This is a genomic window from Candidatus Odyssella thessalonicensis L13, assembly GCF_000190415.1.
In the GTDB taxonomy this organism is placed as follows: Bacteria; Pseudomonadota; Alphaproteobacteria; order Paracaedibacterales; family Paracaedibacteraceae; genus Paracaedibacter; species Paracaedibacter thessalonicensis.
In genome coordinates this window covers 1-57671 of sequence record NZ_AEWF01000001.1, presented here as the reverse complement: position 1 = coordinate 57671, position 57671 = coordinate 1, and the positions used below count along the sequence as shown (strand labels likewise).

Annotated in this window: 58 protein-coding genes and 1 other RNA gene; 26 read left to right on the top strand and 33 right to left on the bottom strand. The window is 42.7% G+C overall.

The features are described from left to right. Positions 1 to 248: 248 nt before the first annotated feature. The 3 genes from HMO_RS0100335 to HMO_RS0100325 all read right to left on the bottom strand — a co-directional run bounded on the left by HMO_RS0100335 (position 249) and on the right by HMO_RS0100325 (position 4393). On the bottom strand, positions 249 to 1826 hold the full coding sequence (locus HMO_RS0100335) for a hypothetical protein (RefSeq protein ID WP_010297100.1): 1578 nt from the start codon (positions 1824 to 1826) through the stop codon (positions 249 to 251). A gap of 562 nt (positions 1827 to 2388) precedes the next feature. Beyond that, on the bottom strand, positions 2389 to 3000 hold the full coding sequence (locus tag HMO_RS0100330) for a shikimate kinase (RefSeq protein WP_010297097.1): 612 nt from the start codon (positions 2998 to 3000) through the stop codon (positions 2389 to 2391). Positions 3001 to 3046: 46 nt separating this feature from the next. Continuing rightward, positions 3047 to 4393, bottom strand: coding sequence for an MFS transporter (locus HMO_RS0100325; RefSeq protein ID WP_083821212.1), 1347 nt, complete (start codon positions 4391 to 4393; stop codon positions 3047 to 3049). 319 nt (positions 4394 to 4712) lie between these two features. Here HMO_RS0100325 and HMO_RS0100315 point away from each other — a divergent pair, with 319 nt between their 5' ends. The 3 genes from HMO_RS0100315 (at position 4713) to rpsI (ending at position 6914) form a co-directional block, all read left to right on the top strand. After that, the gene (locus HMO_RS0100315; RefSeq protein ID WP_010297088.1) at positions 4713 to 5702 is read left to right on the top strand and encodes a hypothetical protein; all 990 of its coding nucleotides are present in this window, start codon (positions 4713 to 4715) and stop codon (positions 5700 to 5702) included. A 250-nt stretch (positions 5703 to 5952) separates the two neighbouring features. Next, positions 5953 to 6417: a 50S ribosomal protein L13 gene (gene rplM / locus HMO_RS0100310; protein WP_010297085.1), complete on the top strand. Its 465-nt coding sequence runs from the start codon at positions 5953 to 5955 to the stop codon at positions 6415 to 6417. 2 nt (positions 6418 to 6419) lie between these two features. Next, positions 6420 to 6914 carry a 30S ribosomal protein S9 gene (gene rpsI / locus HMO_RS0100305; protein WP_010297081.1) on the top strand — a complete coding sequence of 165 codons (495 nt, stop codon included), beginning with the start codon at positions 6420 to 6422 and terminating at the stop codon, positions 6912 to 6914. A gap of 395 nt (positions 6915 to 7309) precedes the next feature. Here rpsI and HMO_RS0100300 read toward each other — a convergent pair whose 3' ends face one another. Further along, complete coding sequence (locus tag HMO_RS0100300) at positions 7310 to 7990, bottom strand: hypothetical protein (protein WP_010297077.1); 681 nt, start codon at positions 7988 to 7990, stop codon at positions 7310 to 7312. A 457-nt stretch (positions 7991 to 8447) separates the two neighbouring features. Between HMO_RS0100300 and HMO_RS0100295 the strand changes: the two genes are divergently transcribed. Next, positions 8448 to 8705: a nucleotidyltransferase domain-containing protein gene (locus HMO_RS0100295; protein WP_175282074.1), complete on the top strand. Its 258-nt coding sequence runs from the start codon at positions 8448 to 8450 to the stop codon at positions 8703 to 8705. Positions 8706 to 9461: 756 nt separating this feature from the next. Here HMO_RS0100295 and HMO_RS0100280 read toward each other — a convergent pair. From HMO_RS0100280 to HMO_RS13285, 5 genes are read right to left on the bottom strand one after another with little or no spacing between them, the layout of a single operon-like run. Continuing rightward, a complete protein-coding gene (locus tag HMO_RS0100280) occupies positions 9462 to 10055 on the bottom strand; it encodes a superoxide dismutase (protein WP_010297066.1) in 594 nt (197 codons plus the stop codon). A 59-nt stretch (positions 10056 to 10114) separates the two neighbouring features. Beyond that, a complete protein-coding gene (locus tag HMO_RS0100275) occupies positions 10115 to 10858 on the bottom strand; it encodes an RsmE family RNA methyltransferase (RefSeq protein ID WP_010297064.1) in 744 nt (247 codons plus the stop codon). After that, entirely contained in the window at positions 10855 to 11451 is a 597-nt protein-coding gene (recR, locus tag HMO_RS0100270) for a recombination mediator RecR (protein ID WP_010297062.1), read from the bottom strand. Before recR ends, HMO_RS0100275 begins: the two co-directional genes overlap by 4 nt. Before the next feature lie 29 nt (positions 11452 to 11480). After that, complete coding sequence (locus tag HMO_RS0100265) at positions 11481 to 12005, bottom strand: DUF177 domain-containing protein (RefSeq protein ID WP_010297059.1); 525 nt, start codon at positions 12003 to 12005, stop codon at positions 11481 to 11483. After that, positions 11989 to 12516 (bottom strand): ubiquinol-cytochrome C chaperone family protein, encoded by a 528-nt coding sequence (locus HMO_RS13285; RefSeq protein WP_010297056.1) that lies wholly within the window; start codon positions 12514 to 12516, stop codon positions 11989 to 11991. Before HMO_RS13285 ends, HMO_RS0100265 begins: the two co-directional genes overlap by 17 nt. Before the next feature lie 95 nt (positions 12517 to 12611). Here HMO_RS13285 and HMO_RS0100255 point away from each other — a divergent pair, with 95 nt between their 5' ends. Then, a complete protein-coding gene (locus HMO_RS0100255) occupies positions 12612 to 13064 on the top strand; it encodes an outer membrane protein assembly factor BamE (protein ID WP_010297053.1) in 453 nt (150 codons plus the stop codon). Positions 13065 to 13175: 111 nt separating this feature from the next. Here the strand turns inward: HMO_RS0100255 and phbB are convergent, their stop codons facing one another. The 3 genes from phbB to HMO_RS13280 form a co-directional block, all read right to left on the bottom strand. Further along, positions 13176 to 13898, bottom strand: coding sequence for an acetoacetyl-CoA reductase (phbB, locus tag HMO_RS0100250; protein ID WP_010297050.1), 723 nt, complete (start codon positions 13896 to 13898; stop codon positions 13176 to 13178). Positions 13899 to 14060: 162 nt separating this feature from the next. Then, a non-coding RNA gene (ssrS, locus tag HMO_RS15995) (6S RNA) lies at positions 14061 to 14219 on the bottom strand. A gap of 10 nt (positions 14220 to 14229) precedes the next feature. Next, positions 14230 to 15009, bottom strand: a complete 780-nt coding sequence (locus HMO_RS13280) for an ion transporter (RefSeq protein WP_010297048.1) — start codon at positions 15007 to 15009, stop codon at positions 14230 to 14232. Positions 15010 to 15212: 203 nt separating this feature from the next. Here HMO_RS13280 and rpsF point away from each other — a divergent pair, with 203 nt between their 5' ends. The 8 genes from rpsF to der all read left to right on the top strand — a co-directional run bounded on the left by rpsF (position 15213) and on the right by der (position 21369). After that, positions 15213 to 15611, top strand: a complete 399-nt coding sequence (rpsF, locus tag HMO_RS0100235; protein ID WP_010297045.1) for a 30S ribosomal protein S6 — start codon at positions 15213 to 15215, stop codon at positions 15609 to 15611. Then, a complete protein-coding gene (gene rpsR, locus HMO_RS0100230; protein WP_010297042.1) occupies positions 15611 to 15886 on the top strand; it encodes a 30S ribosomal protein S18 in 276 nt (91 codons plus the stop codon). The genes rpsF and rpsR overlap by 1 nt, the downstream gene beginning before the upstream one ends. A gap of 20 nt (positions 15887 to 15906) precedes the next feature. Beyond that, a complete protein-coding gene (gene rplI / locus HMO_RS0100225; protein WP_010297040.1) occupies positions 15907 to 16431 on the top strand; it encodes a 50S ribosomal protein L9 in 525 nt (174 codons plus the stop codon). Positions 16432 to 17011: 580 nt separating this feature from the next. After that, the gene (locus tag HMO_RS0100220; protein ID WP_010297034.1) at positions 17012 to 17494 is read left to right on the top strand and encodes a hypothetical protein; all 483 of its coding nucleotides are present in this window, start codon (positions 17012 to 17014) and stop codon (positions 17492 to 17494) included. Between the two features lie 63 nt (positions 17495 to 17557). Continuing rightward, on the top strand, positions 17558 to 17761 hold the full coding sequence (locus tag HMO_RS16700) for a hypothetical protein (protein WP_139016788.1): 204 nt from the start codon (positions 17558 to 17560) through the stop codon (positions 17759 to 17761). Positions 17762 to 17911: 150 nt separating this feature from the next. After that, positions 17912 to 18316 carry a hypothetical protein gene (locus HMO_RS0100210; RefSeq protein ID WP_139016787.1) on the top strand — a complete coding sequence of 135 codons (405 nt, stop codon included), beginning with the start codon at positions 17912 to 17914 and terminating at the stop codon, positions 18314 to 18316. 305 nt (positions 18317 to 18621) lie between these two features. Further along, entirely contained in the window at positions 18622 to 19914 is a 1293-nt protein-coding gene (locus HMO_RS0100205; protein ID WP_010297025.1) for an outer membrane protein assembly factor BamB family protein, read from the top strand. A 75-nt stretch (positions 19915 to 19989) separates the two neighbouring features. Further along, positions 19990 to 21369 carry a ribosome biogenesis GTPase Der gene (gene der / locus HMO_RS0100200; RefSeq protein ID WP_010297024.1) on the top strand — a complete coding sequence of 460 codons (1380 nt, stop codon included), beginning with the start codon at positions 19990 to 19992 and terminating at the stop codon, positions 21367 to 21369. 361 nt (positions 21370 to 21730) lie between these two features. Here the strand turns inward: der and HMO_RS13275 are convergent, their stop codons facing one another. Continuing rightward, positions 21731 to 22657, bottom strand: coding sequence for an EamA family transporter (locus HMO_RS13275; RefSeq protein ID WP_010297020.1), 927 nt, complete (start codon positions 22655 to 22657; stop codon positions 21731 to 21733). A gap of 468 nt (positions 22658 to 23125) precedes the next feature. On the opposite strand from HMO_RS13275, the gene HMO_RS0100190 reads away from it, so the two are divergent. After that, positions 23126 to 23311, top strand: coding sequence for a DUF465 domain-containing protein (locus tag HMO_RS0100190; RefSeq protein ID WP_010297017.1), 186 nt, complete (start codon positions 23126 to 23128; stop codon positions 23309 to 23311). A 1-nt stretch (position 23312) separates the two neighbouring features. On the opposite strand, the gene HMO_RS0100185 is transcribed toward HMO_RS0100190, so the two are convergent. Genes HMO_RS0100185 through folP form a run of 4 tightly spaced genes read right to left on the bottom strand, consistent with a single transcriptional unit; the run spans position 23313 to position 26871 of the window. Next, a complete protein-coding gene (locus tag HMO_RS0100185; RefSeq protein ID WP_010297014.1) occupies positions 23313 to 24071 on the bottom strand; it encodes an aminotransferase class IV in 759 nt (252 codons plus the stop codon). Continuing rightward, the gene (locus tag HMO_RS0100180) at positions 24072 to 24641 is read right to left on the bottom strand and encodes an anthranilate synthase component II (RefSeq protein ID WP_010297010.1); all 570 of its coding nucleotides are present in this window, start codon (positions 24639 to 24641) and stop codon (positions 24072 to 24074) included. Then, positions 24638 to 25987, bottom strand: coding sequence for an aminodeoxychorismate synthase component I (pabB, locus tag HMO_RS0100175; RefSeq protein WP_010297008.1), 1350 nt, complete (start codon positions 25985 to 25987; stop codon positions 24638 to 24640). Before pabB ends, HMO_RS0100180 begins: the two co-directional genes overlap by 4 nt. A gap of 8 nt (positions 25988 to 25995) precedes the next feature. Next, a complete protein-coding gene (folP, locus tag HMO_RS0100170; RefSeq protein WP_010297005.1) occupies positions 25996 to 26871 on the bottom strand; it encodes a dihydropteroate synthase in 876 nt (291 codons plus the stop codon). A 61-nt stretch (positions 26872 to 26932) separates the two neighbouring features. On the opposite strand from folP, the gene HMO_RS0100165 reads away from it, so the two are divergent. After that, positions 26933 to 28090 carry a phosphoglycerate kinase gene (locus HMO_RS0100165; protein ID WP_010297002.1) on the top strand — a complete coding sequence of 386 codons (1158 nt, stop codon included), beginning with the start codon at positions 26933 to 26935 and terminating at the stop codon, positions 28088 to 28090. 713 nt (positions 28091 to 28803) lie between these two features. Here the strand turns inward: HMO_RS0100165 and HMO_RS0100150 are convergent. Beyond that, positions 28804 to 29169 carry a DUF4280 domain-containing protein gene (locus tag HMO_RS0100150; RefSeq protein WP_010296990.1) on the bottom strand — a complete coding sequence of 122 codons (366 nt, stop codon included), beginning with the start codon at positions 29167 to 29169 and terminating at the stop codon, positions 28804 to 28806. 240 nt (positions 29170 to 29409) lie between these two features. Between HMO_RS0100150 and HMO_RS0100145 the strand changes: the two genes are divergently transcribed. Then, positions 29410 to 30324, top strand: coding sequence for a hypothetical protein (locus HMO_RS0100145; protein ID WP_010296989.1), 915 nt, complete (start codon positions 29410 to 29412; stop codon positions 30322 to 30324). 216 nt (positions 30325 to 30540) lie between these two features. Here HMO_RS0100145 and HMO_RS16345 read toward each other — a convergent pair whose 3' ends face one another. From HMO_RS16345 to HMO_RS0100125, 4 genes are all read right to left on the bottom strand, one after another. Further along, complete coding sequence (locus tag HMO_RS16345; protein WP_010296987.1) at positions 30541 to 32712, bottom strand: type II toxin-antitoxin system RelE/ParE family toxin; 2172 nt, start codon at positions 32710 to 32712, stop codon at positions 30541 to 30543. Between the two features lie 416 nt (positions 32713 to 33128). After that, entirely contained in the window at positions 33129 to 35516 is a 2388-nt protein-coding gene (lon, locus tag HMO_RS0100135) for an endopeptidase La (protein ID WP_010296983.1), read from the bottom strand. Positions 35517 to 35537: 21 nt separating this feature from the next. After that, the gene (gene clpX, locus HMO_RS0100130; protein WP_029448020.1) at positions 35538 to 36806 is read right to left on the bottom strand and encodes an ATP-dependent Clp protease ATP-binding subunit ClpX; all 1269 of its coding nucleotides are present in this window, start codon (positions 36804 to 36806) and stop codon (positions 35538 to 35540) included. 501 nt (positions 36807 to 37307) lie between these two features. Continuing rightward, positions 37308 to 37943 carry a hypothetical protein gene (locus tag HMO_RS0100125; RefSeq protein WP_139016786.1) on the bottom strand — a complete coding sequence of 212 codons (636 nt, stop codon included), beginning with the start codon at positions 37941 to 37943 and terminating at the stop codon, positions 37308 to 37310. Positions 37944 to 38203: 260 nt separating this feature from the next. Here HMO_RS0100125 and tkt point away from each other — a divergent pair, with 260 nt between their 5' ends. Together tkt and gap are read left to right on the top strand one after the other, a co-directional pair. Further along, positions 38204 to 40201, top strand: coding sequence for a transketolase (tkt, locus tag HMO_RS0100120; protein WP_010296975.1), 1998 nt, complete (start codon positions 38204 to 38206; stop codon positions 40199 to 40201). A 14-nt stretch (positions 40202 to 40215) separates the two neighbouring features. Next, positions 40216 to 41223 carry a type I glyceraldehyde-3-phosphate dehydrogenase gene (gene gap, locus HMO_RS0100115; RefSeq protein ID WP_010296973.1) on the top strand — a complete coding sequence of 336 codons (1008 nt, stop codon included), beginning with the start codon at positions 40216 to 40218 and terminating at the stop codon, positions 41221 to 41223. A 165-nt stretch (positions 41224 to 41388) separates the two neighbouring features. On the opposite strand, the gene HMO_RS0100110 is transcribed toward gap, so the two are convergent. Further along, complete coding sequence (locus tag HMO_RS0100110) at positions 41389 to 41880, bottom strand: hypothetical protein (protein WP_010296970.1); 492 nt, start codon at positions 41878 to 41880, stop codon at positions 41389 to 41391. A gap of 603 nt (positions 41881 to 42483) precedes the next feature. Here HMO_RS0100110 and HMO_RS0100100 point away from each other — a divergent pair. From HMO_RS0100100 to HMO_RS0100090, 3 genes are all read left to right on the top strand, one after another. Beyond that, the gene (locus tag HMO_RS0100100) at positions 42484 to 42729 is read left to right on the top strand and encodes a hypothetical protein (RefSeq protein ID WP_010296966.1); all 246 of its coding nucleotides are present in this window, start codon (positions 42484 to 42486) and stop codon (positions 42727 to 42729) included. A gap of 15 nt (positions 42730 to 42744) precedes the next feature. Continuing rightward, on the top strand, positions 42745 to 42927 hold the full coding sequence (locus tag HMO_RS0100095; protein WP_010296963.1) for an SEL1-like repeat protein: 183 nt from the start codon (positions 42745 to 42747) through the stop codon (positions 42925 to 42927). Between the two features lie 363 nt (positions 42928 to 43290). Beyond that, on the top strand, positions 43291 to 43740 hold the full coding sequence (locus HMO_RS0100090; protein ID WP_010296961.1) for a GNAT family N-acetyltransferase: 450 nt from the start codon (positions 43291 to 43293) through the stop codon (positions 43738 to 43740). A 113-nt stretch (positions 43741 to 43853) separates the two neighbouring features. Here the strand turns inward: HMO_RS0100090 and HMO_RS0100085 are convergent, their stop codons facing one another. After that, on the bottom strand, positions 43854 to 44387 hold the full coding sequence (locus HMO_RS0100085; protein WP_010296960.1) for a hypothetical protein: 534 nt from the start codon (positions 44385 to 44387) through the stop codon (positions 43854 to 43856). Between the two features lie 448 nt (positions 44388 to 44835). Between HMO_RS0100085 and HMO_RS0100080 the strand changes: the two genes are divergently transcribed. Beyond that, a complete protein-coding gene (locus HMO_RS0100080) occupies positions 44836 to 46176 on the top strand; it encodes an alpha/beta hydrolase family protein (protein WP_010296957.1) in 1341 nt (446 codons plus the stop codon). Positions 46177 to 46300: 124 nt separating this feature from the next. On the opposite strand, the gene HMO_RS0100075 is transcribed toward HMO_RS0100080, so the two are convergent. The 4 genes from HMO_RS0100075 to HMO_RS0100050 form a co-directional block, all read right to left on the bottom strand. Beyond that, positions 46301 to 47584 carry a replication-associated recombination protein A gene (locus tag HMO_RS0100075; RefSeq protein WP_010296954.1) on the bottom strand — a complete coding sequence of 428 codons (1284 nt, stop codon included), beginning with the start codon at positions 47582 to 47584 and terminating at the stop codon, positions 46301 to 46303. Positions 47585 to 47785: 201 nt separating this feature from the next. Next, positions 47786 to 48217 (bottom strand): DUF2267 domain-containing protein, encoded by a 432-nt coding sequence (locus tag HMO_RS13270; protein ID WP_010296951.1) that lies wholly within the window; start codon positions 48215 to 48217, stop codon positions 47786 to 47788. A gap of 964 nt (positions 48218 to 49181) precedes the next feature. Further along, entirely contained in the window at positions 49182 to 49469 is a 288-nt protein-coding gene (locus tag HMO_RS0100055; protein ID WP_280956241.1) for a GNAT family N-acetyltransferase, read from the bottom strand. A 21-nt stretch (positions 49470 to 49490) separates the two neighbouring features. Then, positions 49491 to 49709, bottom strand: coding sequence for a hypothetical protein (locus tag HMO_RS0100050; protein ID WP_139016785.1), 219 nt, complete (start codon positions 49707 to 49709; stop codon positions 49491 to 49493). A 465-nt stretch (positions 49710 to 50174) separates the two neighbouring features. On the opposite strand from HMO_RS0100050, the gene petA reads away from it, so the two are divergent. The 3 genes from petA to HMO_RS0100035 are packed head-to-tail and all read left to right on the top strand — an operon-like array spanning position 50175 to position 52718. Further along, on the top strand, positions 50175 to 50729 hold the full coding sequence (petA, locus tag HMO_RS0100045) for a ubiquinol-cytochrome c reductase iron-sulfur subunit (RefSeq protein ID WP_010296932.1): 555 nt from the start codon (positions 50175 to 50177) through the stop codon (positions 50727 to 50729). Next, on the top strand, positions 50726 to 51922 hold the full coding sequence (locus HMO_RS0100040) for a cytochrome b N-terminal domain-containing protein (protein WP_010296930.1): 1197 nt from the start codon (positions 50726 to 50728) through the stop codon (positions 51920 to 51922). The genes petA and HMO_RS0100040 overlap by 4 nt, the downstream gene beginning before the upstream one ends. Position 51923: 1 nt before the next feature. After that, positions 51924 to 52718: a cytochrome c1 gene (locus HMO_RS0100035; protein WP_010296927.1), complete on the top strand. Its 795-nt coding sequence runs from the start codon at positions 51924 to 51926 to the stop codon at positions 52716 to 52718. A 304-nt stretch (positions 52719 to 53022) separates the two neighbouring features. Here HMO_RS0100035 and HMO_RS0100030 read toward each other — a convergent pair whose 3' ends face one another. Then, positions 53023 to 54006, bottom strand: coding sequence for a hypothetical protein (locus HMO_RS0100030; RefSeq protein ID WP_010296924.1), 984 nt, complete (start codon positions 54004 to 54006; stop codon positions 53023 to 53025). Between the two features lie 10 nt (positions 54007 to 54016). After that, positions 54017 to 54139, bottom strand: a complete 123-nt coding sequence (locus HMO_RS17475; protein ID WP_010296921.1) for a hypothetical protein — start codon at positions 54137 to 54139, stop codon at positions 54017 to 54019. A gap of 215 nt (positions 54140 to 54354) precedes the next feature. Here HMO_RS17475 and HMO_RS0100020 point away from each other — a divergent pair, with 215 nt between their 5' ends. Further along, the gene (locus tag HMO_RS0100020; RefSeq protein ID WP_010296916.1) at positions 54355 to 54975 is read left to right on the top strand and encodes a hypothetical protein; all 621 of its coding nucleotides are present in this window, start codon (positions 54355 to 54357) and stop codon (positions 54973 to 54975) included. 24 nt (positions 54976 to 54999) lie between these two features. Here HMO_RS0100020 and HMO_RS0100015 read toward each other — a convergent pair whose 3' ends face one another. The 3 genes from HMO_RS0100015 to HMO_RS0100005 form a co-directional block, all read right to left on the bottom strand. Further along, on the bottom strand, positions 55000 to 55872 hold the full coding sequence (locus tag HMO_RS0100015) for a hypothetical protein (protein WP_010296912.1): 873 nt from the start codon (positions 55870 to 55872) through the stop codon (positions 55000 to 55002). A 183-nt stretch (positions 55873 to 56055) separates the two neighbouring features. After that, positions 56056 to 56589, bottom strand: a complete 534-nt coding sequence (locus HMO_RS0100010; protein ID WP_010296910.1) for a hypothetical protein — start codon at positions 56587 to 56589, stop codon at positions 56056 to 56058. 42 nt (positions 56590 to 56631) lie between these two features. Continuing rightward, positions 56632 to 57033, bottom strand: a complete 402-nt coding sequence (locus HMO_RS0100005; protein ID WP_010296907.1) for a hypothetical protein — start codon at positions 57031 to 57033, stop codon at positions 56632 to 56634. Positions 57034 to 57671 lie beyond the last annotated feature (638 nt).

Sequence of the window (57671 nt, the reverse complement as noted above, 5' to 3'; positions counted from 1 at the left end):
CTAGCTTAGCTTGCAATAATTTCCATTCTTCCTCAGCATGTTTAATATAATCTTATTTGAGGACATCTTAATAATACCATGCTGAGCTTCTCTCCTCCACTATCATAGTACTGTCCTTATTCTCTTTAGTGCTCCTATCATTCAGACAGGAAACAATTTCCTCCTCTTACAAGTCACAGCAAGGCTTGCTCTTAAAATTTCATACTAGTGAGAGGAGATATGTTTAGGCGCTCAAATCTGCGCCTAGCTTAGTAATGGTGCGTTTGAATGATCGGTGTTCCATTGGGATGAAAAGCCATAATTTGTGCCGCCCGAGAAAGCTGAAGAGTATCCTCGAATTCAAGTTCTCCCGAAATTGCATCCCACTTATAAATATGGTGCCCGTTAAGATCGTCATGGATGCCCCATAGCTTTTTACTTCTTTCATCAAAGTTAATACTTACTAGATCAAATAAGGACTGTTTTGGATGAAATGACCATCGTTCTCGCAGTTTATTCCTCTCTAACAAATAGGCTGTTATTCCTTTATTTTTATCCTTGCTAATGAGTAGCCATGAATTATCAGTCAAGGAATAAGTTGAAAAACTTTTAAGAGCATCTTTTCCAATCTTCTCCCGCATAAAGATAGTCTGATCCTTTAGATTATACCCCACAAATGTAGTCTCATCCTCTTTATAAAAGGCTCTACCGTCTACATAACAAACATGAGGAAACACAATAGTAGGTAGCTTTGTGATAAGATTACCGTTTTCGCTATTATAAAAAGTTATAGAGCCTCCTTCTTCTTGATTATCTTCAAAATCGTTTTCTTTAATAAGCTGCCCCTCGAAAACAGAGAGAAGACCAGACCCGTGGATAGGGAATTGCTTTACCGCCTCGCCTTGGCGAATATCAAGGATTGTAAAAAGTCTGCCTTCTTCCTCATTGGAGACGATTGCAGTACTTTTTGACTCCCCCGCCCCTCCAAAAATTGAGACAATCCTCCTGCCTTTAATTTTAAACATCTGATTAAATGTTCCATTCTCATCCAAGGCTAGAACTTTATATTTTTTTTGATAAGTTTGTTGCTTCTGTTTTTCTATCAACACAGCAAATCCATTTGCTTCTTTACTAATTTGTTGAGGTCTATAGCCAGGCGGCAGCCGCAATTGTGTCTCTTTCAACAAAGCCCCTTGATAGACATCAATAAGACGGAACCTATAGTATTCTTGAGCCCTATTATCATATCCTTTAAGGTCGCAGAGAATCCCTTGATAATGCTGCCACTTTTCGCAAAATCCACTATCATAAACTAGATAATCCCTATTGTTTTTTTGGACCTTTTTGTAAAGAGCTTGGCAAAGAGGATTGAGAGATAACATTGCATTCAGATTTTCTGACTCTTTGTTACTAGGCGCATAATGACCACTATAGGTGAGAAGCTTGTTAATACTCCCTCTTTCTACCGAACAAATCCCCGCAAATGATAAAGGGGCAGCACTAAAAAATGAGGAATGGTGCATAACCCCTCTTACTTTTGGATGGATAAATAGGTTACCTAATGAATCCATCACGATCATATCTCCATTTCCTGCAGAGGCATTAAAAGGCACTCTCGACTGATAAGGAAGGTGATGCATATCATATAGCTTGCCTTGAGCATAGAATACTTGGTATTTCTTCAAGCCTTCTTGGGTCAAATAGAGAACCCTTTCATCCTGATAGATTTCATTCATGGTTTTTGTGGAATATTGATCCTGAAGGGAAGATGTGTTGAGAACATAGAGCGTAAAGGATTTTTGTCCACTTTTATCTTCATACCACAGTTGCTGACTGTTCTCCTGCATATATTTTTCCAAGAAATCAAGAGTTCGCTGACGGAAAAGGCTAGGATCGTACGACTGTTTTTACAGGGCAATAAATTTCTTTATCATAGTTATTGATAGTGATTTCACTTGCTCCAGCTTTTAGCGTCATTAAAGACCAAAGGAGGGATGATAAGATTCGCATTTTTACTTCACACCTGATTAAATTATAAGAAGACCTCGAATTACTCTTCTCAGGTATATATGAATTAATATAGTTAAAGTCAACACAATCTTTCTGTAGACCCATTACTACAAACTCACTTCTCCTTTAATTTTTTAGAAAGTTTAAACACTGAGGTAACAGTAAAAGCTAGATCAATTAAGATTTGGATTACTTAAATGAATTGTTAGAAGAAAATAAATTACTGAGCAGTTTATCAGCAAACGCCCCTACTCCCCTAAAGCAAGCAGCAAAAGGTTGTTGAGGTGAGATTATAATTTAATAAAACAGTAATAATAGCTTCCCTACATCAAAAATTAATGAAGGCTGGAAAGTTGCCCTTCCAGCCTTAGCGTACCATTAATAGTAATACCGACTAACCTATATGGATTTTAAGACATAATCTTTAGGAAAACGATCCCGAATGTATTCAGCCAGAGAGACAATGACACGATCGACCGTCGTATTCGTAGGCTCATCATAAGTATCGACGATCACATCAGCCCCTTCATAGACAGGATAGCGCTCAGCAATCAACTGACTTAATACGTCATGATGAGCTTCGGCGTCTTCTAAAAGCGGGCGGTCCGTACGACGAGACACCCGCGCCACCAACGTCTCAAGATCCGCTTTTAACCAAACAGAGATTGCTTTCTGTTTAATGACCTCTCTCGTCTTCTCTTCCATAAAGGAGCCACCACCCGTAGCTAAGACATGGGTTTGCTGATCAAGAAGGCGATTGATCACACGGTATTCCCCAACACGGAAAGCATCTTCACCATATATATTAAAGATTTCCTTGATCGGGCAACCTGCTGCAACTTCAACTTCATGATCGGAATCAAAGAATTCGACGTCCAGTCGTTTGGCTAAACGCCGACCAATGCTCGTCTTACCAGCTCCCATTAAACCGACCAGAACAATAGTCTTAGGCGCTCTAAAGCTAAGTTGAGAGGGATTCACGAGATTAAATGCATGTGCTTCTTGTTTCATAATATACTTATCTTAACGAATTTTTACAATTACACCAACACAAAAACTAAATTTTTGCTTTCTCTAAAATTGCTGCTCTGGCAGACCACGTCATTGCAAAGCAGACACAAGATAAAATAGCTGCCGCTATAAAGAAGATGAATCCAGCATTCCAGCCATAATTATCAGCCAACCAACCAACAACAATTCCACTTAAGGCACTACCAAGGTAGGCAAAGGTACCCGTAACTCCTACCGCCATTCCGACAGTTTTCTTTGAGGCAAAGTCAGCGGCCGCGACTCCTACAAGCACTTGAGGACCATAAACGAAGAACCCGACAAAGACCATAGCAATTGCATTGAGATAATGATGTCCAGCCGGAATAGTCCAAAAATAGACCAAAGCAAAAACTAAAGCAACCATAAAGAAAAAGCTGACAGGACCCCGGCGACCTTTAAAAACTCTGTCTGACAACCATCCGGCCGCAATACCTCCGACCATTCCTGCAATATCAAAAGCTGCAACTTGCAACCCTGAAGTCACAAACTCTGCTCCTTTGCTTTCCTTGAGAAAGGTTGGCGCCCAGGTTAACACCCCCATACGGACAATGTACAGGAACATATTTCCTAAACAAACGTACCACAAGTTTTTGCTCTTAACCAGGCGGCGCATCACCTCCAAAGGTGAAACATCTTCTTCCTGCTCGGCTAACTCTTCCTCTTTTTTAATCAGGCCACGATGAACCTCAATGGAGTCTAACCCTAAAGATTGCGGTGTATCACGAAGGCGCTCATATAAAAAGCATCCCATTAAAAGTGCAAATAGAGAGGGGAGAATAAATAAGCTTTGCCATCCACACAGCGGAATTAAAAATCCTGACAAGCAAGCAATAATTGCTCCGCCAATTTGATGGGATACATTGGTAATTCCCCAGACAGTGCCTAATTCTGTAGGGGAAAACCAGCGGGGCAACAATTTTGCCACCGGCGGCCATCCCATTGATTGGACCCAGGCGTTTACAGCCCAAATAGCCGTAAAGAACCAGTACCCTGTCCCAAAGCCCATAGCCAGGCAAGTTAGAGCAGAGCCCAACAGCCCTAAACTCATAAATCGTCGAGCATTTGAGCGATCACTAATATAACCATTAACAAATTTACCGACACCATATACGATCTGCCAGATTGCAGTTATGTACCCCAACTCGGTGCGCGTATAGCCATACTCCGATACCAATACCGGAATAGCGAAATTGAAATTTTGCCGGACCAGATAAAAGGCAGCATATCCAAACGTCAAAGAATAAAGGATACGTATTTGCCAATAACGATAGAGTTGATCGTTATTAAGTTTTTGGTCTGTGACCGAAGGTGAAGAATTCATTATTTCTTCTGTCACTTGTGTTGTTTGTGTCATGAACCACCGTTAATGGTTAGTTAAATTCATTTCAATCTAGCTAGCTAGGTTATAAACCAATCTAGTAAAATATTATTGATTAATACCAAACTAACACTCCTATGGGCAAGAAAATTCCGTCCCGTATTTTTTTTCAGACTTATAAAAATATTTTTTACTTAAAACAAATACTTGGCTATTTAAACGCTTATACACAAGCCTATAAAGTAAAGAAAATCCTCAAAAAAATAAGAAAAATTAAAAAAAATTTAACAAAAATATTATCCATATTGTAACCTAGATACGGTTAACAACATTTTTCAGGATTATAAGGATGAAAATGCTAAAACAATTTAAGCCGCAGCCTCTTATTTTAAGCTTATTCCTCAGCATGCTCCCTATCCCCTTATCGGCTATGGAAGTAGAGGAAGAGAAAAGAATAAAAGAAACCATGGCTGCTGTAAAAGAGCACCATGAACAAAAGCATCAAGATCAACAATTTGGCTATGTGAAATTTGATCTGCGTTTAGAAGGTGAAAAAGAATCGCTTACGCCTTGGATAATTTTACCTAATCAATGGATCCGTGCTTTCAACGGTCACCTTCATGCTCGTTATCCCGACATCACCTCAGAAGTGTGGATGGAAAGCCCTTCATCATCCTCCTCTTCCCCGGCTTTAAGTCTACCTGAACAGTTTTTCAATGGCCCAAAAGTTGTTAGCTTCACAGATGCAAACAATTTGTGCATTCAACTTACACAGCTAAGTAATGATATTCATCGTTTCTCTGATATTAAGCCTGTGATTGTAATCTCTCGGGATCAAGAGAACAAATTCATAGCGTGGGTGAAAGCTAATCATCCAGAACTACTTAAGGCAGAAGCTCGTAAGAATAAGAAAGCTCAGCATCAAAATAAAGCCCCGTCTATAAATAAAGGTAAGGAGCCTACCTCAGATCTTAACGAAGCAGCAACCTCCAGATTATTATGGAAAGTTTTAGGGGGTACGCGCAAAGTAGCTCGAGTTAGTACTAAGATTGCCTTAGGAAGCGTATCTGGAACTATTGGGGGCGCAGCAGGTCTAGTGGTCGGCACCGCTTTGGCATCAGCAGGAGGGTTATCCTATAGCTTTACACGGCAAATGCAAGGGGGCTATTTTGGAGGTACCCCAAGCGATCATCCTATCCTCGATTTTGCGATTGGAACCGTGGCCTCTCCTTTTGTGGGCGCCGGCCTGGGAGGCTATGGGGGCATACGCTGTACCAATAAAGTTATTGACGCTGTTGATCAAGCCCTTTATGGGAAACCACAACCAAGCAATCAAAAGAGCTAAGCCCTTAGCTTAGAATCTAAAACTGTTGGCGCCAAGGCATTGTCTGGCGTCTTTTTTAGCTCTCTCAGGCGACATTTGGCCAGCGTAATTATTGCCCCCTGCCCTGCTGAATAAAAGTTTATCTTTCTGCGTTTAACTCTATACTTCTCAATTTTATGCGGTGCTATAATACCGCAATGATTTTCTTGACGCTGCCTGAAGAATGTGGTTTATTGAGTACAGTTTAGTTTTTAATAAAAGGGTTAATGTCATGCGTACATTGTCAATTAAACCCAGTGAAGTCAAAAAGAAATGGGTTCTAATTGATGCTCAAGATTTAGTTCTTGGTCGTCTTGCTTCTCTGGTTGCCAACCGTCTTCGCGGTAAGCATAAGCCATCCTACACACCACATGTAGATTGTGGCGATAACGTTATCATTATCAATGCTGAAAAAGTTCACCTAACTGGGGACAAGCTAGATCAAAAGAAATTCTTCTGGCATACCGGATACGCAGGCGGAATCAAAGAAAGAACTATTGGTCAGATTATTAAGGGTAAGCATCCAGAGCGCGTTATTCAAAAAGCTGTTGAGCGCATGGTACCTCGCGGACCTTTAGGCCGCCAGATCATGAGCAACCTACGTGTTTATGCTGGAGCTGAACACCCCCATGCAGCACAAAACCCTGAAGTTTTAGACGTTGCATCTATGAACCGTAAAAATTCGAGGAGCATCTAATCGTGGTACGCCCTACAGATAAAATTGGTCTAGAAGACTTAAAGTCTGCTGTTTCCCAATCTCCAGCAGCACCTCAAGAAAAAGTTTTACCAAAGCAGAAAATTGATGCCAAGGGCCGTTCCTATGCAACTGGTAAGCGTAAAAATGCGATTGCCCGTGTATGGATCAAGCCAGGTAGCGGTAAGATCATCGTTAACAATCGTGACGTTAACACCTATTTCGCGCGTCCTGTGCTACGCATGATTATTCAACAACCGTTTGGTGCCTCCAACCGTATTGCCCAATACGACGTATGGTGCACTATTAAAGGTGGCGGATTATCTGGACAAGCTGGTGCATTGCGCCATGGTATCAGCCGCGCCCTTACCTTCTTTGAACCAGAATTGCGTCCTGTTCTGAAAGCTGGTGGATTCTTAACCCGCGACAGCCGTGTTGTTGAACGTAAGAAGTACGGTTTGGCAAAAGCCCGTCGTCGTTTCCAATTCTCCAAGCGTTAATTGGTCGAAAAAAAATTATACCTCCCTTTATGGGAGGTTTTTTTATTCTCTCTATTAAGGGATCTTATCTAGCTTCCAAACTCCTCCTACAACAAGCTTTCGCTCATTCAAAAAGGCCCTGACATTTACAAATATCCATCAAACGTTTGCGCCTAGGTATCTGTCCTCCTCCCCCACAAGTCCGAGTTGATCTTCTCACGGCCCCCTCCTAAGTGCAGCTTGAAAAAAGCTGGTAAATAGCCTTTTCTTTTTTAATTCATCAGTTAAGAGGGATGAAAGGGCTCCAATGATATTACTTCTTAAAGGAAGTCTTAACTAGAAAACAGGCATTCCGTGGGGGCTTTTTAAGCCCCCCTGATAGAGAAGAGCAATAAAATTTGCCAATGGCAACTGTATCAGCCGAAGACAAAAGATACCTTTAGCAGCAACCGATGCTCAACCGGCTCGATTTCCGTCTTAAAGTTAGCTTGACCAACCGACTTATGGCGTCCATACATTCCAGCAAACTGATATTCAGCCCCTGCCATCATCATGCGGCTTACTTTATAAGCTAACCCTAGCCCCATAACCGCCCCGCCAATACTCGTATTCTTTTTAAGACTCTTACCTGCAAATTGAGGAATAATTGAAGTAGTTCTAAAACTATAACGATGCTCAAAAGTGGCAAACTCATAGGCTAAACGTCCATACAGCATCGTTTTAAGGTTGAACATTTTTCCAACAACCAGAGCTCCGCCCACAGCCATAGTACGCTTAATTTTAACTTCGCCTTGCACCGCAAAGTTATCCGTACCAACGCTAAAAGACGGGGTAGGACTCGACGTATTGCCATAAAGCTCCCCCCCAACAATAGTCTTCGAGGTGCCAATTTCATATAAATACCCAGCATGTGCACCATAAACGGCGCCAGTGGTGGCTTTCGTAACTTTGCCGCTACCGGTAACATCACTATATTTATGTTGGATGGATGCATGGCCAATCCCCAAGTCCACGCCTAAATAAGCTCCACCAAAAGCATGACCTACACCTAGACAACTAACAGAAACAGCTAAACCGGTCAGTAGGGTACGAACCATATTCTTACCTCTTTATTAAAAATTTAACCTTATTTTAAGAATTAAACATTGCCTTTCATGAGTCAACAAAAAAGCTTTTAAGGATAACAGAATTGGCTGATTAATTGAGTTTTAGCATTAAGAATTCCCTTTAAGGCGATTAATATTGTAAGGAACGATGGAGGGATATGACTATTGAGTTTTTTCTTTCTTCTTAAATAAGCCACTCAGGTGATAATAACGTGAAATCCTGAGTCTTTTCTCTTAAGAATTTGCAAGAAAAGATCAAAATGATCCTAAATTGATCTTTATTTTGATCTCTCATAAATTCATTATGATGGTAATTGATCTTCAGTAATGCTATAGCATTCTATATCTAACGTAGAGCAAGTTTTCACAATTTTTCCTTGAATCTTTAATAATTTATACACTTACGGGTCTTACCTATATCATGGATTTTATTTGTAGAAGAAGTATTATGATGCATGACGAGGTCAACAAGATATTAGCCGTGTTAACCGCAGAGATTTCACATATCTTAACGGACAACCTAATAGGACTTTATCTTACTGGTTCCTTATCATATGATGATTTCCATCCTGATAAGAGCGACATTGATTTAGTAGCAATCACTAAAACTTTTCCTTCTGCTCAGCATCTTGAAGCCCTTAAGCTCATGCATCGTGAGATAGAAAAAGAGAATAAAAAATGGTCACAACGTATTGAGTGCTCTTAAATTCCTTATAAAATGCTTTCTTGTATCAGTCCCCCAACTGAGCCACGCCCTTACATAAATGAGGGGTGCTTTTATGAGGAAGCCCATTATGGTAATGAGTGGATTATTAACCTCTATTTACTCTATAAGCATGGATTACCCCTAATTGGCCCAAATTCTGCCTCTCTTATTAATGAGATTAATATCGAAGAAGTAAAAAAAGCATGCGTTAGAGATTTCCTTAAAGAATGGCAACCTAAAATAAATGATTCAGAATGGCTGAGTAGCCCTCAACAGCACTCTTATACGATTCTGACCCTTTGCCGTACTTTTACACAGTGATAAGGGGAGATGTAACGTCAAAGACTTCTGCAGCATTATGGGCCAAAACCGGGCCCTGCGCTGATTTTAGACGGTTAATAGATGCTGCTGAAACGTGGCAGTCCGGAAAAGAAATAATGCTAAAAGCTGAAACAGCAAAGTTTCTCGAATTTATCTCAAGTAAGATATCGAACACACAGATATATAAGGAAATCATAGAGATAAGCTAATAAATCACAAATCAGACAATGAGCTATTTAATAAGAAAACCAGAGCGTTCAATAATAACAAGCTAATAATCGCTTTCCCGGCTCCCCCCTTTAAAAAGCTATCCGATTTCTCTATTTTAAGTATCAGCACTAATCAGAGGCGTACCCAGTAGCATGAATGGTAACTCCTTTGGGTTAGAAGACAAGCCTTTAAAGAGCGAAAAAGGGGAAATCACTCCCCCTCTTTTTACATCTGGCTTTCAACAAAATCCCAGTTAACCAAGTGGTTAAGGAAGGTCTCCACGTAATCAGGACGGCGATTCTGATAGTCTAGATAATAGGCATGCTCCCAAACATCACAGGTTAATAAGGCAGTCATTTGGTGGGCCATGGGTAAATCCGCATTCCCTGTTTTCAACAGCTTTAGGGCTCCACTGGCATCTTTTACCAACCAAGCCCAGCCGCTACCAAATTGGGTCACTGCGGCTTGTTTAAAGTCAGCCAAGAATTTTTCCCAACTACCAAAGGCAGTCTCAATTTTAGCTTTAAAAGCTGCTGAAGGTTGGCCGCCGCCATTTGGCTTCATGCAGTTCCAATAAAAAGTATGATTCCAGACTTGAGCGGCATTATTAAAGATTCCCGCCATGTCTGGCTTACCTGCTGCGGCCATAATGACGTCTTCAAGGCTAGCATTTTCTAAAGCATGACCTTGAAGCAGATTGTTGAGATTAGTCACATAAGCTTGGTGATGCTTGCCATGGTGATAGGATAAAGTATTCGCCGTAATATGGGGCTCAAGCGCTGACATATCATAAGGCAGTGGTGGTAACGTATGTGGCATGTTTATTCCTCCTTCAATTTTTCAATAAACCAGTCTCTATTTTAGAGTCTTTGCAGTCATTACCCAAGCACCATTTTGGTAGCAGCCACGACAGCGGCAGTTTCGGCGCGAAGAATATTCTTGCCTAAGCTAACAAATTGCACAAAAGGATAATTGGATAATAATTCAATTTCCTGGGGGTGAATGCCCCCTTCCGGACCAATTAAGCTCGCCAAAGTTACAGCTCTAGACTGACCCTCACGCTCAGCCGGCACGTTATTGGCAAGATCTTCTGCAAAGGGCAACCGTTGCTTATCGGTAAAAGCTCGTTCAGCACATACAGACAGCTTGATCTGTTCAGGCCAATCTTTTAATACGTCTCGTAAAGGTCGCAATTCTCGCACTTCAGGAACGGATAAGCGTTCACATTGCTGGGCGGCTTCAATGGCAATGCGTTGTAATTTGTTCTGATTAATTTTATGAATATTGCCCCGCTCCATAATAATGGGCTGAAAAACCGTCACACCCACTTCCGTACACTTCTCAATTAGATAATGGGTGGGATCGTGCTTAAGGGGGCAAAAGAGCAACATAATTGGCGATTCACCTTCTGGCTGACGCACTTGCTGCTGCAGGCTAATCTCTGCGTGTGATTTAGTAAGGGTAGAAATGTGCCCGTGCCATTCACCATCGTGAGCATTAAATATATTGACCTGATCGCCGACTTGCTGACGCAGAACATTACGCAGATAATGAACATGGTCTTCTTGTAAAACAATTCTCGCATCCTTCGATAGAGGCTCAGGATAGTATAAGCGCGTCATTCAGCACTCCGACGCGCTTGAAAAGCCGTAAAAAGGGTCCCTTCGTCCAGATAATCAAGCTCTCCGCCGATCGGCACCCCATGCGCTAAGGTGGTAATTTTTATCTTATGCTCTCGAAGCTGCTCAATTAAATAATGAATCGTGGTCTGCCCATCGACAGTCGCGTTAAGAGCCAGGATGACTTCATGAACGCTTCCTTTTGCGACGCGGTCTAATAAACTTTGAATTGTCAGCTGTTGAGGGCCAATACCATCAATCGCCGATAACACCCCTCCAAGGACATGGTAGACGCCCCGATAAGTGTTAGCTCGTTCCAAGGCCCACAAGTCCGCTACATCTTCAACCACACAAAGTTGATGGGGGTCTCTTTTAGGGTCTGTACACAAGGTACAGGGATCACTTGCATCCAAAGCATGACAGATATGGCACGTTCTAACTTTCTGCTCTGCTTCGGCCATCACCTGAATTAAGGGACGAAAAATTTTCTCACGCTTTTTTAACAAATGTAACGCTACCCGTCGCCCAGAACGCGGCCCCAACCCGGGAAGCTTGCTTAAGTGTTGAATTAATAGCTGGATTTCAGGACTATTCATTAAAGATCGCCTCTAGATAATAGAACCACTCACGACTGCCGCTTTAGAATATCAAGAACTGTAAACGGATTGGCTTTACCGTAATCTTCCGGCAGATCCGCATCCTCCACCGTTACATCGGCTCGCGGATAGGGATTAAGCTCTAAAGAGAGATACTGTGATGTGATTTCGCCTAAATCGATCTCATTATTTTGATAAAACTCTAAATCATATTCTTTTTCAGCTTCAGCATGCCAGTCAAGATCATCATGGAAACGATCCTCATCCCCTTCGACCAGCTGCAACTTATATTCAAATTCTAAATGGTCGGGTATTTCTTTTAAGGTAACAATACAAGCCTGGATGACATCAGAGACCACTCGTGCCACCACTTCAAACTCACCTCGCTTACGAGCTCTACGCATAACAAATGACGCATTTAAACTGCTGATACTTATTAAGTTAAATCGTTTTGCTAGCGCAGCTAACTCTTCGGGTGTTGCTTTTATATCATAGACATAATCCAGCTGGCCGATCTTATCCAGATTAAAGATCCGACTAAATTCTGGCGCCATCCATTCCCCCTGTAAATTTTAAATTATTAACGTTTGATTGTTGACGCAGGATATTTAGGAGCCCTGTTGCTTCTTCAGCTAGATTCTTTGCTATCTCTTGATACGCTAGATTATTATCATAGATGTTTTTTAAGATAGCTTTATCCAGGCTTCCCTCCTCTAAGCCTTCATCGTAGGCGACCAGCCGCCCATAAAAACCCTCAATGAACCGTTTAAAACTTTTATCAATTTTTTTCTCTGATAAGCGCACATTGCGCAAACTGTGATCCATATCGGCCACAAATAGATTACAAATTTCCTGACTTAAGCTTTTAGCCACGCTGGAAGTTTCTTCTTTTAAGCGGCGCAGCATTAAAAAAAGCTGCAAAGATAGGATCTCAAAACGGCCAAGCACCTGATCTTCAATAGAAAAATCTGTATAATAACGCGGATCGCGTGCCTTTTCCACGCAGGCTTGATACAGACTAACAGCAGCTAAATAATTGTTTATTTTAGGTGATTTACCGAACATTCTGACTCACGCTTCTTACACAATTCTTGACTTTTTGACAAGCACGTGCAAAATCATTAAAAGAAACTAAATATTCTATTTGAGAATACTATACAATGAATCATCTGGCTATTCCTACTGTTATTTTAGCGCTTCTTTTAGGCAGCTGCAGTCCTACTGTTGATAATAGAGGCTATGAAGTCGACAATCGTGACTTCAACAAAATCATCCCTGGGAAAAGCACTAAGCAAACGGTAGAGGAAGCCTATGGCAGCCCTTCTACAGTGAGTGCTTTTAAGCCTGAAACGTGGTTTTATATTTCCAAACAAACAGAAACAAAAGCTTTCTTAACACCTCAAACTCTAGAGCTTACAACTTACGAAGTTTCCTTCAATGACGCGAATATCGTCTCTAAAGTTGTCGAGCGCAAAGGCGAACACGCCCGGGAAATCAATCCAGTGAAACGTGAAACGCCGTCAGCGGGTCATCAGACTGGCCTTTTAAGAGAGGTCTTTAGTAACTTTGGTAAGATTGCCACCAAAGGTGGCTCCAGAACAGGATCACCATAAACACAGGCGGCTATTTCTTTTTTTAAAGTGTGCCTTACTACCCTATAAAATAATAAACCCGGACTTGTCCGGGTATTTTCTTCTGTAAGATCAGCAATGAATTGCTAATGCTTACACCATATACTGACCACCATTTGCCGTAATAGTAGAACCCGTAATAAAGCCCGCCCCTTCGCCGGCTAAAAAGTTGACCACATGGGCGATCTCTTCTGCAGTTCCCAAACGCCCGACCGGAATTTGCCCAATAATGCTGTCTAATACGTTTTGAGGAACAGCTTTAACCATATCCGTATCAATATAGCCAGGGGCAATTACATTGACGGTAATCCCTTTATTAGCGCACTCTAATGCCAGTGCTTTTGTAAAGCCAATAACACCGGCTTTAGCAGCTGAATAATTGACCTGGCCAATCTGACCTTTCTGTCCATTAATAGAAGCGATATTGATAATCCGCCCAACCCCCCGCAACCTCATGCCATTGATAACACAATGGGCCATATTAAAGCAGGAAGTTAAGTTTGTCGTAATCACCGCTTCCCACATCTCAGGCGTCGTCTTATGCATAAATCCATCGCGGGTGATGCCTGCATTGTTGACCAAAACATCAACTGCTCCATACTTTTCTTCAATACTGGCAAGACTCCTTTGACACGCCTCATAGTTTCCAACATCCCACTTCATCACCTCGATACCATGCTGTTTAGCGAAATCTTGCGCCGCTGCATCGTTACTAGCATAGTTGGCAATAACCTTATATCCCCCTCTATGAAGTTCCATTGAAATCGCAGCACCTATACCGCGGGTTCCCCCGGTCACAACAGCAACTTTAGCCATAAAATACCCCTCAAAAACAATAACTTAATCGAGACAACACTTGTATGTTTAATTTTATATAAAAAATTAAACATAATTAAATAAAATTATAAATAATTAACATAAAAGAGCTTAAAGTTAAGAAAGGGTGCTATAAGGGATGAATAAGGAGGCTTTGATAAGAATGGTGCCACCCAGCCGATGGAATTTTATGATCCTCTCGCGACCTGCTATCTACAGGTTAGAGCCATTATATTCAGACCACGGCCTGAACAGGGACAGCCCTATTAAGAATCAATTGTGGTCCGGGGATTCATGACCTGTCAAACTGGGCAGCATAACCAACATAGTTCTATTTTAACTTTGTTTCAATAGCTTTAAGCCGCCCATTAATCTCAGCCAATATTTTTCCCACATCCTCCTCTGCTTTATCCTCATCCAGCTCTTCCTCAGCGGATTGCAAAGCACTGACCGCCACACCAATAAATAGATTCAGAATGACGAAGACCATAATGATATAAAACAGATAAAAATAAACCCAGGCATACGGATAATATTTTGTTACATCTCGTAGAACATTGTACCAATCGTCGCCACTTAAAACTTGAAACAGAGTATGAAATGAAGAGCCCACATCGGCAAAACGAGGCGCTTGGGGAAATAATAGGATTCCAATCAAACTAAACGTAAAGAAGAGAATCATCATTAGCACAAAAACATTACTGATCCCGGGCAGGGATTTATAAAATCCTTGCACCACATGGCGCATCCGGGCCGATACTTCAATAAAATAAAACAGCCGCAGCGCCCGTAAGGCTCTTAAGATCTCGCTACTAATTCCCAACGGAAGCGCTGAGCCGACAATAATGATAAAATCAAATACATTCCAGGGGGTGCGAAAAAACGACAGACCATTTGCGGCCAATCTAAGGCCAATTTCAACAAGAAAACACCCTAAAATTATCTTGTCTGCAGCCATTAAAAATTGGTACATGGGCTCTTCAGGTTTATAGAAAGTTAGCGCACCAATCACCCACGCATTAGCAATAACCAAAGACCCAATAATATAATGGACGATCGTACTTTCCATTAACCTTGCTAGTTTATTTTCTGCTTTATAGCTGCGTCCCATTCACGCCTCCTTAATGCCAATTCTATGGTATTATTATGAAAATCTTTGCAAATGCTTACAAGTCCTTGTATATTTCCTTAAAAAGCAGTAAAGTGTTTTTTAGAGTTTTTTATCTTCATAAGAATTTAAATTTCTCTCCTTGCCCGAACCTCAAGGTTTTGGCTTTAGCTTGATAAGCAAGTTTATATCCATAAGGAGTACCAATGAAACTGTATGAAACAGTATTTATCGTCCGTCAGGATGCGACCCCGAATCAGGTCGAACTCTTGGCTCAGGACTATACCCAAATTATCCGCACAAGCGGTGGCGAAGTTGCAAAGACAGAATTCTGTGGTTTGCGTTCCCTTGCCTACCCGATTAAGAAGAACACAAAAGGTCACTATGTTCTGATGAACATCAAAGCGACAGCTGATGTTGTTAAAGAAGTTGAGCGTCAGATGAAGTTGAACGAAAATGTTCTTCGGTATTTGACCATCAAAGTTGAAGCACATGATCCTAATCCATCACCTTTGATGCAACAGAAGAATTTCAACCCTGATCGTAACCGCGGTTATGATGATGATCAGGATGACCTGTTACCAGCAGCGACGGAGAATGCATAATGGCAAGAGATAACGATAGAAACCAAGAAAGACAAGAAAGAGCTGCACCACAACGTCGTCAGTTCTTCCGTCGTCGTAAATCTTGCCCATTTACCGGCGAAGGCGCAATGAAAATTGACTACAAAGATGCAAAAACACTATTCAAGTTTGTGTCTGAGCGTGGGAAAATGATCCCTAGCCGTATTAGCGCTGTTTCCACCAAGAAACAACGTGAGCTGGCCACGGCGATTAAGCGCGCTCGTTATCTGGCAATCATGCCATACGTTAACGACTAAGCCGAACGGAGAATTTTGATATGCAAATTATTCTATTACAACGCGTCGAAAAACTCGGTCAAATGGGTGATGTCGTTGAAGTAAAAAATGGCTATGCCCGTAACTTCTTGTTGCCTCAGAAAAAAGCTTTACGCGCCTCCAAAGCTAATCTGGAATTTTTCCAAGGCCAAAAGAGCCATTTGGAAGCTGAGAACCTAAAGCGCCGTGATGAAGCCGAAGCTGTCGCTAAGAAGATGGATAATGTCACCATTACTCTTATCCGTCAAGCGTCCGAAACCGGCCATCTTTATGGATCCGTTCGCAATGCTGACATTGCTGACACCCTAAAAGCAGACGGCTATGGTATTGCACGTACTCAAGTACAGCTTGATGCTCCGATTAAGACGCTTGGTATTCATAAAGCTCGTGTTGTTCTTCATCCAGAAGTTTCCATTTACGTTAGCGTTGTGGTATCTCGTTCTGAAGAAGAAGCGGCAGTTGAAATTAAGAAAGCTAAGACTTCTAACAGCAATGCAGCAGACGAGGCAGCAGTAGCTGAAGCGTAAGTTGTATTTAAAGACACTGTAAATGAGAAAAGGAGAGATATTAAATCTCTCCTTTTTTTATATGCTCGTTAAATCTCAAAATTAATCTCTTAAAGATAAAAGACTACAGAATTTAATTTAAAGAGCATTCCTTTTGAAATATTTTTTCCTCGCCCCAAAAGACAACATTTACTCAGATGGTCAATTCAAGACTCTGTGTACATCTAAAAAAGTTATCAGATTGGCTTACTGAAGGAAATTTGGGCTACTTCCCACCACAAGAACAAGGAAGCAAAGCCCCAGAGAGGCGAACGTTAAAAGAATATCGCAAGCACTGGGTCAGCGAGTGTTTCCTTGCGAGAACAAGTCAGCGCAGTGATTACTGATCAAATCTGCTAAAAAGATCAGTGCCTTCCAAGCTTTTCTTACTCTTTTTTGTGCCTTGACAATTTATAGAGCACTTACATCATGATCTTCCGGATAGGTTTTACTTTGAAAAAGCTAACTCACAGAATACTGTTGATTCCGGACAGGCCGTAAGTTATGGATAAATTTGCTAGAAAACAATTATCAATTTACTATAAAACTATAAGGAACAATTATGGTTAGCCAGCAACCTTATCTAAAATTAGCCAAGCGTATTTTTTTCATTTCTACTGTTCTGCTACCAAGCTTAGTGTCGCCTTTATTTAGTATGGACCAACATCCCACTGCCACCGACCTTGACGGCATTTCAGATTTAAATATAACAGTTTCCCGGACAGCCCCCCTAAACAAGTTAATTGATTGCTCTAATCAGAGTATGGACAAACTAAAAAATTTACTCAATGAAAGAGATAAAACTACACAAATCATTTATGATGATCTAAGGCAGGTTGTAGAAGAGTATATCACTCCTCTTCTCCCTTCTAATGAGATCAAATTAACACCTAGCTTAAGAAGTAAATTTCTCCAGCCATTCATCGCCCAACTCTTGTTTTCAGATGCAGACTTGCCCAGATTTAAAGACATTTCTTCTCAGCAATTCTTAACGGCAGAACGCGTCTTGCAATCTATAGCTCAAAATGATGAACTTCCGACTTAAATCAGATGGGTATTTGCCTTTGGTGCTTCTCTATTATATCAGACAGCTTTACCCGGCAGCGGCTTGCCGATCGAAGACCCCCATCTTCAGGGCACTATTAACTGGCTTCATTACGTAATGGATCAGTATGAGACGCTCGGAGGAGAAGACCCAACAATTTATTTGGAAAGTTGTCATTATATCAGCGGCCTTTACGAAAGACGCGCTCAAACTGCCATTTCTGAAGGGAAAATGGGGACTCATCGCTCCTTGCTTCAGAGCGCATGAGAGTATTATGCGAAAAGCCACAAGTTCATTATAGCTCATCAGCACGAGTTAAATATCGAGGCTCTTGGAAAGTATTTATACCAGGCGGCCAGCTTTAAAGAAAAAGGCTTAACAGCGTCTTTTACTTTAGAAGATTAAGCGATCAAGGATTTGATTGATACGTATGAACTTATGCTTAACTTTGCTATTAATCCCCCTTATAAGACATTATCGCTTTACGTTAGTTCCTCTAAGGCACTGAAGCAATTAAGTGCTCCAATTGCGGAATCTAATAATACCGCAAATGTAGAAGAGTTGAAAACTCATTACACACCAGAACCTGCAACAGAGGAGGAAATGCTATGGAATTTTGCGGAAAGGTCAACAGCCAAACGCCTTGCTGATCAAGCGAGAATAAAACTTGGGTATCTCTATTACCGCACCCCCCAATCCGCTGATAAAGGACCGAACTTTAAGAAAGCTGCAAAATATTTCTTAGCTTGCGAGAATAGGTTTAATGCATGGGCTGAAGAATGGTGGGAATTACCAGAATTACAACCCTATCTCAACACCTAACATAAGGATTACAAGCTTAGGCGGGAGGCGGTAAAACTTTAAACGTTACCCTTTCCCAGTTCTGCCAATATAGTCTCTATCGGATATCACTAAAGCCGCAGAGAAGATCAAGAGAGTTGATAATTCTTACTTCTCCTTAATACCTGTGTTGCGCGGAAGTGATCTTTTTTCGATGATTTTCCCTAAAAAATTGGAGGAGTGCTGTCCTCCGTTAAAGCTCCAGTTGTGGCAACAATTGCCGTCAAACTTGCTTTTTTGTGAGTAATCTTCCATAAATAGAATGAATACAATTAAATGGTGTACCAATGACTAGAAAACTCTTACTCTTAAGCTCAGCTTTGGCCCTTGCTTCTTGTGATACCTTCTCTTCAAAGGCCCCTTTGCCTGGCAAACGTGAAAGTATCTTTGTACAAGAGGCAACAGTGAAGCCTGAAACAGCGAATGGCAGAGCGTCACTTTCTTTAGCCCAAGAGACTAAGAACAAAGATTGGGCAGTTCCTGGGGGATCTTTAAACCATTCTTTAGATAACTTAGCTCTCAATAAAAACTTAAAAAAGCTTTGGTCTACTTCTATTGGCGCCGGTAATGATAGCCATAAAAGGATGGTCTCAAATTTAATTGTTAGCAATAACACTATTTTTGCGATGGATACCAATGGAAAGGTGAGCGCTCTGTCCATGGACAGCGGCAAAGAGTTATGGGTTGTCGCGACCGTTCCTGAAGGAGAAGAGGCAAACGCTCTCGGGGGCGGCCTTTGCGCTGGCTCTGGGGCAATTTTTGCTACCACCTCTTTTGGTGACATTTTAGCCCTGGATGCTCGAACTGGAAAGCAGCTCTGGAAGCAGTCTTTACAGACCCCTATTAGAATTGCCCCCACTCTTGCGGCCGGTCAGGTTATTATTGTCAACGTTGCCAATGAAGCCTATGCCCTGGACGCTAAAAGTGGCGCCATCAAATGGAATCATATTGGCTTACCGGAGGCCACAGGTCTTTTAGGAGGCGGTGTACCAGCAGTTCAAGGGGATAAAATTATCATCCCTTATTCTACGGGTGAACTTTATGCTTTGTCAGCCAGCAATGGCCAGCAGCTATGGGCAGAAGCACTCAACCCTGCAACCGCCTTTGATCCCTTGTCAAGTATTAGCCATATTAGAGCCCGTCCGGTCATTCACCATAATAAGGTTTACGCCATCAGTCATGGTGGGCGGATGGCCGCCTTTGACCTTACCAGTGGGCAGCGGCATTGGCAAAAAGATATTGGCGGCCTGCGCACCCCAGCTGTTGTGCAAGGTTACCTATTTATGATTAATAATGATAATGACTTGGTCTGTTTAGACACAGCTCGTGGCCAAGTTATCTGGGCTCATGCCCTTAAAAATCGGGCCGGAGAAGAAAAAGCCCTTTGGGCGGGACCGGTCTTGGCAGGCGGCAAACTCATTCTGACAAATTCGAATGGCCAAATCGTATTTATTAACCCCGTTAATGGTCAAGAAATTTCAGTGCTCGACCATGGTGATAAGCTCAGCCTGTCACCCATTGTGGTGGATGGCAAGCTGTTAGTATTATCTGACAGTGGCCAAGTAACTGTTTACGGATAAAAAACAAAATGAATTTTGGAGTGGGAAGACCTTTTCTTCCGACTCCCAATTAATGGCAAACAAAAGCTAACGACAATGAAAAAAATTGCAATTATCGGCCGCCCGAATGTTGGGAAATCAACTCTATTTAATCGCTTTGCCGGCAAGCGGTTAGCGTTGGTGCATGACATGCCTGGCATGACACGGGACCGAAAGGAAACAAACGGCAAACTCTATGATTTATCCTTTAGGATTATTGATACCGCCGGCTTAGCAGATCCTGACACCTCGATTCTAACCAAACGCATGTTTGAGCAGACGCAAGTGGCGATTGAGGAAGCAGATTTAGTGCTATTCCTTATCGATGCGCGTGAAGGCATTACTCCTTATGATCGTGACTTGGCCAATTTGTTACGGCGGCACAATAAGCCGGTCATTGTGGTGGCAAATAAATGCGAAGGTCGTCATGGTGAAGTAGGTTATTCTGAAGCTATGGGGTTAGCGCTGGGCGAGGTTGTCGCCATCTCTGCCGAGCACGGTGAAGGGATGTATGACCTTTATGAATATATGGCTCCTTATTTTCAAGCTGACACTGATGACTTAGAAGAAAAAAACGAGGCAGACGCCGAAGAATCGCTGGACCAAGAAAAATCTCGCTCGTTAAAACCGCTCAAGTTAGCTATCGCCGGTCGTCCAAATGCAGGTAAATCGACGCTCATTAACAAGCTCATCGGTGAAGAACGGCTTTTAACGGCAGATATGCCTGGCGTAACCCGGGATGCCATTACAATTGAATGGAATTATCAAGGCCGTCCCATTGATTTGATTGACACTGCCGGCCTACGGCGGCGTCGAAGCATCGATCAAGCCTCTGAGAAGCTTGCTGTTATGGACACACAACGCTCCATTAATTTTGCTGAAGTTGTGATCTTAGTCATAGACGCCACCTGCCCTTTTGAAAAGCAAGACCTGACTATTGCCTATGATATTATCTCTGAAGGCCGAGCCTTAGTCCTAGCTTTAAACAAGTGGGACTTAGTGAATGATAAATCAACTTTGCTCAAATCCATCCAAGAGAAATTAGACAATCAACTGACCCAAGCCCGGGGGATTCCATGCATTCCCATCTCTGCTCAGCATGGCAAAGGGTTAGAGAAACTAATGGATGCAGTTATGGTCATTTATGAGACCTGGAATCGGCGTATTTCCACAGGCCAGCTGAATAAATGGTTATCATATGTAACTGAAAACCATCCCGCCCCTGCTGTTAATGGCCGACGGATTCGCTTGAAATATATGACCCAGGCTAAAACCCGACCGCCTACCTTTGCTGTTTTTGCCTCGCAAGCAAGTCAGCTGCCCGATAGCTATAGTCGCTATTTAATTAACAATCTACGCAAAGATTTCAAATTAGATGGTATACCAATTCGCATATTTGTGCGCGGTGGCAAGAATCCTTATGATGACAAGAAATAGTATTCAAGCTTAAGGCGGCCTTCACAAGGCTGCTTCTCCACCCTCTTCCACATTGACACTGACACAAACCTGCGCCCAAATAGAATAAGAAAATCTAAACTCTTCTTGTTGATATTTCCATTATTAAGGCGGTCTTAGCGGGGACTTTATATAAGCCTAAGCGCCCCCTATCCAACCCCTAACACAAATACAGGGATTATTCTCACTTAGAGTTTCCTCGCAGGGACACCCTTCAGTTAGAAATTTAACATTACCAGCTGGTAAGAATTACTTAAGCGAAAGCTTCACAGTAAGATAAAGATTGCATTATTAAGGGACGCCGAGGCAGCGCTATGCCTCTCCTTGCACCCTACTCCCCTCTCTAAGCTGCTTTTTGATGCTCTAGATCAGGCAAAGGTAAAGTCTTAGCATCAGCAATTATTACTTTTCTAGGAATTTTCTTGCTTCGCCATTGCGTTATAATAAGACCTGTAAAAATTAGGATCGCTGCTACTCCAGTTAAAAGAGTCAACCTTTCATCAAGGAATAAGCTCGCAAACCCCATGCCAAAGACTGGAACGAGCATCGAAAATGGAGCAACTCTTTGCGGATCATAAGAGCGGATCAGAACTGCCCATAAGGTGGTGGCCACCCACGAGGAAATACAAGCGGTGTACGCTAAACAAATCCACCCTAAGGCTGACATGGAGGTGAGGCACGTGGCAACAGCTTCATAGCCATCACAGTAAAGGCTTAAGCATAACATAGGGATAGGGGGCACCACAGAAGACCATACAGTTAATGCAAACATATCCACTTGGCCGACTTTGCGGTAAAGAATATTAACAATCCCCCATGACACTGCGGCGGCAATGATTAATGAGAAACCTAAAACAGAGCTTTGGGCTTGCATTTTCCAGCCGATCAGCATCATTCCTGCTGCGGCAATAAGCATTCCCATAACTTGGTTAAATCGGATCCGCGATTTAAAAACTAAAACACAGAACAATACGGTAAAAAACGCTTGGCTTTGTAAAACCAAAGAGGCCAACCCTGCCCCCATTCCGTAATGGATCCCCATGAACATTAAAGTAAATTTAAGGACTCCTGAGGTTATGCCTACCGCCAGAATCAGCGGCCAAGAAACAGCCGGTTTGGGGACAAATACAAAGGGCAAAGCGGCAATGAAAAATCTTCCCGCTCCGTAAAGGTAAGGAGGCATCTCATTTAAACCCACTTTGACTGCAATAAAGTTAAAGCCCCAGATCGTAGCTATAAAAATCGCCATCAATATATGACGCAAAGACATAAAACACCAACCTGCTATTTTAGCAGACAAAATTATTTTCTTATAATAGATAGTTCTATTTTTGTAACATATGTTCGTCGCCACTTCAATTTATTTTATGAGCGCCCTAGTTTAGAAAGTAAACATAGTTATAAAATATCTAATAAAAAATAATTAATTTAAAAAACAAGTAATATTTACATTCCTAAATAACCTCTAAATTAATTTATTTATAACCTATCGGTTGATTACAGGATTTTTTTTCTCGTTGTAATAAAAGAATGGCAGAGAAAGATGGTAAAATATAATTGGAAGGCAAAGCTAAAGTTATTTTTAACGCCTCCTTTTTCTAAAATTTTAATTATTCTGTAATTGTCCTTTTAGTTTATTCACTCGATAACAAGTCTAATTGAGAAAATTAAAAGGGCAAGTATTTGACTTATTAAAAAAATATACCATATAGTATATTAGACTATAAAGGAGGCTCACATGAACATTCAATCCCATATTGATGCGCTTATAAACAAGCATGGTAAATTGGATAAAGAGATCCAGCGCATAGAAACACGCGCTTTTGTCAGCGAAACTCACCTGCATGAGATGAAAAAGAAAAAACTTAAAGTTAAAGAAGAAATTGAACGGGTTAAAAGCCAACAAAAGACGAGTATGAGCTAGATTACGCCATAACCCCTGGAACGGACCCAATAAGACTATTGGTTAAAAATATTCGCTCAGCTACCTCGACGTCCTGTCGTGTAAGATGATCCACTCGAACAGGCGTCTTGCTTTTACACATCTCTGCAATAATTTTACCGCGCATGATACCAGGCAAACATCCATCGGTTAAGGGGGGAGTGATTAGCTGCCCGCCTTTAAAAACAAAGACATTAGCTGTACTGGCCCCGACAAGGTATCCCTGGCGATTAAAGAACAACACATCATCTAGTCCACGCTGATCAGCCTCAAGGCGCCCTAAAATAGCGAGCTGGTAGCCTAAGTGTTTAACGCTACATAGCGGCTCTGCTTGTTGAAAGCAATACTGAGAAAAGCCCAAGTGCAAAAGAGATGAGCGCCGTTGATAGGGGACAACTGTCGCCAAAGTGGTCGGTATCACTGTCTCTGGCAGCTGTATGCCCCGCTCACTGGGCCCGCGGGTAAGGGTAAAACGTAAGGCCGCACTTATCCCTTGAAGCTGATTATGGTCTATCAGCTTTAGAAGGGTGTCCTTAAACTCTGAAAACAGCAAGTTAAAGGGAATCTGAAATAATTGAGCCCCTTTGTTCAGCCGCTCAAAGTGGGGCTTCAAACACTCAATACTACGTCCATCATAATAAAGCGTTTCGAAAAGGCCGTCGCCTAGAGTAAACCCCCGATCCTTTATACTCACTGTGGCTTGGGAGGCGTCAATATATTCTCCATTAAGATATACAATCATCTACATCTCCCCCTCGAGGAAATTCTTCAGTAACCCATGACCAAAATCTGTAAGTACGGCTTCCGGATGGAACTGCACCCCCACAACAGGCAACTGACGATGGCGCAGTGCCATAATCTCCCCGTCCACTGATTCAGCTGTAATCTCTAAGCAGCCGGGCAAAGTTAATCTGTCGACCACAAGCGAGTGATACCGCGTCACAGATAACGGCTGCGGTGCCCCTAGAAATAAGCCAGCTCCTTGATGAGTGATTCCCTGTACTTTACCATGAACAGGAGCCAGCGCCCGAACGACATTGCCTCCAAACGTTTGCCCAATTGCTTGGTGGCCTAAACACACACCCAAAATAGGGATCTTGCCGGCAAATTGCTGGATGGCCTCAAGCGAGATACCGGCTTGACTCGGAGAACAAGGACCCGGCGAAATAACTAAATGGGAAGGCGCTATCGCCTTAATTTGAGAAAGCGTTACCTCGTCATTGCGAACAACAGTTATGGCAGCACCCAGTTCACGAAAATAACGGATAAGGTTATAAACAAAAGAATCATAGTTATCAATCATTAAGATCATGGATTAAGCGCCTTTTTTAGGGCAATCGCTTTAACGAGAGTTTCTTCATATTCCGCCAAAGGCTGAGAGTCAGTGACGATCCCGCCTCCCACCTGGAAGGTGAGCTTGTCCCGCGTTACCAAAAAGGTCCTTATAACAATACTGGTATCCATGGTCCCATCAAAGCCAATATAACCGATAGAGCCACAATAAACGCCGCGGTAAGTAGGCTCTAATTCCGCAATAATTTGCATCGCCCGAATTTTAGGGGCTCCCGTAATTGATCCCCCCGGAAAGGTTGCTTGCAAGAGGTCGATGGCCGACTTTCCTTTCTCAAGAGCGCCTGTTACGGTCGTGACTAAATGATGAACAGTAGCATAAGATTCAACTTCCAACAATTTGGGCACCTGGACACTGCCCGGTTGACAAACCCGCGATAAATCATTACGCATCAAATCAACGATCATTAAATTCTCTGCACGGTCTTTTTCGGAGGCCGCTAATTGCTGCGCCAGGATTTGATCACGGTGAAGGTTACTTAAATCGCGTGGACTTGTTCCTTTAATGGGTTTGGTTTCAACACAACCCCCCTTTAGCTTTAAAAACCTTTCGGGAGAGGCGCTTAAAATGGTATGCTCTTTATCCTGAATATAAGCGGCAAAAGGTGCTGGGTTGGTCTGTCTTAAGCGTCGATAAAGGATAAAGGGATCACCTTGATAACAGGCTTCATAGCGCCGTGATAAGTTTGCTTGGTAAATGTCGCCTGCATAAATATAATCAATGACTTTGCGCACCTGCTGACAATAAGCAGCTTCCTCAAAAGCATTAGAAAGATCCCTCACCGTAAAATCATTGCTTTCTTCCCCAGGCGGCGCGGCAAGACTAATCTGTTCTAGCAGCCATTGCAGCCGTTGCTGGGCACGCGCGCTCTCGCCGGTGGGCAAGCCACTTGAGAATATCCAGGCTTTAAGTTGATGGTGATCAAAGGCTATCACCAGATCATAAAATCCCATCATCATGTCGGGAAACTTGAGATCATCCTCGGCGGCCTTCGGTAGACGCTCAAGACTAGCGGCCAATTCATAGGACAGAAACCCGGCCACCCCCCCTTGAAAAGGAGGCAACCCGGCAATCGTCTCTAGTTTGTAGTAATCTAAGTGACGTTGAAGAATATCTAAAGGCTTAACCGCCTCTGGTTGATAAGTTTCTCGCAAGATCAACCAGGGATCGACAGCAATAAAAGAATACCTACCCCATTCTGATGCTGAATTAGCACTATCTAGGAAGATGGCGCCCACGTGGGTGTGAAAAATAGCAAAGAGGGCCACTGGGTCTTGATAAGGTATTTCTTGCACCAATGGCTGCATGGCTTTTCCTACGAAGCCATGCGGATAGCATCGACAACTTTCATCGCGTGCACTGTCTCTGCCACATCATGGACCCGAACAATTTGCGCCCCTTTCATAACCCCGATGGTAGCAGCAGCTATACTGCCAGCCATACGCTTTTCCACAGGATCACCGGTAGCATAACCGATAAATGATTTCCGCGACACCCCAAGTAAGACCGGATAACCTAGGCTACGAATGCGGTCAAGCTGAGAAATGAGCAGCAAGTTCTGTTCAGGGGTTTTTGCAAAGCCAATCCCTGGATCCAAAATAATATGGTGACGCGTTAGCCCATGGCTAATAGCATGTATGGCCATCCGATCCAAATCGCTCGCGACTTCAACATCAATTGAACGCCCGCTCCTATTCAATGGATCAAGAGCGTCAAACTGACAGACCGATTCCGCGGCTTGCGAATGCATAATAATAACCGGTACATTGGCCTCTAAGGCGACACTAACCATCGCTGGATCCATCAATAAACCACTCACGTCATTAATTATTGCAGCCCCAGCAGCAATAGCGGCACGTGCCACCTCAGCTTTTGTGGTATCAATCGAAATGAGGATATCGGGAAATTTTTGATGGATCGCCGCCACGGCCGGAACAACTCTTGACAATTCTTCCTCTAATGCCACCGCAACTGCCCCCGGGCGTGTGCTCTCACCACCGATATCGAGAATATCAGCTCCTTGGCCAATAAAGGTTTCTGCCTGCGCCACTGCCCTCTCGATGACATCCGCATGCTGCATTAGGCCATCACCAGAAAAGGAGTCGGGAGTGATATTGATGATTCCCATAACCCGGGTTGGGCCCGACAGGAGAGAAAGGCTAAATGATTCTAAGTTTTCTATTTTGGCCACTTTACGTCTTCTATGATTTTTGTTTAATCTAAGTTAAAACACTTAATTAGTTTTAAAAGTTATGTCATCATTTTTAACCTTAGATCACGTTAATGTCACCAGACAAAATGTAGTTGTTAGACTAGATTTAAACATTCCTGTTAAAAATCAGCACATTAGCGACGAAACCCGTATTGTTCGATCCTTAACAACTATCAAAGAGCTCCTCGATAAAGAAGCAAAGGTGATCATTTTATCCCATTTTGGACGCCCTAAAGGGCAAGCCAGCGCCGCGCTAAGCCTTGCGCCTGTTGCCCGTATTCTCAAACAACATCTCAGCTGTCCCGTCAGCTTTGCGGATAATTGTATCGGAGAGGCTGCCGCCTTTGCCATCAGACATACCCCCTATGGGGGCGTTGTGGTGCTAGAGAATCTACGCTTTCATGACGGTGAAGAAGAGAACAGCCCGGCCTTTGCGGAACACCTCGCCCGTCTGGGTGATTTATTTGTTAATGATGCTTTTTCTTGCTCTCATCGTGCCCATGCTTCAGTGGTTGGAATTGGCGATTACTTACCCGTCATTGCCGGCCGCGCTATGGAAGCTGAGCTGAGAGCGTTAGAATCGATTCTTACAACGCCTAAGCGTCCGGTAATGGCGATTGCCGGTGGATCCAAGGTGTCGACAAAGTTAGAATTATTAACAAATTTAATTTCAAAAGTTGACTATTTAGTTTTGGGTGGCGGAATGGCGAATACATTCCTTCTGGCCCAAGGTCAAGATATCGGCGAGTCGTTAGCGGAGCCCGATCTCGTTCCCCAGGCCCAAGCAATTATCAATAAAGCTAAAACCAACAATTGCACCCTTATTTTGCCAGAAGATTACGTTTGTCCTGAAGAGTCTTTTAAAATTATGGACATTGGCCCTCGCACCGTCACAAGAATTCAAGCGGCCATTGATGACTGTAAAACCATCGTCTGGAACGGACCTGTAGGGGTATTTGAAGTGCCTCCTTTTGATAAAGGATCTGTGGCACTAGCGCAGTATATAGCGACTAAGACGCAAACCAACGGATTGATTAGCGTTGCCGGCGGTGGTGATACTTTAGCCTGCTTAAACAAAGCCGGCGTCGGTGCTCAATTTACCTATACGTCGACGGCGGGTGGCGCTTTCCTAGAATGGTTAGAAGGTAAAACTCTAGCTGGCATCAGCATGCTGTTATCGGGAGGCAAAAGGTCATAATCTGTAGGAAAATCGCGAGTAGTCTTAATTAATCCCGCCAGTATGGCAATAATTAAGCTTAAATCCACCATGGGTTGCAGTTGAGTATTGAAATCAAGCAGCCCCCAGCTGTAGCCTCCATAAATTGCCAATGACAAGCAGGATAATATCGTCACGCTTGTCTTCAAAAATACCACTGCAGCTTTCATCCATGGTCGCATCTTAACCTTGCCTCTACTTTCTGTTGCGCACTCTAATTTTGATCGTTTGGAATTGACTTAAAGACTTAAGCTGCCAAAGATGCCCGAGAAATGCGATGGCTACACCTAATATGACCGCAAAGACTGTGTGGAGTATAATGGAGTAACTTCCCCCACCCTCATTGCCTATTGAGGGGAACAGAGCAAACAGCCCGACAATAATGATGAAAGCACCCATTCCTGAGACTAAAATAGGCAACGCGGCCTTGCGGAACCTTCTAAAGGGATTTCCCCATTGTGATTTAAAAAATTTCCTAGATTTACTGGGATCAATATAAAGCATCACAAAAATGTTTTATGTTTCCTATAGTTCTAGAATCTCAAATAAAGGTTAAAGAAGGTTTAAGGTAAAAACTAAAACTAGTCAGGGGGGATTAAGATGCACAATAAGAAGCCCCTGTCACCAACATAAATAAGCAGCTTTTTCAAGCTGACTAATAAACTATTAATAACTGGGATTATCTGGGACGATATCTACGTGCCGATGACAGTTGATTGTCCAGCAAAATCGACGCTAATGGTTCCCCCAAAAGCGCACGTTAAGATACATGTTGTGTCCACAGCAGGCATATTACGAACTAAGATGGCCGGTTTACCAGGCGCCCAGGGTCCCGTTATGGCGGGCGCACAAGAAGCGGGCGCCCCCGCATTAGCGATCACTGCGGGATTGCCGAGACTGCTACACATATTAAAACCAGGCACATTGGCAGGCGTAAAATCCATAATATTGGCCATCGGATTACCGCAGCCCGTCACTGCCGGGGGTGCGACAATTAAGTTACATGGCGACTGGCCATAATTACACCTTAATACCGCACTATTAACAAGCAGCTGAGTCATCTTATTTCATCCATCATTCTACCTATCTTATTTAAAGATTACTGCTTTTAAGCCTTGAAATACAAGGGTAACCTCACTCGATAGAATAAGGAAGACAATTAAAGAAGATCTGCTGAAGATTAGAAGAAGGTGTACAAATTGTACTTTCTTCTCCCTAGAGATAAGCTAGTTTTTATGATTAAATTGGACCAGTATAAGTTAAAAGATGCTTTCTCGCTGAGCTCTAAAGGAAATTAATTAATGGATAAGATTAAGGCCCCGGTTCTCAAGAATACTTTATTATTCTGGAAAGATGAATGGAAAAATTTATTGGTTCTCTGCGGCAAGCTCTTTGCCCTGATCTTCCTGCTTGATTTACCGAAATATTGGTTATTTCTAAACCTTTTTCAGGCCCCACCTCATGCTTTTCCAGAGCCTTTAGCACTTTTAGGTATGAATATAATAGAATTCATACGAATTATTTTACCAATCCTTCTTATGGCGAGGGCTGATACCTGTTTAATGCGGCATATTATTTTAAAAGAAGAGCTGAACACGAATTTATGGCAAGGATTTTCTCCTCCAGGGGTAGGAAAAATTATTAAGCTCAACATTCTCCGCTACTCACTTATTATAGCCTTGCCGTTGCTACTGTCCCTAATAATGACCTGCCTTCAACTTAAAGGTATAGTCCCTCTTTCAGCTGGAAAACAAATTGGGATTATTATGGCGAGGCCTTCCATTTTCTGGGTAGGCACAATACTTGTGATTATCGCTTTATATGCCTTCATAAGGTTATCCTATCTATTACCAGTATTAGCGGCCGACAAGCGTAAAGATGCGTATACAGAGTATTGGCGCTTAACCCAAGGTCATACAAAGTCAATTGTTTACTTATGGATTTTTGCTGCCTTAATAACAGTAGTCTTCTCCATAATAAGCTTCTTACTATGTTACAGTTCTGCAGCAATAGAATCTTTGCTTCCTAATAATTTGGTAGAAAGCAGTAATTCGATAGCTAATTACTCTAATGGCTTACAGTTGAGCGTAAGTTTTATGATAAGAATTATCATTATTGAGATAGGCCAGACTCTTGGTTTCAGCTTGAGCTATATCTTTCTCACAAGCGCGCTAGCATTCCTTTATAAGTTTAAGGAGGAAAAGCAAGCCTTATGAGAGTGTTTCCTTAAAGAGTGTTTTTTCACAATTAGTAAGAATTCATCAATACAGGCTATTATCTGAGAGGATTGAAGAGATAATTCCTTGAATAAGGGAGCGAGCCTCCCCTAATCGAAACATAAGCCTCAGAGCACTAAAATTGAGACACCTTGTCTTTAAAGGCTAAAAAAAACAGGTCGATATATGGCTTAATCTTAAGCAAGGGGCTGACAATCATAATGTTTTATAATGCTGGGTTATCTCTACGCCGTAGGCCCCTTCTCCGCTCATCCATTGAAAGCATAAACGGTAAACATCATTGATTCGCAAACTTAACTGTCCTTTACGCTCCCCTTTTAAGATTTCTAATTTGGTACCTGGTGTTAAAAGATATTTCAACTGATAGGTACTCTTGGCTTCATTCAGAGCTTGTAACATTTGGTGGACCGAGAAGGGCACCTCTCCACAGTCTCTGGTTAGCCAGACTTGCTTCGCCAATTTGCCTGAAAAAGATTTTATCGTTTTTAAAGCGGGAATTTGAGGGGCCCTGGTTGGCTGTAAGGGAGCTTGACTGCCTTTTAAATACTCTAAAGTTTTCAAATATTGCTGCTGCAGCTCAAAGCGTGCTTTTCTACGCTCTTCCTGTCTTAATAGCTTCTGCTGCTCCCATTCTGCTTTTTGATGCTCGACAATTTCTCTGATCTCTCTATCATTTATTCTTGCATCATTTTGAGATATAGTGGTCAGCCCCGGTAATTCCACCCCCTCTAAGCCTATGGTCTTTTTTCTCTTAATTTTGAAGTGCGAAGAAACAATCAAAGCTTCAGCTTGAAATCTAATTCTTAGTAATTTCAGCTCTCCTAACCTGACTCTAAGCAAAGCCATCTTAGTGCGGTAATCTTGCTGATCCTTAAGATTCTGTAAGCTTTGATATAATTCATGAGCCTCGTTAAAATAGGCATCAACTTTCTTAAATTTATCTTCAAGGTTATGTAGATTAATTAAGGATAGCTTATCCCAAAGCTTTTGGTATTCTTGCTCTAAGCCAGTAAAAATATTTTTTGCTTCCGCATATAGAAGATCAGCAAATGGAGCGAGATATCTTTGTTTCAGCGTTTGCAAATACTTCTCTTTCTTATTTGCCTTTATCCTGGCTTTAACATAGGCAAGCTCTTGCGCCAAAGTACTATTATTATCAGATGCCAACAGCTGCGAGATACTCTTATCATGCTTATCATTTATACGCGAAGTATTTAGGAGCAATTCAACTATTAAGATGTTATCTTCTTCGTTAAGAATATTCTGACCTTTCCAATGAGCCTCAGCTTTACAAAACTCCTCAAAGTATTTTAAGGAGGTTAGCCACTTACCCACTTTCGCGTCAGCAAGGGCAAGGTATATATTAAAAACTCCGTTTGCTTTATAAATGTTGGAATCTGCTTCCCTCAATACCTTGTTTGCAACATCTCTTGATAAATCATGCTTGCCTAACCTCCAATAGCAATGTGCCATAATTCTTAAAGCTTCATAATAAGTAATGGGGCTAGGCAAGTCGACTATCCTTTCGTCACTCATCACTAATCGAAGAAATTCAGAAATATAGTACAAAGCCTCATTATATCTCATCTTTTTAAAATTATAAGTCGCCAAATTTAAGACATCATTGATATACCAGAAGGGATGAGCGCGTCTTACCCGGGCCAAAGTTTTATAAAGCTCTGCTGCATAATCCCTCTGATTAGCTCTGTCTTCGGCTTCTATAAGAGACGGATTAACAATCTCAACTTCTAATATTTCTTTTATTGTTTTCTGAACTGAGTTAAACAGAGTATTTGAAATCACCATAAAAGTAAAGTTAGCATCTAGATCTCGCTCCCTTAGATGAAAAGATTTTTTTAGTTGGCGTACCGCTTTCTTGTAAAAATCGCGTGCCTGAATGTAATGCCTTGAAGCAACATATTCCTCAGCTTGATCAATGTAGTAACAATGCATAAGCGAAAGTCTTACATAAAGATTATCCGTGAGATGATAAACAATATCTTTATAGACTCCCTCTCTTGGAAGGTTCTCGGTAGGAAAAGAGAATGAGAAGTCTAATGCTATGCCTTTATAGGCTTTGATAATATCTAGACTGACATTATGGAGATAATCAAGCTTATCAATATTAAAGGTGAAATTTAAAATATTATTTTTGAATTTATCAATAACTTGAGGGGGTATTATAGAATGTAATAATTGCTGTTCTAAGCTATTTCTTAAAGCTTGATCCTGCTCTATAGCTTCTTGCTTCATATTCGTATCCATAATTTCTCTGACTTGGTCTATGGTAAGCCGTGTTGCTCCATAAGCGGAGTGGCTGGATGCTAGTATATACAAACAAAGAGGTATTATGGTTTTCTTGTTCATTTTTGTTTCCTTACTTGGACTTTATTAGTTTTCTATTTATTCTTTCCAGCCTTAGGATTAAAGCAGCTTTCAATTTTAGTCAACTCACTGAGAAGATTATCAATCTATCACTATCGACTGGCACCTGTCATAATAAATGCCATCAATGCAAAGATAATCTAGAGGTTAGATCGCTAATTTCCCCTCATTTCACTGCTCCGCTTATATCAATTAACTGGCAGCCATAAGAGAGATTCTATAAATGATAAAAGACAACAACACCAAAATAGTATTTATAGGCCTGATTACAAGGCATTATGATCTGATCCAAGAAATAGAGAGGAAATGAAAAGGTATATAATACTAAAATGCTCTGTTTTACTTTTTCACGAAAGACAGAGCATTTTGTAGACGATTAATAAGCCGAAAATGTCACTTTATTGCAGGTCAACAGAGGAGACCACGGTCATGGTATCTCTTTCTTTGAATTCGTGCGGCTGCAGTGGCGCTGTTAAGGCTATCTTCAAAACTTCATCAGCGGTTCGAGCAGGAATAATTTCTATTCCCGCCTTTACGTTTTGAGGAATATCATCCAAGTCTTTTTCATTATCGATAGGAATGATCACTTTTTTGATTCCACCTCGATGAGCTGCGAGCATTTTCTCTTTCAGGCCACCAATTTGTAAGACGCGGCCTCTTAAAGTGATTTCTCCTGTCATGGCCACCTCTTTACTGACGGGGATGCCAGTGAGAGCTGAAACAATGGAAGTACACATTGCCACGCCCGCTGAGGGACCATCTTTGGGAATAGCCCCTTCCGGTACGTGAATATGGATATCTCTTTTTTCAAAGATCTCAGGCGCGATGCCAAATCGTGCGGCTTGAGAGCGAATATAACTCACAGCAGCTTGGATGGATTCTTGCATCACATCACCAAGCTTACCGGTAATCATTGTCTTTCCTTTGCCCGGCACGACGACCGCTTCTATGGTTAGCAAATCGCCACCTACTTCTGTCCAGGCAAGGCCCGTGGTCGCGCCTACGGAGTCTTCTTCTTCCGCTTGACCATAATGGAATTTTGCTGGGCCAGCATACTTGCTCAAATTCTCGGCAGTGATATGGACGACCTTGACTTGATCAACCAGGATTTCCTTGATTGCCTTACGGGCAAGATTAGCCACTTCCCGCTCTAGGTTACGTACTCCCGATTCACGGGTATAGCGCCTAACCAAGCTACGCAGAACTTCCTCATCAATAACAAGCTCATTGTCCCGTAGCCCATGAACTTCTCGCTCTTTAGGAATGAGGTGTTGCTTTGCAATTTCTATCTTTTCATCTTCGGTATAACCGGGTAGACGAATAATTTCCATACGATCCAAAAGCGGCTGTGACATTTTTAATGTATTGGCCGTGGTCACAAACATCACATCTGAAAGATCATAATCCACTTCCAGATAATGATCATTAAAAGTGCTGTTTTGCTCAGGATCCAGAACTTCTAATAAGGCTGAGGCTGGATCACCGCGCCAATCAGATCCCATCTTGTCTATTTCATCCAAAAGAAAGAGGGGGTTACTGGTTCTAGCTTTGCGCATTCCCTGAATGACTTTACCAGGCATCGACCCAATATAAGTGCGACGATGGCCGCGAATTTCTGCCTCATCGCGGACACCGCCTAAAGCGACCCGCACAAAATGACGGCCCGTAGCCTGTGCAATCGACTTTCCAAGAGAAGTTTTACCAACACCGGGTGGGCCGACAAGACACAATATTTGACCGCGAACCTTACCGACACGAGCCTGAACGGCTAAGTATTCCAGAATGCGTTCTTTTACCTTATCAAGGCCAAAATGATCTCGATCCAAGATTTGCCGGGCCTCAATCAAATCCTTTTTAACGCGGCTGCGATTTTGCCATGGAATGTTCAGCATCCAATCGAGATAATTACGCACGACAGTAGCCTCAGCCGACATCGGATTCATAGACCGCAGCTTTTTTAGCTCTGCCGAACACTTCTCTCGCGCCTCTTTGCTGAGCTTAAGTTTGCGGATCTTAGTCTCAAATTCAGAAAGTTCATCTTTACCTTCTTCATTTTCCCCTAATTCCTTCTGAATAGCTTTCATTTGCTCATTCAGATAATAATCCCGCTGGGTTTTCTCCATCTGTTTCTTAACGCGATTGCGAATGCGCTTTTCCACTTGCATTACACTAATCTCGCCTTCGACCATGGCTAAAAGCTCTTCTAAGCGATCACCGACCCCGCCCATTTCTAAAAGCTTCTGCTTCTCAGAGATTTTTAAGGATAAATACGACGCAATAGTATCAGCTAGCTTAGCTGGGTCTTCGATCTGATTTATTGTCACCAGAACATCGGGTGGGATTTTGCGATTTAGCTTAATATATTGCTCAAACTGGGAAATCAGGCTACGGGTAATAGCTTCAACTTCCTCTTCCGAGCGATCATCTGAAAATTCTAAAGTTTCAGCATAAGCTTCAAAGTATTCCGGTTGATCCGTATACTGAATAATGCGGACCCGCCGCACGCCTTCAACTAAAACCTTAACTGTGCCGTCAGGCAATTTTAGTAACTGTAAAACAGTTCCTACTGTACCGATTGTATAAAGATCTGTCGTTGAAGGATCATCTAATGCGGGATTCTTCTGGGTTACCAGCAGAATTTGCTTATCTTGCCCACGCATAACATCTTCTAACGCACGGACAGATTTTTCACGCCCGACAAATAGAGGCACAATCATATGAGGAAAAACAACAATATCTCTCAAAGGAAGTACAGGATATTTCGTACCTTTCGTCATTCCCAGCATTCATTTACCTTCTAATATTTTTTAGTTATCTGACCCTGTCTTATCTGCCCGCTTTGGGGCAAGCATTTTTAAGGGTAATGCCCGACCGTCCACAACTTCTTTATTGATAACCACTTCTGCTACATCTTCATAGCTTGGTAGCTCAAACATTGTATCCAGGAGTATTCCCTCGAGAATTGACCTTAATCCACGTGCCCCTGTTTTACGGGCAATCGCCTTTTCAGCAACTGCTAACAGTGCATCATCAGTAAACGAGAGTTTGACCTCTTCCATATCAAATAGTCGCTGATATTGCTTAACAAGAGCATTCTTTGGCTTGGTTAATATTTCTACTAATACTTCAGCGCTGAGATCCGTCAACGTGGCAATAACGGGTAAGCGACCAATAAATTCGGGGATTAAACCAAACTTTAGAAGATCTTCTGGCTCTAAATCCTTAAGAATTTCTCCTGAAGTACGATCATCGGGGCCGCGAACATCGGCTCCAAACCCAATAGCCACCCCTTTACCCCGGCTAGCAATAATGCGCTCAATCCCCGCAAAAGCACCGCCACAGATGAACAAAATATTCGTGGTATCAACTTGCAGAAATTCTTGCTGAGGATGCTTTCTTCCGCCTTGAGGCGGCACTGAGGCAATCGTACCTTCCATAATCTTGAGTAAGGCTTGTTGCACGCCTTCACCTGATACATCGCGAGTAATGGATGGATTATCCGATTTACGAGAAATCTTGTCAACCTCATCAATGTAAACGATGCCGCGTTGGGCGCGATCGACATTATAATCTGCTGCCTGCAAAAGGCGTAGAATTATATTTTCAACATCTTCACCCACATAACCTGCTTCTGTTAAGGTCGTGGCATCTGCCATCGTAAAAGGAACATCAATAATACGCGCTAAAGTTTGCGCCAGCAAGGTCTTACCGCTTCCGGTCGGCCCCACTAATAAGATGTTCGATTTAGCTATTTCAATCTCAGCATTTTTGCCAGTGTTATTAAGGCGCTTATAATGGTTATGAACGGCTACGGATAAGACTTTCTTTGCCTGCTCTTGCCCGATCACATATTCATCCAAAACTTTACAAATTTCCATGGGTGATGGAACACCCTCTGCGTCCCGAGAAAACGTTGAGCGACTTTCCTCACGAATTATATCGGTACACAATTCTACGCATTCATCACAAATGAAAACAGTTGGTCCCGCAATGAGTTTACGTACCTCGTGCTGACTTTTACCGCAGAAAGAACAATACAGTGTATTTTTTACATCTGTTCCACCGGATTTACTCATGCTTGACTCCCAAAAATCTCTTGTACTCACTTACCTTTTAAAGAAAGAATCGTGACCACAAGTGCCCCTTTCAATTACCAGTATGTACTTAAAAACCTAAACAAACAGTTAAACTTAAAAACTTAACTGTTCTAATTAGGAAGAATATGAAGCTTTACTGTGCCAGAAAAACGTGAGTTTTCCAAGCCTTTTCAGCCACCCAGTTCGATATTATGTCCATACCTCTATGTTTACCAGTTTTAATTATTAGCTATTTTTTTTAATTCTTGGTAAATTTTTTCTCTTTTAGTTTCCTACATAATTGATCTTTATGAATTTGTCCATCTTTAAGCGAAGATTTTTATATCTCCCAACTCTTAGGTGATCTCGAAATAAAGCTTCAGCATTGCAGATTTTCTTTATAATTTTCTCAAAAAGATATCAAATTTAAAATTTATTTTTACCGTCCTGAGTTAAATTATCGCCACTACAAATCTAATGAGTCAGCTCTTCTAGATGCAGCTATTCACTTTCCTCGTTAGAGCTGCTGGAACTCTCTGTATCCGAGAAGTCAGTTTCACTGTCAGAACTGCCCGTATCGGAGGCGTGCGTGTCAATGTCCACCCTATCTGCAGGAGCTCCCCAGACAACTCTGTCGGTAAAATTAAAAAATCTCTTCACACCTTTATAACTTTTAACGGCAAATAGGGGAGTCAGCTGGATAGGCGGCAGAATAAATCCTTTCGCGGCATCTATAGCTGGGTGAGAGTAATGCCCGTCGAACAAACCGCCTTCTCCCCAATAATAGTACAGAGTCGCAACGGCAGGTGCACACGCTACCCCAACTATAGCCCCAGCGCTTGCCCCCGCTATGGCAGCAGGAACACCGAAAGCAGTAGTTAAAGCTTTTGTTTTTATTTTCCTAAGACGAGAAAGACCGAATTTTCTTCTTATGCGTGCTGGGGAATCTTCTGCTTGGTCCTCGGCGCTATAAGCCGACACCTGACTGGTCACAAACTGCAATCCTATATACCCCGGACGGAGATCCTCCCCTAGCGCTACCTTAGGATGTTGAGCTATCGGCGTATATTCCATGGCGCTGACAATCCCTCCCAGGGAAAGACAAGCGACAACTACTTTTTGACAAATTGTTAGCACTGATTCCTACTACTATTAGCGGTTTATTGTTATTATTACTCTCAGAAACGCTCATCATATTTACGCAAAACTTACCATGATGCCACTATAATTTGCGTTTCACTCTTTAACTTGCCTAATGATTAGCTCTACTGTTAGAAATCACCCTACAGGGTGCTTAAGGGATCCACTAATCCATCCTCTTCGTCTTATTGTGAATATCCGTTGACCCTTTCTGGCGGTTCACGGTACTCTAAGGCATAAAAATGAGGAGGACACTTGTGCAAACAGCCATACACCATCATGACCCCATCCCTTATCAGCATTTAGCTAATGCCATCCGCTTTTTAAGTGCTGACGCTGTGGAAGCCGCAAAATCGGGCCACCCAGGTATGCCGTTAGGAATGGCTGACGTTGCCACCATTCTCTTTCAGGACTTTTTAAAATATGACCCGTCGGCCCCTACTTGGTTAAACCGTGATCGATTTGTTTTAAGCGCTGGCCATGGGTCAATGTTATTATATGCCCTTCTCTATCTCACCGGCTATGAAGATATTACCCTTGAAGATTTGAAAAGCTTTCGTCAACTGAATGCCAAGACGGCTGGACATCCCGAATACGGATATGCAGCCGGTATTGAGACCACCACAGGCCCTTTAGGTCAAGGCATTAGTACTGCTGTTGGGATGGCCTTGGCAGAGCGGATGATGAACGCCCACTATCCGGAGCTTATTAATCACAAGACCTATGTCATTGCCAGCGATGGTGATCTGATGGAAGGAATTAGCCAGGAAGCTATTTCATTAGCGGGGCATTGGGGCCTTAAAAATCTTATTGTCCTGTATGATGATAACTCTATTTCCATTGATGGCGAGACCGACTTAGCTTTCACAGATAACACGCAAGCGCGCTTTGAGGCCTGCCATTGGCAAGTTCTCAGCATTGATGGCCATGATTTTAACGCCATTTCCCAGGCCCTGACCCAAGCCCAACAGGCTGATCGCCCCGTTCTAATTCGCTGTAAGACACGGATTGCGCAAGGGGCGCCAACCAAGGCAGGCACCTCCGCTAGCCATGGCTCGCCTTTGGGCTTAGAAGAAATAAAACAAATGCGCCAAGAGTTACAGTGGGATCTCCCCCCCTTTGAAGTGCCCCCTCCCGTCTTGCAAAGGTGGCGCCAAGCGGGGGAGAAACATCGGACAAATCGCAATAATTGGGAAACCTCCTTTCAGCACCACCCCCAGTCGCAAGAACTCTTACGCCGCCTTCAACGGCAGTTACCGTCTACAGTTCAGGAAGCAATCAGCTCGCTGATACAATCTTATGTGGAGGGTCTACCGTCTAAAGCCACCCGCCAGTTTTCTCAAGAGGTTTTAGAAAAGATTGCGGGTTTAATGCCAGAATTGATTGGCGGCTCAGCCGACTTAACCGGGTCGAATAACACTAAAGCTAAGTGTCAACAAGCCATTGACCGCAACAACTTTGCAGGCCACTACATTCATTACGGTGTGCGAGAACATGGCATGGCTGCCGTGATGAACGGACTGGCCTTATATGGAGGTCTGCGCCCCTATGCGGGAACTTTCCTCATCTTTAGTGACTATTTGCGCCCTGCTCTACGTTTATCGGCTTTGATGCATCAGCCGGTCATTTATGTCTTAACCCATGACTCGATTGGGTTGGGCGAAGATGGACCGACCCATCAACCCATCGAACACTTAGCCTCGCTGCGCGCCATTCCGAATGTCCAGGTATTTCGACCTGCCGATGGCGTGGAGACAGCTGAATGCTGGCAATTGGCGCTCCAGAGCACCGACTGCCCAAGTGTATTAGCGCTGACCCGTCAAAATGTTCGCCCGATTCGTCTAAAGAGTCTATCCGAGAATCAATCCGCTTATGGCGGATATATTGCCTGGCAGGCCTGTGAACAGCGCGATCTAACTCTGATTGCGACAGGTTCCGAAGTGGGCTTAGCCCTCACAGTTGCCGAAGTACTGCTAGAACAGCATGGCTTAAAGGCCACAGTGGTGTCGATGCCGTGCACTCAGCTATTTGATGCCCAAGCCAAAGAGTATCGCGAGCAGACCCTAGGAACTGCACCTCGGTTTGCCATTGAAGCGGCTTCTCCCTTTGGCTGGGAGCGATACGTTAGCAAATCTGAGCATATTTTTGGCATTGCCACCTTTGGCGCCTCAGCCCCTTATCAACAGCTGTACGATAAATTCGGCTTGACTGTCGAGCATATTGTACCCAAGATTTTAAATCTGCTTAATAATTAAAGGAGACAAAATTAATGACAATTCGTGTTGCAATAAATGGATTCGGCCGCATTGGCCGCATGATCCTGCGGGCCTTAGCCGAGAATAAAAGGTCCGAGTTTCAAGTGGTCGCCATTAATGACTTAGGATCTTTAGAGGCTAATGCTCACCTGTTTAAGTATGATTCCATCCATGGCCGTTTTCCAGGAACAGTGAACACGACAGTGGATACAATGGATGTAGGCTTAGGACCCATCAAAATTATCGCTGAAGCTAATCCGGCCAATCTGCCATGGAAAGAGTTAGGCATAGATATCGTTTTAGAGTGCAGTGGCCGCTTTACCGATAAAGATAAAGCAGCGCAGCACTTAGCAGCAGGCGCTAAAAAGGTAATCGTCTCTGCTCCGTCAAAGGGGGCGGACGCCACCATTGTGATGGGCGTCAATCATGAAACTCTAACAAAAGACCACCAAGTTATTTCTTGCGGTTCATGCACCACCAACTGTCTTGCGCCTGTGGCCAAAGTCTTAAATGATGAAATCGGTATTGAGATGGGCTACATGACCACCATCCATGCTTATACCGGCGATCAACGCTTGGTCGACACTCTGCATAGTGATATGCACCGTGCTCGTGCTGCTGCTATGTCCATGATCCCCTCCACCACAGGGGCCGCTAAAGCTTTAGGACTGGTTCTGCCTGAGCTCCAAGGTAAGCTGGATGGCTGTGCGGTCCGAGTCCCGACAGCTAACGTTTCCATGATTGACCTAACGTTCGTCGCTCGCCAAGCAACGACAGCGCAGCAGATCAATGATGTAATGGTGAAGGCTGCTGCAGGGGCTATGGGCAAAATCTTAGCCATTAATTCGGAACCTTTAGTCTCCATTGACTTTAACCATAGCCCTTATAGCTCTAACTTTGACACCACTCAAACTCAAGTGGTCGGTGACAAATTCTGTCGTGTGGTCTCTTGGTACGATAATGAGTGGGGATTCTCTAACCGCATGGGTGACTTAACCGCGCTTGTGGCCCGGTCTCTGTAATTCCCTCACCGCTTAAATATATAGGCTGAGCTCAGTATGGCTCAGCCTTTTCTCTGTTTAAGAGAAATAATGCATAAGCCCGGAGTCTAATTCGCAAGAGGAACTAATCGGCGGCAAAAATTGCTATTAGGGGCGTTTAATCTTATCTCAACCGCTCAGATTTATTTAATCCCCCCACGATCCTGCCAGATTTTCAGCAAGTAATTTAGTGGCCTTAATAAGTTCTTCTGGGGAAGGAAATTTTGCTCCTTCCAGGTCTTGTTCTTCTTTATTAGGGATATCCACACTTATCACTCCCCAAATCTCACATGCCCAATTATAATCGTCGTGGATGGCTGCTTGGATACCCGCTTCTGCTGCTTCCTCATACTTACCTAAACGCCATAGGGTATCTGCATATTTTCCATACAGAAACCACTCACCATTTTTAATACGGTTAAGCAACACTTCCGCGTCTTTTTGCCAATCTATTTCTCTGCCACTTATCGAAAGCGTACAATCTGCTTTTTTCGGTTGCTGAAAAGTCTGATAGTTTGTAGGGAACATTTCACCTTCTTTAGCACCGTTTAATGGAACGGCATTTACCTTTTCCATTGCTATAGAAGTCGAAAGAACAAGCATCAAGCTGAACAGAGATAATCTTTTTGTATTCTTCATTTTTTTCCTCCTTTGAGGATTCAAGAGTTGTCTTTTCATTCCTAACTATCATAAAGATCTCTGTTGGATATTTTATAATGCCATGCAGCTCAATTATGAAGCACTGCTAGAATGTCTTGCGGCTACCCTGCTTATCTCTCAAAGAAGATATTAGCCATATTCCTAGCACCGTAGCGAATGTTTCTGTATTTTCTCTAATTTAAGATGGACTTTTTTGTTAGTTGGACAGAAAATGCACCTGAATTTCACGATTTATCAGCATAAAGAGAAGGGATAATAATTAAGATACCCGGAGATCACTTAAGGTTGCTTCTAGCAGTTTCAGGACTGAGAGATTTTGAACGTTCTAACAAAGAAATTCTTACCTAGCCAGCCTCGCAGGCACCTGAAGGAGTTGAAGCCCCTTAGAAATCTCCTCAAATCCTACAATAATAGGCAAGAGTAAAAGGTAGCAAAAAGAAAAGCTTTGGAGGAAAAAATGAGGAATAATTTAATTTTAGCAGCTTTAGGCTTAATAAGTTTGTTCAACACTTCACAAGCAGCGGAAATAGACATAAATGGGCAAGATTATAAAAAAGCACATCCTCTCCTGGTAACCATCTTTTGAATATAGATAACCTTTCTATAACTGAGAAAGAAGACCATGTCTCTAAACCAAATATAGAAAACTTGGTTACAAAGGCTCCCCCCGAGCTCAATATTCTTTCACAAGAAATCATTAAACAATATACGCCCGCAGAAATTACCCCAATATTTAATGACGGGTGGGGAAATCGTTACCACAAGAATTTTGAGCAAGCTGCTGCTCTTTACAGAATTGCCGCTATCGCGGACAATTGTGAAGCTTAAAGCCAGTATGCAGAAATGCTTTATCAAGGTTTAGGTGTGAAGGAAGATGCAAGACAATCATTCTCTTGGGCCTACAAAGCGGCAAAACAAGGAGATATAGATATGGCTTTCTCTTTATATAGCTCCCTACAAGATAATACCCCTGCGCAGAGATTTAATCTGACAGAGGGTGAAGAGGCAGACTATAAACCAGAATAAAGGGCCTTTACGAGAAATTAAGAGATAGCATGGAGAATAGCCTGTAAGGAAAATATGATTATATCCAAAATCTGATAGCTTTTTTAGGCAGATCAATTGTCCTTCAGGCTACATTTCTTGAGAAGTAGCTTATTCTCGATTACCTAGAAGGCGCGTCCTACTAAATCCTTTTTTCATGCCTGACATCTATTTTTAGGCTAATCCTGGCTTTTAACATCTTGAGAACCTTAAAATAATGACGTTTTATTCTAAAAAGACACAATTTTCTTTCGGGAAAGAAAAGATAAGAATTACTCCCCTCTCTCTATTTTTCTGGCTTATATTATAGTGAATGGATCGATTCACAACCCGGGTACAGCGATAATGAGCGAGGAAAATATACACTTAACAGATGTGAGGGTGGAAGAAGAGCATCCCGAAGCTATCAAAGAAATCATCCTAAAAGGATTAAGAGAGTATAATTATGCTTTCCTCGGCTACTACGAACCCAAAAGATTTGCTATTTATATAAAGAATAACGCTGCTGACATCATCGCGGGCGTTTACGGATTTAGTGTCGCTTTTCATAAAGTCTTACGCATGGAATTTGTGTGGGTTCATACAGATTATAGGAAACAGGGCCTGGGTACCACCTTACTTCATCATATTGATAACTATGCCCGGTCTAAAGGGTGCAGTATTATCCAAGTCACCACACTTGAATTCCAAGCTAAAGAATTTTATAAGAAGAACGGTTATCAAGAAGTTGGTTCCATACCGCAATGGTTCTATGGGACAACCGAGATCTTTTTGCAGAAAAAGTTAGCCAGTTAAAGAGAGATTAAGAGGGGTAGCCTCTCTACATCGCTCTCATCTTCCCAGCTGACTTGAATGGATAGCCATTCATCACGGTGCCCGGTGCTGATCTAAGGGCTTCTACCCTCTACTTACTGAGCAATGGGGTGGGGAATCTCCGACACTATCTTTCTATTCCTTAAATCGAGCACATATTTAGTGTTGGTCCCATAGAGATGATTGGTATCAATTGTTAAAGTTAAACCATCTTTTGACCATTCTATGGAATGCACGTCTCGAGCCCAGCGCTTATCCTGCCAAAAGCGGCGATCAAGAGCCCAGGGGGATTCTTCTTTCATACCGTCTCGGTCACTTAAATTAAGGATGCCGATGCTGGTGCCACACGTATCATCATTAAAAATATAGACACCGTATTTTTCTGTGGGACCCACAATTAGCCCCGGCCGACAAACCTTAGGAAAGACATCTATTTTTAAAGGATCATGACGTACCCGGCGATGACGATGCTTTTTGTGGGGACTTGATTGGTGAACTGGGGGACGACGCGATTCACTGACAAAGCTGTTGCCAGTTCTTCCCGCTACTTCAACGAATCGCAGTGAAGAATGGGCCTGGCCTACCATTAAATTTTGCGACAACTTCAGCATCATAAGAACTATTACCATATTGACCACATCCCCATTACCGTTAACAACGAACACATTTAAATTTAGCAAAGGTTATAATTAAGCATTTTATTCACCCTAATGGAGGCTGTTCTCAACTTACACGCAAAAAAAAATCAATTCTAACCATTGTAATTCATTTGTAAATATTGCTATCATTTCATTTATTGCAGTTCTCTCTTACTCCCCCAAAACTCTTTCCATCTGCGCCATTTCTCATGATTAGGTACTTCTCAGTCTTGCGGATAAGCTTTTAAAACTCTTGCCCCTCCTCCGTCAACCTACAGTAAACCCTTGCGCAACTCTTAAATCTTCCCCCTCCCTTGCTAGCTTTGTGCCATTACTTATAGTTAAAAGTAAAAAAGGCAATCTATCCTATTGACAAAAGATTTCTTAATAACCATCTCAATTCTAGTTTGAAGTCAAAGATAAGAAAGTTACCTTAATAATGAGAACAAATACTATAAAATTTATTTTATCGCTTATTATGGGCTCGGGCTCCTCTCTGTGCACAGCGATGGAGGCGCCTGAAAGCCCAGTCAGCAGCCAACAAGAATGGGCCCAAGAGTATAAAGTGGCAAGCTCAGCGGCTTCTTTTGCTTATGATATGAACCGCGAGAAGGAACGCTTAGGAGCTGAAGATTTTACCTCCCTACAAAACTTCGATATCATTCACAGCCGTTATGAAGACGCAGGCTCTATCCAAGCCGTTGCCCTTTATGACAAATCTGAAAATATGGCGGTCGTTAGCTTTCGCGGCACCGTTACGGCCCAAGATTGGCAAGCAAATCTGGGAATTGGCTGCTCTATTGCCCAGGCTATTCATGTAAAAGATATCAAGATTAGCGACGCGCCGGTCAGATTACCCGATTATTTTGCAGGTCTTGCTGCAAATAAACTTAAGGGTTTACTCGGTGATCAGCAGAGTATGATTGATCTTAAAAGCCTTAATATGCCTATCGGTTCTTTCCTGGATACCTTTGTCAGTTTTTCTCCCCTGAGCAGTAAATTGATGGAGACCTACATGCATACAGGCAAGCATTTTGCTGGGGCTTTAGCCACAGGAACCGCCGTAGGAGCTGGAGCGGGCACGATCATTCCTGGCGCTGGCACCTTAGCCGGAGGCTTAGTAGGCGGCGGCTTAGCGCTAGCTTATGGAACAGCAATAAGTGCTTACAATAGTGCCAAGTTGCTTTATGATGGCTACGCTTATCTGACGGACTATAAATATGAGCGCGAGACCCATCTCAAATCATTGCTCGGAATCGTTAACCTTAATACCCTTCAAAGATATACTCAGGATTCTTCAGACTTTTTATCTGCTTCCATTGAAAAAGTTCTTAGTGAGTGTAACCCTGATCAGCGTCCGACGGTCATTGTCACAGGCCACTCACTTGCGCGTTTTCTATCAGGTTATGCGTTCTTAGATTATGCTGGGGCCCAGTCAGCCACCGAAACTGGCATTCAGGTTGATGGCCTTGCCCGGTTTAGCAATATTGGGTTTAATGGCCCGGCTGGATTTCAAGGCTTACCGCATTTATCCTTTATGACCGGCCAAAAGGCTCAAGACCATATTGTTCAAGCCTTAACTTTAATAGAGACAAGCGCGAGCGAGTCCATGCAACATGTTCGCCGCCTCAATGACCTGGTAGGACATTTGGGGAATGAGTTAGATTTTGCCCAGATTCATGAGCTCCCTGACGTCGAAAACTCCCAAAATGCGGCTGCCCAAGTTCACTTTCTGGAAAACCATGGCGTTCGGGCAATTATGAGCCATATGCATAATTAAAGCTTTTGACGGCAACCTTCACTCCTAGAAGGTTGAGCAAGCCAACATAAAACAATAAAAGGCATCCTAACTTAGGGGTGCCTTCTCTCATTAATCTTACCTTTACCTCCTAAGCTTTTCTAATCTATTCACTCTGGCGTCTTTTAAGACGGAGTTTATGCCAATACTCCAATCGTTTGTGGATCTCCCGTTCGAATCCTCGCTCCACTGGCTGATACAGGTTGGCCTCTGTCATATCGTCGGGAAAAAATTTCTGTCCCGAATACGCATCTTCGTGCTCATGATCATAGAGATAGCCTTTGCCATAGCCTTCCTGTTCCATAAACTTTGTGGGTGCATTTAGAATATGCTTAGGCGGCGATTTCTCTGACGTCGCTTGGGCCAGTTTGGCGCTGGACTTAAAGGCCATATACACGGCATTGGATTTGGGAGCTGTCGCACAATAAACCACTGCATTAGCGATAGCGAGCTCCCCTTCAGGCGACCCCAATCGTTCATAAGCTTGGTGTGCTGCTAGAGCATGCATTAATGCTTGCGGATCCGCTAAGCCAATATCCTCCGAGGCAAAACGCACCAGACGCCTTGCTAAATAGAGTGGCGGCTCGCCGGCTTGCAGCATGCGCTGAAACCAGTATAAAGCGGCATCCGGATCAGAACCTCGCATGGATTTGATAAAGGCACTGATGAGGTTGTAATGGAAATCTTGATCCTTATCATACAAAGCTGCACGACGCTGTAATTGCTCTCCTAGTTCTACTGCTGTTAAATCGTGATCACTTTCAATAATGGTCTCAGTAAGATTGAGCAGGTTACGGCCATCGCCGGCTGCCATCTGAATCAGAGCAGTTCGAGCTTGGGGAGTTAACGGTAGGACTTTGCCTTCAACCTCCTCCACCCGCTTGAGCAAGACCTCAGCCGCCGCCTCCTCTAACAAGTTTAAGGTCAAAACTCGCGCCCGCGACAACAAAGCAGAATTAAGGGCAAAGGACGGGTTTTCAGTTGTGGCCCCAATCAATTTAATCAACCCGCTTTCAATAGGCCCCAGCAGCGCATCTTGTTGTCCCTTATTAAAACGGTGAATTTCATCAATAAATACCACCGTACCTGGGCGCCCCTGGGCTTGGTCGAATACTTTGCGCAATTCAGCCACACCTGAGAAGACGGCCGATAGCTGCACAAACTCTTGTCCAGTTTCAGCAGCAATAATGCGCGCTAATGTCGTTTTTCCGGTGCCCGGTGGCCCCCATAAAATCAACGAGGGCATTTTCTTTGCCTCTAGCAAGCGTGCTAAAATTCCCTGGGGGCCTGCTAAATGATCTTGTCCTACTACATCGCTCAGCCTTACGGGACGCAGCTTCTCGGCAAGCGGCATATTAGGGTTCGGCAAATTCGATAACAGGTCAGCCATGGGATTTACTCAACTATTCGCAACCATTTATGGGATCTGCTGCCATATTAGAATGATATTGCCCAATTGTGAACCTTAAATCCCGGGACAAGGCTCCTATTCTCCTCCCTTGTCCGTAAATCAATGGAAGGTGTGCCGTTAACAGCAACTTCTGCCCCCCTTTCTGTAGTTCTAGTGAGGATTGCTTATCCCCGCGGGACCTTAATAAAAGAGCTCCTGTAAATCTTGCGCGACCATTTTTAGAATTTTCTCTCTTTCATAAGGATCAATTCGGCGAAATATGACGGACAGGACCCCTGTCGTCAAAGACTCAATATCTTGAACTTCATAGCCGTAATCCTGTAAGGTTTGAGCCACGGCTTCTAAAAATTCTTGCTTTTTACGAATCCGAGAAGGCTCGTTTTTAGGACACCAGTTTTCAAAGAAGAGGCCGCGGATAAAAATAGGAAACTGCGCACTCAGATAGGCCGCATTTTCAAGAGGCAGTAAATCTCTTAATTGATGTAAAACGGACCTTAAGGCAGCTAAGGCTTGGCGCGGATGCTCTTCATCGATACCGCAAGCATCTTCCACATCATAAAGCCAAGACAAAGCTTTATGAAAATTCTTCTCAATAGTAGGATCTCTAAACATCTTAGCCTCCTCTCATATAAACCTAATTTGGGTGAAAACTTGCATGTCATAGGGCGCATAAATTAGTGTGCGCAGACACCTTACCTATAAAAGCTGAAGGCAAGTGATGCATCGTTAAAAACATTGTAAATATCTCTAAAATGTCTGACTTAATACTTCCCAAATAGATATTAGCCAAGTTGAAGAGAAATTTTTATCACAGAGGTCCTATTTATTGTTACAGATTATACTCTCAACTATGCTTCGGATTGCCGTCACACTTGTACCTAAATACACATAGATGAGGCTCAGCTTTCTGTTTAAGCATTGCTTTACCCTGAGTTTGCTTGGTTTTATAGCATGAGATGATATCGCAAAAGGCACTCCCTAAAGAAGAGAATCATCTAGCATACTTTTTTAACATTTTGTAGGGTGGAATCAACCTGAAGCATTATTGAAGAGTGAGTATAAGGATGAATTTTTAGGGGCGGGTCTGTGTTTAGTTTTGTGCTGCTCTAAAGGACATGCAACTGATGAAGGTCTTTCTATTTGGAAAAGTCCAGAGATTATCCTTAAATTGCAAAAAAGAAAACTTTGGGGATCTTCTTCCGGAAGCATTTTATCGCACTTTCAAATCCTATGGTCAACCATTGCGCTAAGTGCTCTATCAGAACAGCTTAAGACGCCAATTTCATGCTTTTGATAGAAACCATATTAAAGCTTTCTATGCCTCTCACTGCCCAATCCCTACCAAAAGAGTTCTCGAAAAGCTGGACATATCTGCTCTAAAAAGGATTTTTTCTCATGCTCAAGGGGCCGATTTTCTAACTGAAGGATATTTAGGATCCATTTTAGCTCGCAGAGATCAGCTATTAAAGCATACAGTTCCGTTAAAAATGGAAAACAGTTAGTAAGGTAGATAACTCTGGCGTTACTGACCAAAAATCTCTGAGAAGTGATTATTAAAAGAGAAGTATCTATTTAATTATTCCTTCTGCTCAAGTACAAAGTAATTTCTTACAGATCCATATTGTTCCAGCTTAACATTCTGACGATGAACATCTCGGATAAAACCCAGCTTTTCCAAAACGGCTATCGAGCCCCTATTGTTTGGGTGGGCTGTTGCCATAAATTTTCCACCTATAAAATTAATCGCCAGCTTTGCAGCCTCTGTCGTTAAGCCACGCCCCCCATAAGCGGGTGAAATCATATAAAAGATTTCAGTTATACCTTCATACGCCTCCGTCTGATATATGGATACTCTGCCGGCAATCCCACCGTGTGCTATAATAGTTCAGTGATAATACTTTCTCTCCTTACTCAGAAAATTATTATGGGCCGCAGAGGCCAAAGTGCGCTCTTCAACTTGCTCAACAGTCAAAGGTTGACCATTGCCAAAATATTTCATTACGTGCTGATCTGTAAAAATTGAGCGCATGCAGGGATGATCTGACGTAAACAGAGGCCGCAATAGGGTGTTCTCCCCTGCCATTGTCGCCGTGTAAGGCATCAATTGTAAATCTTGGCAAGGATCTAAAGGTAAGTTATCGGTCTCATGGCTATGAGAAGTTGATAACAAAAACGGAAAGAGAAGATAGACATGTCTTATTTAAGGGTCCCTACTGATAAACAATTATGATTTGAAAGAAAGACATTATCTTATATAGGTAGTCATTTACTTTAATGCGAGAAGTTATTAATTAGAGTGACTTTTATACAGTGAAGCTTGCTTAAAAGAGATCTATCTTTACTTCATATTCTGACCGACAATAGAAGGCCAGCCATTTGGCAGACGCATAAATTAAACGCAACACACTGATAATAGTCGCTTCAATATATGGCGAGCCCAAAATTTAAAACAATAAAACAAGTACATAGAAAAGACCAGCTAAAGAACTGCGTCATGCTGTCGCATTCAAAAAGCAAGCAAAATCAGGTTTAAATTGGATAGGAACAATTTTATTAAAAGGGGTTAAGTGTGGCCAACGACCATAATATTTCTGAAGAATCGCCACAAACGACACGACGTGATTTCATCCATATTTCTGCTTGTGCCTTTGCCGCTGTTGGTGCGGGTGCGGCTATTGTCCCTTTTATTGACAGCATGAATCCCGCTGATGACGTTCTGGCATCGTCTACCGTGGACGTGGATGTCTCCAAGCTTAATCCGGGGGATTCCTTAACGGCCATGTGGCGAGGCAAACCCATCTTTATTAAAAGGCGCACTGAGGAAGAAGTTAAAGCGGTCAGGGCTATCCCTTTAAAAGATCTTAAAGATCCTCAAACAGATCAATCACGGGTTGAACGGCCGGATTGGCTGGTAGTTATTGGTGTTTGCACTCATCTAGGCTGCATTCCGACCTTAAGAAAGAATTTAATGGCTGGAAATGACGGCTGGCTATGTGCTTGCCATGGATCAAGATATGATGGATCTGGACGGATTATCAGTGGACCGGCGCCCGCAAATCTTGCCGTCCCTGCTTACACCTTTATTAATGACAACAAAGTTATCAGGATTGGGGAAAAAGCGTGAGTATAATTAAGTGGATTGACGAACGTCTGCCAATTTTTAGTCTAGTGAACCACGAGCTTCGCGACTACCCTACCCCTAAGAATCTTAGTTATGCTTGGAACTTCGGTTCTTTGGCAGGTTTTATGCTTCTCATTATGATGCTGACCGGTATCTTCTTGGCCATGCATTATGTGCCCAGCACCGATCACGCGTTTGACTCAGTTGAACGGATTATGCGTGAAATCAATTACGGCTGGCTGATTCGATACATTCATATGAATGGAGCCTCTATGTTTTTCATTGTGGTGTACATTCATATTTTCCGCGGTCTTTATTATGGGTCCTATAAGTCCCCGCGTGAATTGCTATGGATGATTGGGGTCATTATTCTACTGCTAATGATGGCCACTGCTTTTATGGGATATGTACTACCTTGGGGACAAATGAGCTTCTGGGGAGCCACCGTGATCACCAATTTATTCTCAGCGTTCCCAGTAATCGGTGAGTCTATTGTTACGTGGTTATGGGGCGGTTTTTCTGTTGATAATCCGACCCTTAATCGCTTCTTTGCTTTGCACTATCTGCTTCCTTTTTTGATTGCTGGTATGAGCATTTTGCACTTAGTCGCCTTACATCAATTTGGCTCGAACAATCCATTGGGAATCGATCGCAAAGGGCCTGAAGACAGCATCCCATTTCATCCTTATTACACTGTCAAGGACGCATTCGGGTTAAGCCTATTCTTAGTATTTTACATGTACTTTGTCTTCTTTGCTCCCAACTTCTTTGGGGAACCAGATAACTATATCCCAGCTGACCCTTTGGTAACGCCGCCCCATATTGTGCCTGAATGGTATTTCTTACCCTTTTACGCCATTCTTCGCTCGATACCTGACAAATTGACAGGCGTCATTGCTATGTTCAGCGCCATCATCGTGTTATTCGTCCTCCCTTTCTTAGACAAGCATCCCGTGCGCAGTGCTAAATTCCGCCCTTATTATCGGATAGCATTCTGGGTCTTGTTGCTTGACTGTTTGGTTTTAGGATGGGTGGGTGCTAATCCTCCCGAAGGGCACTTTGTGCTTATCGGTCAGTTGGCAACGCTCTATTACTTCTTCCATTTCTTGGTGCTGATTCCGTTACTTAACAAATACGAACCGGTACCACCTTTACCCATGAGCATTAGCAACCCAGTTCTAACGGAAGGGAAATAACATGAAGAATTTTAAAGTTACCTCTCTTCTGTGCACACTGGTAATGTTGACATCTGCTCACGCAGAATCTGACGCTCACTCTCCTAAAAAAGTTGATTTCACTTTTAAAGGGCCTACAGGGACGTTCAAACGTGATGAATTGCAACGTGGCTTCGAAGTTTATAAAAATGTTTGCTCGTCCTGCCATGGGCTGGCCCACTTGCGTATCGGCAATCTGCAAGGTAAAGGCAAAAACATTCATGAAGTGCGCACGTCCAATCTAGGGTTGACGAAGGATGAAGTGGCCGCCCTTGCTGCCGAGTATAAGGTTCAGGATTTAAATGCAGATGGCGAGCCCATCGAACGCAAAGCCACGCCTGTTGATAAGTTTCCTGCCCCTTTCCCCAACCAGAAAGCTGCCCGCGCTGCCAATAATGGGGCTTATCCCCCAGACTTATCCATGGTAGTCAAAGCTCGCAAAGGTGGAGCTGATTATGTCTATTCGCTATTAACCGGCTATCAAAAAGCACCTGAGGGTGTCGAAATTGGTGAAGGGCGCCATTATAACCCTTATTTTCCCGGTGGCCAAATTTCGATGGCCCAGCCCCTTCACACCGAAGGGCAAGTAACCTACTCTGATGGCACAAAAGCAACCGTAGAACAGATGGCTCATGATGTGACCGCCTTTCTGGCTTGGGCCTCCGAGCCTGAATCGGATGATCGTAAAGAGCTGGGGATTAAAATTCTGTTCTATCTATTAATCATGACGATCATAATGTACCTCAGCAAGCGTAAAATCTGGGCAGATGTTAAATAGATGCCCTAAAAGTTCCTTCTATTTACATTGCCTCAATTTTTAAGGCCTGGAGCGCATTCCGGGCCTTTCTTAATAGAAACGATCCAGATCGCAATAGCGTCGCCATCTTAAATGCTGATGAATAAAAGACGTAATAGGAGGAAGAGGAAATACCTTTTTCGCGCGTCCTCTCACTAAATAAGCCAAAAGAATTATGCGCTGCGCAAGATTAAGATGGAAGCTTGTTTATCTCCTATTTTTTAGGGATTAGAAGGTATCTCATTTCTAGGTGTTCCTTACGCTCCTTCTTCTCCGAGGTGTTATCTTATACGCCAAACATATTACTAGTGGAGGCGAGTTCGTCAAAACCAAACCATTCCTCGTTATCGCCACTGGTTGATGTCAGATCTGCATCCGCTTGACTAGAAGCTTGTAAGTACGGCAGGATCGGATAGTCCGGTTCAGAATTAACCACTTGCTGTTGTAAAAGTCGATAAGTTATCCAGGCATAACTGGGGCCATGGCGCTCAATACCTAAAGAGTTATAATGAAAATAGACTTTCGGATTTTGCTGCGTACTATCAAACAACCACAAATGGGAGCCCCCTTCACATAAGGCATCAGGCACGCCCAAAGGTTGGCCATTAACTGTACCAATTCCAATAAAATTGTTATAAGTAAGGTTTATCGCCGGAGAGTCTTCTCCATAAACCCTCCAGTTGGATAAAGGACGCAGATGATAGTTAATAGACGCGCCCGTACAAGCAAACTTGACATAGACCTGCTCCATCATTTTCAAAGGGCAACCATAATTCCAGAACCCTCCTAAGCCGATATAGGGCGTCTCATGATGGGGCGAATTCATTAAATTTATATCGCGATCAATTGTCATAAAATGGTGCTGGTAGAGAATTTTACCTGGAACGACTAAAGGCGATCTCTTAATTCCCTCAGCGCCCCGAATCAGACCGTCAGAGACAAATCTTATTGTTTTAGCTCTTCGCTTATTAAAGTCGGCTGTTGCATAAATTGGCAGAGTTTGGCTCGCAAAAGAGATATGGCTATGATCGGCGGTAACGCATTCCACTTCTATCTTAGCGCGAATAGTTAGAAACTCAGGAGCGGTTATACAATCATCATAAGAAAGCGTTGCAGCCATACTCGGATCTAAAAAAGGAGGCATGCGATCGCCGGCATTACTATCAGTTGAAAAGACCAAGACAAGAATATATTTCCCGGCCTCTCTCCCGCTGGCCGCAAATCTGGAGCATAAATGGTGTAGCAAGGTGCAATTGAATAGGGAGAGCATTTCAAAACCTCTAATTTTCTACAATAAGGGTTACATTTTCGATCGCGCTCACCTTCAGCATTAAGCTACTCTCAATAACAAGTGATAGCTCTTCTTGGGAATTATTTTGTTCTACTAATTTAAGGCTGACCATGGACAAATTTCTTTCCTCCTCTATTAAAGAAAACAGTTTCTACGATTAATCGTATACGAAGGAAGATTAGTATTTAAAGCCTTATCCTTTTAAAAAACCTAATAACGGTGCTGATCAAATGATAAGGATTATGGAGACTTTGTCATCCATTAACGAATTTTTAACTATTTAGCTATACATCATGAAGGAGAGCCAATGGTTGGAGGTACAATTTCATGCTGACTCATAACAAGCACAAATTCTACTTATCAATCTTACTCTTAGCTTTTCTAACGACTTCGAGTCAGGCAAATTTATTGGATAGCCTTAAAGATCGCTTTCAGGACAAACATCCTCCCAGCTCTATGGCAGCCCAGATGGCCCCAAACGTAGGGATTAATAGAGAGCAGGCAAGTGTAACTCCTGTGACACGGCCGGGCAAGGTACCTGATAAAATAGCGATAGACAGCCCCAGCACAGTTAAACCTCTTCTCAGTAATAGGTTTAGCATTTTAAGCTCGAAAGCAGAGCACGGCCCCCGCTCTGTTAATAGCTTGGAGCAAAATGCTGGCCGGGCGGCGGGCGATAGTAAGGGAATTAACACGCTTGGATCACGATCCGCGGCCTATGGGCTTGGAGCCGGAAAGAGTAATACTACTACCCCTCCTAAAGAGATCACTGAGGATGCTTATAGCTTAAGCCGATCTCCTGCCGATACATTTTCCGGTAATAGCAGCATTAAGGATGAAAATATCTATCAGGCAGGCGAAATGGACTTCAGTAGCGGACGCCGTAGCGCCACCGTAACTGAAGATGCTTATAGCTTTGGCCGTGACACTGCAGGGACTGCTGAATAATCGCCAGCTAATACGAGTGATTCTCTACTGCTTTTCCTTTGCTTGCTGTTTATCGCCCAGGAAGTAAGACTCTCTATGTCGATCCTCCCAAGAATATATTAGCCATAACTGTCCAGTTTTAGCCTCTATAATCAGGGAACGAGGCGTACGCAGTTTTGTCGTCCTGAGATCAGATTTAATCTCTTGATAGCTTCTCTGCGAAAGATTAGCAAAATACTCTATGGATTTGCCATAAAGTGAAGCCTGCACATAGTTCCACGTATCCAAATTCAAAGGATGCTGAAGTAATATACTCGGTTCAATATCAAGCGCAATATTTTTGAAACCAGTAGCCTCAAGCTGATTTATGGTTTGCCTTAATATGATAGAATAGTACGAACTTACCAATGTTACGGTTGCAGAGGGGCGCTGGTTTAAAGGAAAACGGTCTAACACGCGTTCAAGCTTTCCTTCAGCCAAGCTCAATAAATCAATATGGTAACAGGCTACTAGCTCAGGGGTATGGATGGCAATACCCACACATTCTCCTAAGCTATGGGTGATTAAGAATTCATTCTCTCGCGGCCTTTTTAAAATCTTAGCGATTCCTTGATCGACATATCCTATTTTTTCCTCACTAAAGGTGATGTTTAATTTACTATCATCCATAATTTTATAAGAAGGAGCAGGATAGTGACTAATATCAGCAGCAGCAAGCTTCAGGGTCGCTAATCTTTCCTCATACACTTTATCCGAGCATATAACAATTCGATGGGTCCCCTCGTCTTCTGAAAAGCCCGGTATTGCTACTAGGCTAGTCAACGGTAATACCCAAGAGACTTCTTCGGCAGCTTGAGCGGCTGATAAAAAGACAGAGACACTAATACAGAGTTTTTTTAAATTGTGCATAAGCTTCATATTTTTATTCCTTAGTTGTTTAAATAACCCCTCTCGGAAGAAACCTAGAGATTGAGTAAATCTTACCTCTGAGAGCTTCGGACTACAACTGATGTGTAATTATCTTAGATGAAACAAGTATTAAATTAAGTCTTCTTAATTATTAAACAGAGAGGCTTAATTTATAGTTGTAGTAAGCCATAGTTACTTTGAGGCCAACTTGTCAATGATCTTCTTTTGCTCAAAGATCAGTTTAAGCAGCTGCAACGTTCCCTCCGGCGTTACTTGGACATTTTGTAGGGCTTCAGGGACCTCTGTTTCACCCATTCCCAGATAGGATCTGCGAATAAATAGATTAAGTTGCTCCTGACTTTCTGCTGTTGGCGCTGTTACTCTGAGCAAGGGTAAGAGATAATCTTCACTCTCCTTGTTTAATTGTATGCGGCTCAGAATAACCTGGACTTGCTCATATCCCGTTGCTGAAGAATCAGTAACAAACTTGGCCAACTGCAAAATTAGATCCTCATGAACTTCATCGATGGCCTGGATAATGGAGGCTGCAGCCTCACTTTTTCGTTTTAAATCACTAATTTGATTTAAATAATGCAAAATTAATCTCTGAGAAGTTTCTGCGGAGCTATCTTCACCACGCTCTTTTTCAACGAGCTCAAGAATTTTTGAACCTGTTAAGCGAAGATCGGATGCTAGTAATTCTTGTAATAATCTATCTATTACCATATCGGGAATTTGGTTGTATTTATAAAAGCATTCCAGAGCAAGTTATTCCTTTCCGAGAAAGCTCTTAAACCTCCACCTAGTGTCACTCACGAAAACTCCTAAGGGTTGGATTTCTTGAGCGAAATTACCCTGGCTGAGGAGAGCAGCGTAAGAAGCCTCCCCAACTTCAAAGAGACTTCTACTTTTCAGCGTAACTATCATAAATATAGCTTTATTATCTGGTTTTTCCAGACAAACGTCCCCTATATACCCTTTTTTTGAATGGTTTTCTGCTGTAAATTTCCGTCGCATGACCTGTCTTACAGGATAGTCTCCATAATAAGACTGTTGTATAAGCTCTCCTTCAGGATATTGATACTCTTTAAATAACCACTGGCCGTCCTCCGGTGTCTCCATACTGACAGTAGCAGTTATTATAGCAAGGAGGGCAAGTATCTTTTTCATTCTTGTTCTCTCTGATTAAGTTGTTCCTATGTAAGAAATAGTTAGGGAAAGCGTCAAATACAATAGATTATTTAAATATCTTGCAGCCGAACGGCAATAATACTTTTAACTGCTCTTTTGCCAACCTGCAATGAGCAGTCATACCGAGCATGAGCAGGTTCAGCTGCACAGAGAATAAGAGTAATCTAGTAGGAATTGAGAATAGTAAATAACATAGAGAATGATGTTTAAAAGGGACTGCTAAGGGTAGCTCTAGAAAGTATGCGCGGAGAAATTGATTGGCAAACATACCGAATGGTGGGGGGATGAGGCGCCACAAAAGGTTGTATAAATATCCCCCTCTTTAAGTGCTGAAGATATTAAATGAGAGATTTAACTGCTGGTGTATTGGCAAGGAGGTTAAGAGGATTACTATAATATGGTTTAATCTCGGAAAATGAGACTCAAGCAGACAGAATACAAGAGTACGTCAACAGATAAGCATGAATAAAGTTAGGAGTCGTTCGCCATTGTTAAGAAAGAAGTGAGCGTGGCAGTTGGTCATAAGTTCGACACAGAGACATGAACTAAGAGCTCTGATAAAAGGTCAAGTAAGGTTAAGGCCTAAGACCAAAGTTAAGATTAAGGAGTTTGGCAAA

Coding starts and splice junctions, on each gene's coding strand:
- HMO_RS0100335 (WP_010297100.1), bottom strand. CDS start 1,826: ATGCAGGAGAACAGTCAGCAACTGTGGTATGAAGATAAAAGTGGACAA.
- HMO_RS0100330 (WP_010297097.1), bottom strand. CDS start 3,000: ATGAAACAAGAAGCACATGCATTTAATCTCGTGAATCCCTCTCAACTT.
- HMO_RS0100325 (WP_083821212.1), bottom strand. CDS start 4,393: ATGACACAAACAACACAAGTGACAGAAGAAATAATGAATTCTTCACCT.
- HMO_RS0100315 (WP_010297088.1), top strand. CDS start 4,713: ATGCTAAAACAATTTAAGCCGCAGCCTCTTATTTTAAGCTTATTCCTC.
- rplM (WP_010297085.1), top strand. CDS start 5,953: ATGCGTACATTGTCAATTAAACCCAGTGAAGTCAAAAAGAAATGGGTT.
- HMO_RS0100300 (WP_010297077.1), bottom strand. CDS start 7,990: ATGGTTCGTACCCTACTGACCGGTTTAGCTGTTTCTGTTAGTTGTCTA.
- HMO_RS0100295 (WP_175282074.1), top strand. CDS start 8,448: ATGATGCATGACGAGGTCAACAAGATATTAGCCGTGTTAACCGCAGAG.
- HMO_RS0100280 (WP_010297066.1), bottom strand. CDS start 10,055: ATGCCACATACGTTACCACCACTGCCTTATGATATGTCAGCGCTTGAG.
- HMO_RS0100275 (WP_010297064.1), bottom strand. CDS start 10,858: ATGACGCGCTTATACTATCCTGAGCCTCTATCGAAGGATGCGAGAATT.
- recR (WP_010297062.1), bottom strand. CDS start 11,451: ATGAATAGTCCTGAAATCCAGCTATTAATTCAACACTTAAGCAAGCTT.
- HMO_RS0100265 (WP_010297059.1), bottom strand. CDS start 12,005: ATGGCGCCAGAATTTAGTCGGATCTTTAATCTGGATAAGATCGGCCAG.
- HMO_RS13285 (WP_010297056.1), bottom strand. CDS start 12,516: ATGTTCGGTAAATCACCTAAAATAAACAATTATTTAGCTGCTGTTAGT.
- HMO_RS0100255 (WP_010297053.1), top strand. CDS start 12,612: ATGAATCATCTGGCTATTCCTACTGTTATTTTAGCGCTTCTTTTAGGC.
- phbB (WP_010297050.1), bottom strand. CDS start 13,898: ATGGCTAAAGTTGCTGTTGTGACCGGGGGAACCCGCGGTATAGGTGCT.
- HMO_RS13280 (WP_010297048.1), bottom strand. CDS start 15,009: ATGGGACGCAGCTATAAAGCAGAAAATAAACTAGCAAGGTTAATGGAA.
- rpsF (WP_010297045.1), top strand. CDS start 15,213: ATGAAACTGTATGAAACAGTATTTATCGTCCGTCAGGATGCGACCCCG.
- rpsR (WP_010297042.1), top strand. CDS start 15,611: ATGGCAAGAGATAACGATAGAAACCAAGAAAGACAAGAAAGAGCTGCA.
- rplI (WP_010297040.1), top strand. CDS start 15,907: ATGCAAATTATTCTATTACAACGCGTCGAAAAACTCGGTCAAATGGGT.
- HMO_RS0100220 (WP_010297034.1), top strand. CDS start 17,012: ATGGTTAGCCAGCAACCTTATCTAAAATTAGCCAAGCGTATTTTTTTC.
- HMO_RS0100205 (WP_010297025.1), top strand. CDS start 18,622: ATGACTAGAAAACTCTTACTCTTAAGCTCAGCTTTGGCCCTTGCTTCT.
- der (WP_010297024.1), top strand. CDS start 19,990: ATGAAAAAAATTGCAATTATCGGCCGCCCGAATGTTGGGAAATCAACT.
- HMO_RS13275 (WP_010297020.1), bottom strand. CDS start 22,657: ATGTCTTTGCGTCATATATTGATGGCGATTTTTATAGCTACGATCTGG.
- HMO_RS0100190 (WP_010297017.1), top strand. CDS start 23,126: ATGAACATTCAATCCCATATTGATGCGCTTATAAACAAGCATGGTAAA.
- HMO_RS0100185 (WP_010297014.1), bottom strand. CDS start 24,071: ATGATTGTATATCTTAATGGAGAATATATTGACGCCTCCCAAGCCACA.
- HMO_RS0100180 (WP_010297010.1), bottom strand. CDS start 24,641: ATGATCTTAATGATTGATAACTATGATTCTTTTGTTTATAACCTTATC.
- pabB (WP_010297008.1), bottom strand. CDS start 25,987: ATGCAGCCATTGGTGCAAGAAATACCTTATCAAGACCCAGTGGCCCTC.
- HMO_RS0100165 (WP_010297002.1), top strand. CDS start 26,933: ATGTCATCATTTTTAACCTTAGATCACGTTAATGTCACCAGACAAAAT.
- HMO_RS0100150 (WP_010296990.1), bottom strand. CDS start 29,169: ATGACTCAGCTGCTTGTTAATAGTGCGGTATTAAGGTGTAATTATGGC.
- HMO_RS0100145 (WP_010296989.1), top strand. CDS start 29,410: ATGGATAAGATTAAGGCCCCGGTTCTCAAGAATACTTTATTATTCTGG.
- HMO_RS16345 (WP_010296987.1), bottom strand. CDS start 32,712: ATGAACAAGAAAACCATAATACCTCTTTGTTTGTATATACTAGCATCC.
- lon (WP_010296983.1), bottom strand. CDS start 35,516: ATGCTGGGAATGACGAAAGGTACGAAATATCCTGTACTTCCTTTGAGA.
- clpX (WP_029448020.1), bottom strand. CDS start 36,806: ATGAGTAAATCCGGTGGAACAGATGTAAAAAATACACTGTATTGTTCT.
- gap (WP_010296973.1), top strand. CDS start 40,216: ATGACAATTCGTGTTGCAATAAATGGATTCGGCCGCATTGGCCGCATG.
- HMO_RS0100110 (WP_010296970.1), bottom strand. CDS start 41,880: ATGAAGAATACAAAAAGATTATCTCTGTTCAGCTTGATGCTTGTTCTT.
- HMO_RS0100095 (WP_010296963.1), top strand. CDS start 42,745: ATGCTTTATCAAGGTTTAGGTGTGAAGGAAGATGCAAGACAATCATTC.
- HMO_RS0100090 (WP_010296961.1), top strand. CDS start 43,291: ATGAGCGAGGAAAATATACACTTAACAGATGTGAGGGTGGAAGAAGAG.
- HMO_RS0100085 (WP_010296960.1), bottom strand. CDS start 44,387: ATGGTAATAGTTCTTATGATGCTGAAGTTGTCGCAAAATTTAATGGTA.
- HMO_RS0100080 (WP_010296957.1), top strand. CDS start 44,836: ATGAGAACAAATACTATAAAATTTATTTTATCGCTTATTATGGGCTCG.
- HMO_RS0100075 (WP_010296954.1), bottom strand. CDS start 47,584: ATGGCTGACCTGTTATCGAATTTGCCGAACCCTAATATGCCGCTTGCC.
- HMO_RS13270 (WP_010296951.1), bottom strand. CDS start 48,217: ATGTTTAGAGATCCTACTATTGAGAAGAATTTTCATAAAGCTTTGTCT.
- HMO_RS0100035 (WP_010296927.1), top strand. CDS start 51,924: ATGAAGAATTTTAAAGTTACCTCTCTTCTGTGCACACTGGTAATGTTG.
- HMO_RS0100030 (WP_010296924.1), bottom strand. CDS start 54,006: ATGCTCTCCCTATTCAATTGCACCTTGCTACACCATTTATGCTCCAGA.
- HMO_RS17475 (WP_010296921.1), bottom strand. CDS start 54,139: ATGGTCAGCCTTAAATTAGTAGAACAAAATAATTCCCAAGAAGAGCTA.
- HMO_RS0100020 (WP_010296916.1), top strand. CDS start 54,355: ATGCTGACTCATAACAAGCACAAATTCTACTTATCAATCTTACTCTTA.
- HMO_RS0100015 (WP_010296912.1), bottom strand. CDS start 55,872: ATGAAGCTTATGCACAATTTAAAAAAACTCTGTATTAGTGTCTCTGTC.
- HMO_RS0100010 (WP_010296910.1), bottom strand. CDS start 56,589: ATGGTAATAGATAGATTATTACAAGAATTACTAGCATCCGATCTTCGC.
- HMO_RS0100005 (WP_010296907.1), bottom strand. CDS start 57,033: ATGAAAAAGATACTTGCCCTCCTTGCTATAATAACTGCTACTGTCAGT.